At 60.8% G+C, this 56,915-nt stretch carries 53 protein-coding genes and 1 pseudogene (1 of these 54 running past the window's edge); 34 read left to right on the forward strand and 20 right to left on the reverse strand.

Going from position 1 to position 56,915, the window contains the following annotated elements; all coding sequences use genetic code 11:
• The 3 genes and pseudogenes from CMG77_RS10795 to CMG77_RS10805 form a co-directional block, all read right to left on the reverse strand.
• Positions 1 to 1,356: pseudogene (locus tag CMG77_RS10795) on the reverse strand (SpoVR family protein); the annotation flags it as partial.
• A 3-nt stretch (positions 1,357 to 1,359) separates the two neighbouring features.
• On the reverse strand, positions 1,360 to 2,646 hold the full coding sequence (locus tag CMG77_RS10800) for a YeaH/YhbH family protein (RefSeq protein ID WP_286904450.1): 1,287 nt from the start codon (positions 2,644 to 2,646) through the stop codon (positions 1,360 to 1,362).
• A gap of 49 nt (positions 2,647 to 2,695) precedes the next feature.
• Positions 2,696 to 4,618, reverse strand: a complete 1,923-nt coding sequence (locus CMG77_RS10805) for a PrkA family serine protein kinase (protein ID WP_286904452.1) — start codon at positions 4,616 to 4,618, stop codon at positions 2,696 to 2,698.
• Between the two features lie 373 nt (positions 4,619 to 4,991).
• Here CMG77_RS10805 and galE point away from each other — a divergent pair, with 373 nt between their 5' ends.
• Both galE and CMG77_RS10815 read left to right on the forward strand, forming a co-directional pair.
• Positions 4,992 to 6,050, forward strand: a complete 1,059-nt coding sequence (gene galE / locus CMG77_RS10810) for a UDP-glucose 4-epimerase GalE (protein WP_286904454.1) — start codon at positions 4,992 to 4,994, stop codon at positions 6,048 to 6,050.
• Between the two features lie 140 nt (positions 6,051 to 6,190).
• Positions 6,191 to 7,141 carry a calcium/sodium antiporter gene (locus CMG77_RS10815; RefSeq protein WP_286904456.1) on the forward strand — a complete coding sequence of 317 codons (951 nt, stop codon included), beginning with the start codon at positions 6,191 to 6,193 and terminating at the stop codon, positions 7,139 to 7,141.
• Between the two features lie 177 nt (positions 7,142 to 7,318).
• Here CMG77_RS10815 and CMG77_RS10820 read toward each other — a convergent pair whose 3' ends face one another.
• The 4 genes from CMG77_RS10820 to CMG77_RS10835 all read right to left on the reverse strand — a co-directional run bounded on the left by CMG77_RS10820 (position 7,319) and on the right by CMG77_RS10835 (position 10,908).
• On the reverse strand, positions 7,319 to 8,263 hold the full coding sequence (locus CMG77_RS10820) for a DegV family protein (RefSeq protein ID WP_286904458.1): 945 nt from the start codon (positions 8,261 to 8,263) through the stop codon (positions 7,319 to 7,321).
• Between the two features lie 247 nt (positions 8,264 to 8,510).
• Positions 8,511 to 9,704 carry an ATP-binding protein gene (locus CMG77_RS10825; RefSeq protein ID WP_502691865.1) on the reverse strand — a complete coding sequence of 398 codons (1,194 nt, stop codon included), beginning with the start codon at positions 9,702 to 9,704 and terminating at the stop codon, positions 8,511 to 8,513.
• A gap of 173 nt (positions 9,705 to 9,877) precedes the next feature.
• Complete coding sequence (locus CMG77_RS10830) at positions 9,878 to 10,567, reverse strand: response regulator transcription factor (protein WP_286904462.1); 690 nt, start codon at positions 10,565 to 10,567, stop codon at positions 9,878 to 9,880.
• A 23-nt stretch (positions 10,568 to 10,590) separates the two neighbouring features.
• Positions 10,591 to 10,908, reverse strand: a complete 318-nt coding sequence (locus CMG77_RS10835) for a PepSY domain-containing protein (RefSeq protein ID WP_286805545.1) — start codon at positions 10,906 to 10,908, stop codon at positions 10,591 to 10,593.
• Positions 10,909 to 11,086: 178 nt separating this feature from the next.
• On the opposite strand from CMG77_RS10835, the gene CMG77_RS10840 reads away from it, so the two are divergent.
• From CMG77_RS10840 to CMG77_RS10900, 13 genes are all read left to right on the forward strand, one after another.
• Positions 11,087 to 12,352: a glutamate-5-semialdehyde dehydrogenase gene (locus tag CMG77_RS10840; RefSeq protein ID WP_286805543.1), complete on the forward strand. Its 1,266-nt coding sequence runs from the start codon at positions 11,087 to 11,089 to the stop codon at positions 12,350 to 12,352.
• A 3-nt stretch (positions 12,353 to 12,355) separates the two neighbouring features.
• Entirely contained in the window at positions 12,356 to 13,000 is a 645-nt protein-coding gene (gene nadD, locus CMG77_RS10845; protein WP_286805542.1) for a nicotinate-nucleotide adenylyltransferase, read from the forward strand.
• Positions 13,001 to 13,042: 42 nt separating this feature from the next.
• Positions 13,043 to 13,384, forward strand: coding sequence for a ribosome silencing factor (gene rsfS / locus CMG77_RS10850; RefSeq protein ID WP_123638080.1), 342 nt, complete (start codon positions 13,043 to 13,045; stop codon positions 13,382 to 13,384).
• A 3-nt stretch (positions 13,385 to 13,387) separates the two neighbouring features.
• Positions 13,388 to 13,855, forward strand: coding sequence for a 23S rRNA (pseudouridine(1915)-N(3))-methyltransferase RlmH (rlmH, locus tag CMG77_RS10855; RefSeq protein ID WP_123638079.1), 468 nt, complete (start codon positions 13,388 to 13,390; stop codon positions 13,853 to 13,855).
• A gap of 26 nt (positions 13,856 to 13,881) precedes the next feature.
• Positions 13,882 to 15,759, forward strand: coding sequence for a penicillin-binding protein 2 (gene mrdA, locus CMG77_RS10860; RefSeq protein ID WP_286904466.1), 1,878 nt, complete (start codon positions 13,882 to 13,884; stop codon positions 15,757 to 15,759).
• Complete coding sequence (gene rodA, locus CMG77_RS10865; protein ID WP_123638077.1) at positions 15,756 to 16,907, forward strand: rod shape-determining protein RodA; 1,152 nt, start codon at positions 15,756 to 15,758, stop codon at positions 16,905 to 16,907. Before mrdA ends, rodA begins: the two co-directional genes overlap by 4 nt.
• Positions 16,908 to 16,916: 9 nt before the next feature.
• Positions 16,917 to 17,918 (forward strand): lytic murein transglycosylase B, encoded by a 1,002-nt coding sequence (gene mltB, locus CMG77_RS10870; protein WP_286805536.1) that lies wholly within the window; start codon positions 16,917 to 16,919, stop codon positions 17,916 to 17,918.
• Positions 17,915 to 18,727 (forward strand): septal ring lytic transglycosylase RlpA family protein, encoded by an 813-nt coding sequence (locus CMG77_RS10875; protein WP_286876011.1) that lies wholly within the window; start codon positions 17,915 to 17,917, stop codon positions 18,725 to 18,727. The genes mltB and CMG77_RS10875 overlap by 4 nt, the downstream gene beginning before the upstream one ends.
• 70 nt (positions 18,728 to 18,797) lie before the next feature.
• Positions 18,798 to 19,946, forward strand: coding sequence for a D-alanyl-D-alanine carboxypeptidase family protein (locus CMG77_RS10880; protein ID WP_123638895.1), 1,149 nt, complete (start codon positions 18,798 to 18,800; stop codon positions 19,944 to 19,946).
• 109 nt (positions 19,947 to 20,055) lie between these two features.
• Positions 20,056 to 20,334 (forward strand): YbeD family protein, encoded by a 279-nt coding sequence (locus CMG77_RS10885; protein ID WP_024461006.1) that lies wholly within the window; start codon positions 20,056 to 20,058, stop codon positions 20,332 to 20,334.
• A 4-nt stretch (positions 20,335 to 20,338) separates the two neighbouring features.
• Positions 20,339 to 21,004, forward strand: coding sequence for a lipoyl(octanoyl) transferase LipB (gene lipB / locus CMG77_RS10890; protein WP_024461005.1), 666 nt, complete (start codon positions 20,339 to 20,341; stop codon positions 21,002 to 21,004).
• Between the two features lie 92 nt (positions 21,005 to 21,096).
• Positions 21,097 to 22,110 (forward strand): lipoyl synthase, encoded by a 1,014-nt coding sequence (gene lipA / locus CMG77_RS10895; RefSeq protein WP_024461004.1) that lies wholly within the window; start codon positions 21,097 to 21,099, stop codon positions 22,108 to 22,110.
• 8 nt (positions 22,111 to 22,118) lie between these two features.
• Entirely contained in the window at positions 22,119 to 22,658 is a 540-nt protein-coding gene (locus tag CMG77_RS10900) for a GNAT family N-acetyltransferase (RefSeq protein WP_123638074.1), read from the forward strand.
• A 166-nt stretch (positions 22,659 to 22,824) separates the two neighbouring features.
• On the opposite strand, the gene rdgC is transcribed toward CMG77_RS10900, so the two are convergent.
• From rdgC to rpsU, 6 genes are all read right to left on the reverse strand, one after another.
• The gene (gene rdgC / locus CMG77_RS10905; protein ID WP_286804865.1) at positions 22,825 to 23,742 is read right to left on the reverse strand and encodes a recombination-associated protein RdgC; all 918 of its coding nucleotides are present in this window, start codon (positions 23,740 to 23,742) and stop codon (positions 22,825 to 22,827) included.
• 89 nt (positions 23,743 to 23,831) lie between these two features.
• On the reverse strand, positions 23,832 to 24,920 hold the full coding sequence (locus CMG77_RS10910; protein ID WP_286804864.1) for an AI-2E family transporter: 1,089 nt from the start codon (positions 24,918 to 24,920) through the stop codon (positions 23,832 to 23,834).
• A gap of 404 nt (positions 24,921 to 25,324) precedes the next feature.
• Complete coding sequence (rpoD, locus tag CMG77_RS10915) at positions 25,325 to 27,202, reverse strand: RNA polymerase sigma factor RpoD (protein WP_286904470.1); 1,878 nt, start codon at positions 27,200 to 27,202, stop codon at positions 25,325 to 25,327.
• A gap of 96 nt (positions 27,203 to 27,298) precedes the next feature.
• Complete coding sequence (gene dnaG / locus CMG77_RS10920) at positions 27,299 to 29,287, reverse strand: DNA primase (protein ID WP_286804861.1); 1,989 nt, start codon at positions 29,285 to 29,287, stop codon at positions 27,299 to 27,301.
• A 148-nt stretch (positions 29,288 to 29,435) separates the two neighbouring features.
• A complete protein-coding gene (locus CMG77_RS10925) occupies positions 29,436 to 29,888 on the reverse strand; it encodes a GatB/YqeY domain-containing protein (RefSeq protein WP_123638069.1) in 453 nt (150 codons plus the stop codon).
• Positions 29,889 to 29,977: 89 nt separating this feature from the next.
• Positions 29,978 to 30,193: a 30S ribosomal protein S21 gene (rpsU, locus tag CMG77_RS10930; protein ID WP_024460997.1), complete on the reverse strand. Its 216-nt coding sequence runs from the start codon at positions 30,191 to 30,193 to the stop codon at positions 29,978 to 29,980.
• A gap of 191 nt (positions 30,194 to 30,384) precedes the next feature.
• Here rpsU and tsaD point away from each other — a divergent pair, with 191 nt between their 5' ends.
• The 4 genes from tsaD to CMG77_RS10950 all read left to right on the forward strand — a co-directional run bounded on the left by tsaD (position 30,385) and on the right by CMG77_RS10950 (position 33,783).
• Positions 30,385 to 31,419 carry a tRNA (adenosine(37)-N6)-threonylcarbamoyltransferase complex transferase subunit TsaD gene (gene tsaD / locus CMG77_RS10935; protein ID WP_286805306.1) on the forward strand — a complete coding sequence of 345 codons (1,035 nt, stop codon included), beginning with the start codon at positions 30,385 to 30,387 and terminating at the stop codon, positions 31,417 to 31,419.
• A 12-nt stretch (positions 31,420 to 31,431) separates the two neighbouring features.
• A complete protein-coding gene (gene folB / locus CMG77_RS10940) occupies positions 31,432 to 31,791 on the forward strand; it encodes a dihydroneopterin aldolase (protein WP_024460995.1) in 360 nt (119 codons plus the stop codon).
• A complete protein-coding gene (folK, locus tag CMG77_RS10945) occupies positions 31,788 to 32,306 on the forward strand; it encodes a 2-amino-4-hydroxy-6-hydroxymethyldihydropteridine diphosphokinase (protein ID WP_123638067.1) in 519 nt (172 codons plus the stop codon). The genes folB and folK overlap by 4 nt, the downstream gene beginning before the upstream one ends.
• A 67-nt stretch (positions 32,307 to 32,373) precedes the next feature.
• Complete coding sequence (locus CMG77_RS10950; protein WP_286805310.1) at positions 32,374 to 33,783, forward strand: MFS transporter; 1,410 nt, start codon at positions 32,374 to 32,376, stop codon at positions 33,781 to 33,783.
• Between the two features lie 32 nt (positions 33,784 to 33,815).
• On the opposite strand, the gene CMG77_RS10955 is transcribed toward CMG77_RS10950, so the two are convergent.
• Both CMG77_RS10955 and CMG77_RS10960 read right to left on the reverse strand, forming a co-directional pair.
• The gene (locus CMG77_RS10955; RefSeq protein WP_286805312.1) at positions 33,816 to 34,247 is read right to left on the reverse strand and encodes an Hsp20/alpha crystallin family protein; all 432 of its coding nucleotides are present in this window, start codon (positions 34,245 to 34,247) and stop codon (positions 33,816 to 33,818) included.
• A 115-nt stretch (positions 34,248 to 34,362) separates the two neighbouring features.
• Positions 34,363 to 35,106, reverse strand: coding sequence for a pteridine reductase (locus tag CMG77_RS10960; RefSeq protein WP_286805313.1), 744 nt, complete (start codon positions 35,104 to 35,106; stop codon positions 34,363 to 34,365).
• A gap of 97 nt (positions 35,107 to 35,203) precedes the next feature.
• On the opposite strand from CMG77_RS10960, the gene CMG77_RS10965 reads away from it, so the two are divergent.
• Positions 35,204 to 37,765, forward strand: a complete 2,562-nt coding sequence (locus CMG77_RS10965; protein ID WP_286904473.1) for a PQQ-dependent sugar dehydrogenase — start codon at positions 35,204 to 35,206, stop codon at positions 37,763 to 37,765.
• Between the two features lie 111 nt (positions 37,766 to 37,876).
• On the opposite strand, the gene CMG77_RS10970 is transcribed toward CMG77_RS10965, so the two are convergent.
• Entirely contained in the window at positions 37,877 to 39,106 is a 1,230-nt protein-coding gene (locus CMG77_RS10970) for a multifunctional CCA addition/repair protein (protein WP_286805318.1), read from the reverse strand.
• A 371-nt stretch (positions 39,107 to 39,477) separates the two neighbouring features.
• On the opposite strand from CMG77_RS10970, the gene CMG77_RS10975 reads away from it, so the two are divergent.
• From CMG77_RS10975 to CMG77_RS10985, 3 genes are all read left to right on the forward strand, one after another.
• The gene (locus CMG77_RS10975) at positions 39,478 to 40,386 is read left to right on the forward strand and encodes a DMT family transporter (RefSeq protein WP_265365636.1); all 909 of its coding nucleotides are present in this window, start codon (positions 39,478 to 39,480) and stop codon (positions 40,384 to 40,386) included.
• A 233-nt stretch (positions 40,387 to 40,619) separates the two neighbouring features.
• The gene (locus CMG77_RS10980; protein WP_265365635.1) at positions 40,620 to 41,273 is read left to right on the forward strand and encodes a TorF family putative porin; all 654 of its coding nucleotides are present in this window, start codon (positions 40,620 to 40,622) and stop codon (positions 41,271 to 41,273) included.
• 270 nt (positions 41,274 to 41,543) lie between these two features.
• Positions 41,544 to 43,829: a TonB-dependent receptor gene (locus tag CMG77_RS10985; RefSeq protein WP_286805321.1), complete on the forward strand. Its 2,286-nt coding sequence runs from the start codon at positions 41,544 to 41,546 to the stop codon at positions 43,827 to 43,829.
• A 13-nt stretch (positions 43,830 to 43,842) separates the two neighbouring features.
• Here CMG77_RS10985 and CMG77_RS10990 read toward each other — a convergent pair whose 3' ends face one another.
• The 3 genes from CMG77_RS10990 to CMG77_RS11000 are packed head-to-tail and all read right to left on the reverse strand — an operon-like array spanning position 43,843 to position 46,288.
• On the reverse strand, positions 43,843 to 44,532 hold the full coding sequence (locus CMG77_RS10990) for a glycerophosphodiester phosphodiesterase (protein ID WP_286805322.1): 690 nt from the start codon (positions 44,530 to 44,532) through the stop codon (positions 43,843 to 43,845).
• 5 nt (positions 44,533 to 44,537) lie between these two features.
• Positions 44,538 to 45,215 carry an N-acetylmuramate alpha-1-phosphate uridylyltransferase MurU gene (gene murU / locus CMG77_RS10995; protein WP_339619111.1) on the reverse strand — a complete coding sequence of 226 codons (678 nt, stop codon included), beginning with the start codon at positions 45,213 to 45,215 and terminating at the stop codon, positions 44,538 to 44,540.
• Positions 45,216 to 45,220: 5 nt separating this feature from the next.
• Positions 45,221 to 46,288, reverse strand: coding sequence for an aminoglycoside phosphotransferase family protein (locus CMG77_RS11000; protein WP_286805324.1), 1,068 nt, complete (start codon positions 46,286 to 46,288; stop codon positions 45,221 to 45,223).
• Positions 46,289 to 46,779: 491 nt separating this feature from the next.
• On the opposite strand from CMG77_RS11000, the gene CMG77_RS11005 reads away from it, so the two are divergent.
• From CMG77_RS11005 to CMG77_RS11040, 8 genes are all read left to right on the forward strand, one after another.
• Positions 46,780 to 49,128, forward strand: coding sequence for an LPS-assembly protein LptD (locus CMG77_RS11005; RefSeq protein WP_502691866.1), 2,349 nt, complete (start codon positions 46,780 to 46,782; stop codon positions 49,126 to 49,128).
• Between the two features lie 22 nt (positions 49,129 to 49,150).
• Complete coding sequence (locus CMG77_RS11010; protein WP_286904478.1) at positions 49,151 to 50,455, forward strand: peptidylprolyl isomerase; 1,305 nt, start codon at positions 49,151 to 49,153, stop codon at positions 50,453 to 50,455.
• A complete protein-coding gene (gene pdxA / locus CMG77_RS11015; RefSeq protein WP_286904479.1) occupies positions 50,452 to 51,462 on the forward strand; it encodes a 4-hydroxythreonine-4-phosphate dehydrogenase PdxA in 1,011 nt (336 codons plus the stop codon). Before CMG77_RS11010 ends, pdxA begins: the two co-directional genes overlap by 4 nt.
• Positions 51,459 to 52,292: a 16S rRNA (adenine(1518)-N(6)/adenine(1519)-N(6))-dimethyltransferase RsmA gene (gene rsmA, locus CMG77_RS11020; protein ID WP_246004362.1), complete on the forward strand. Its 834-nt coding sequence runs from the start codon at positions 51,459 to 51,461 to the stop codon at positions 52,290 to 52,292. Before pdxA ends, rsmA begins: the two co-directional genes overlap by 4 nt.
• Positions 52,293 to 52,368: 76 nt before the next feature.
• Positions 52,369 to 52,740, forward strand: coding sequence for a Co2+/Mg2+ efflux facilitator ApaG/CorD (gene apaG, locus CMG77_RS11025; protein ID WP_123638053.1), 372 nt, complete (start codon positions 52,369 to 52,371; stop codon positions 52,738 to 52,740).
• An 11-nt stretch (positions 52,741 to 52,751) separates the two neighbouring features.
• Complete coding sequence (locus tag CMG77_RS11030) at positions 52,752 to 53,576, forward strand: symmetrical bis(5'-nucleosyl)-tetraphosphatase (RefSeq protein WP_024460978.1); 825 nt, start codon at positions 52,752 to 52,754, stop codon at positions 53,574 to 53,576.
• 119 nt (positions 53,577 to 53,695) lie between these two features.
• Positions 53,696 to 54,403 (forward strand): putative porin, encoded by a 708-nt coding sequence (locus tag CMG77_RS11035; RefSeq protein WP_286805328.1) that lies wholly within the window; start codon positions 53,696 to 53,698, stop codon positions 54,401 to 54,403.
• Between the two features lie 144 nt (positions 54,404 to 54,547).
• Positions 54,548 to 55,387 carry a LysR family transcriptional regulator gene (locus CMG77_RS11040; RefSeq protein ID WP_286805330.1) on the forward strand — a complete coding sequence of 280 codons (840 nt, stop codon included), beginning with the start codon at positions 54,548 to 54,550 and terminating at the stop codon, positions 55,385 to 55,387.
• Here CMG77_RS11040 and CMG77_RS11045 read toward each other — a convergent pair.
• Complete coding sequence (locus CMG77_RS11045) at positions 55,384 to 55,596, reverse strand: PA3496 family putative envelope integrity protein (RefSeq protein ID WP_238559225.1); 213 nt, start codon at positions 55,594 to 55,596, stop codon at positions 55,384 to 55,386. The genes CMG77_RS11040 and CMG77_RS11045 overlap by 4 nt on opposite strands.
• Here CMG77_RS11045 and CMG77_RS11050 point away from each other — a divergent pair.
• The 3 genes in view from CMG77_RS11050 to rimK are tightly spaced (at most 20 nt apart) and all read left to right on the forward strand, a layout consistent with a single transcriptional unit that may run on beyond the window.
• The gene (locus CMG77_RS11050) at positions 55,595 to 55,762 is read left to right on the forward strand and encodes a hypothetical protein (RefSeq protein WP_170162874.1); all 168 of its coding nucleotides are present in this window, start codon (positions 55,595 to 55,597) and stop codon (positions 55,760 to 55,762) included. The two genes, CMG77_RS11045 and CMG77_RS11050, sit on opposite strands and share 2 nt — an antisense overlap.
• A gap of 3 nt (positions 55,763 to 55,765) precedes the next feature.
• The gene (locus CMG77_RS11055; protein WP_322113804.1) at positions 55,766 to 56,248 is read left to right on the forward strand and encodes an ATP-dependent zinc protease family protein; all 483 of its coding nucleotides are present in this window, start codon (positions 55,766 to 55,768) and stop codon (positions 56,246 to 56,248) included.
• Between the two features lie 20 nt (positions 56,249 to 56,268).
• Positions 56,269 to 56,915: the 5' portion of a 30S ribosomal protein S6--L-glutamate ligase gene (rimK, locus tag CMG77_RS11060; RefSeq protein ID WP_265365623.1), read on the forward strand. It continues 262 nt past the right edge of the window; the window shows 647 of its 909 coding nt (coding positions 1–647); it begins with the start codon at positions 56,269 to 56,271; the stop codon falls past the right edge of the window.

A 56,915-nucleotide genomic window follows, 5' to 3' on the forward strand; every position in this document is an offset into this window, starting at 1 on the left:
AGGGTGATGGAGCGGTCGCCTCGTATGTCGACACTTTGTACCTGGATGTTGGGCTCGCGATTGCCCAGGTTGTACAGGCCCGCCAGGGACTGGCGCACGGCGCGGTAGCCTTCTTCGTCGTGGATGGCGTTGACTTCGATATGGGGTTCGCGGTCGTCGTCTACCACGGTGAAGAGTTTCAGGTCTCGGATGATTTTGGGCGATAGGAACTGCAGGATGAAGCTCTCATCTTTGAAGTTGCGCATGGCGAAGTGCAGGGTTTCATTCCAGTCGCTGCCGGCGATGTCCGGGAACCAGTAGCGGTCTTCCTCGGTGGGGCGCTCGCAGATGCGGCGGATGTCCATCATCATGTTGAACCCCAGGGTGTAGGGGTTGATGCCGCTGTAGTGGGGGCTGTCGTAGGGCGGCTGGTAAATCACGCTGGAGTGGGACTGCAGGAACTCCATCATGAAGGCGTCGGTGACCAGGCCCCGGTCATACATCTCGTTGAGCAGGGTGTAGTGCCAGAAGCAGGCCCAGCCTTCGTTCATCACCTGGGTTTGCCGCTGGGGGTAGAAGTACTGGGCGATTTTGCGCACGATGCGCACCACTTCGCGTTGCCAGGGTTCNAGNAGNGGNGCGTTCTTCTCGATGAAGTACAGCAGGTTNTCCTGNGGNTCGNNNGGGTAGCGNNGCTTNCGTTNGNCNGGGTCNTCNNCCTCCGGGGTCATCCNGGGNATNGTNCGCCACAGGTCGTTCANCNGCCGNTGCNGGTANTCTTCNCGCTCCTTCTGNCGCTCNNGCTTCNTCNNNGGCGGANATNGGGGNNGGGCGNTTGTANCGGTCNACGCCGTAGTTCATCAGGGCGTGGCAGGANTCNAGGNTNTCTTCCACNGCNNNNANGCCNTNGCGNTCNTCNCANTNNGCNANGTANTTNNNGGCNAACACCAGGTANTCGATGATGGNGCTGGCNTCGGTCCAGGTGCGGAACAGGTAGTTGCCTTTGAANAAGGAGTTGTGGCCGTAGCAGGCGTGGGCGATCACCAGCGCCTGCATGGTGATGGTGTTCTCCTCCATCAGGTAGGCGATGCAGGGGTTGGAGTTGATCACNATTTCGTAGGCCAGCCCCATNTGNCCNCGNNNGTAGNCNTTTTCNNNGGNNAGNAANTGTTTGCCGTAGGACCAGTGGTGGTAGCCCAGNGGCATGCCCGCNGCGGAGTAGGCGTCCATCATCTGTTCGGAGCTGATGATCTCGATCTGGTTGGGGTAGGTGTCNAGCCCGAACTCTTTGGCAATNCCGGCGATGGCCCGGTCGTATTCCTCGACCAGCTCGAANGTCCAGTCGGCGCCGGTGGATATGGGTTTGCGCTCACTCATGACTTAACCCGCCTGCCGGTGCGTGTCTTTATGNAACAGCTCGCGAAACACCGGGTAGATGTCGCGCACGTCGGTGATCTGTTCCATGGCGAAGATGTGCGGGAAGCGCTCCTGCACTTCNTCGTACTCGTGCCAGAGCGCCTGATGCTCCCGCTGGGTGATTTCGATGTAGGAGAAGTACTGCACGTGGGGCAGTATGTCNTCACACAGNACCTGTTGGCACACGCTGGAGTCTTCGTTCCAGTTATCCCCGTCCGANGCCTGGGCGCCGTAGATGTTCCACTCGCTGGTGGGGTAGCGCGCTTCCATGATGCTGTGCATCAGCTTCAGGGCGCTGGAGACGATGGTGCCGCCGGTNTCCCGGGAGTAGAAAAACTCTTCCTCGTCNACTTCCTTGGCGCTGGTGTGGTGGCGGATGAACACCACTTCGGTGTGTTCGTAGTTGCGCTGCAGAAACAGGTACAGNAGGATGAAAAAGCGCTTGGCCATGTCCTTGGTGGACTGGGTCATGGAGCCGGACACGTCCATCAGGCAGAACATCACCGCTTTGCTGCGCGGTATGGGGTGTTTNACGTGCAGGTTGTATTTCAGGTCGAAGGTGTCCAGCCAGGGNATGCGCTTGATCTTCGCCTCCAGCTCGACGATNTCCTCTTCNAGGCTTTTGACCTTGCGCGCGTCGTACAGGATGTCCTGCTTGGCCTGCTCCTCTTCNAGCTGGGCNTTNAGNTCCTTGAGGCGGCGGCGCTTTTTGGCGGTCAGGGCAATGCGCCGGGCGTGGGCGGAGCGCATGGAGCGNACCACGTTCAGTTGCCCGGGGTTGCCCTCGTTNCTGATGCCGGCCCGGTGGCGCTGNAANTCGGTGTCGCCGATCAACTGGCGTTTGACCAGGTTGGGTAGCGCCAGGTCGTCNAACATGAANTCCAGAAANTCGCTCTGGGATATCTGAAAAACAAATTCGTCTTCGCCCTCGCCGGANTCNCTGGCNCCNGAGCCGCTGCCGCCNCCGCCGCCGCTGGGCGGGCGNGCAATGCGATCNCCCCGGGTGAATTCCTTGTTGCCNGGCANCACGTTTTCCCGGTGGCCGCCCTGGCCGTGGTGGAATACNGGNTCGTGAATGTCCCGGGTNGGNATGCTGATTTTCTCGCCCTGNTCNATGTCGGTAATGGAGCGACGGCTGACCGCACCGGACACGGCTTTTTTGATGTGCTCTTTATAGCGACGCAGNAAGCGCTGCCGGTTGACGGCACTTTTGTTTTTGGCGTTCAGGCGACGGTCGACAATATGACTCATACGCTAACCTCGAAAAACCACCCTCGGNACCCCGGGTGGGGTGCNGGCTTTACTGGGACTTGCGGACCCGCAGATACCACTCCGACAGCAGCCGGACCTGCTTCTCCGTATAACCGCGCTCGATCATGCGCGCCACAAAGTCCTGGTGTTTTTTCTGGTCCGCGGCGGAGGCCTTGGCATTGAAGGAAATGACGGGCANCAGGTCCTCGGTGTTGGAGAACATTTTCTGCTCGATCACCGAGCGCAACTTCTCGTAGCTGTTCCAGGCNGGGTTGCGGCCNTTGTTGTTGGCCCGGGCGCGCAGCACGAAGTTGACGATCTCGTTGCGGAAGTCCTTCGGGTTGCTGATGCCNGCNGGCTTCTCGATTTTTTCCAGTTCCTGGTTGAGGGCGCCCCGGTCGAGGATTTCCCCGGTGTCCGGGTCCCGNTATTCCTGNTCCTGAATCCAGAAGTCGGCAAAGGTGACGTAGCGGTCGAAAATGTTCTGCCCGTACTCNGTGTAGGATTCCAGATANGCGGTCTGGATTTCCTTGCCGATAAAGTCCACATAGCGCGGNGCCAGGTACTCNTTGATAAAGCCCAGGTAGCGCTCGCGGGTTTCCGCNGGGAACTGTTCGCGNTCGATCTGNTGCTCCAGCACNTANAGCAGGTGCACCGGGTTGGCNGCCACTTCGGTGGGGTCGAAATTGAACACCTTGGACAGGATCTTGAACGCAAAGCGGGTGGANAGCCCGGTCATGCCCTCNTCCACGCCGGCGGCGTCNCGGTATTCCTGGATGGACTTGGCTTTCGGGTCGGTGTCTTTCAGGCTCTCGCCGTCGTAGATGCGCATCTTCGAATAGATGTTGGAGTTTTCCGGCTCCTTCAGGCGCGAGANCACCACNAACTTGGCCAGCATNCGNANNGTGTCCGGGGCGCAGTGNGCGTTGTTCAGGGAGCTGTTTTCCAGCAGCTTCTCGTAAATTTTCACCTCTTCGGACACGCGCAGGCAGTAGGGCACCTTGACGATGTACACCCGGTCCAGAAAGGCCTCGTTGTTCTTGTTGTTNTTGAACGCCTGCCACTCGGATTCGTTGGAGTGGGCGAGNATGATGCCCTCNAAGGGAATGGCGCTCAAACCCTCGGTGCTGTTGTAGTTGCCCTCCTGGGTGGCGGTCAGCAGCGGGTGCAGCACCTTGATCGGCGCCTTGAACATTTCCACAAANTCCATCAGNCCCTGGTTGGCCCGGCACAGGCCGCCGGAGAAGCTGTAGGCGTCCGGGTCGTTCTGGGGGTAGTCCTCCAGCTTGCGGATATCCACCTTGCCCACCAGGGAGGAAATGTCCTGGTTGTTCTCATCGCCGGGNTCGGTTTTGGANACGGCAATCTGGTCGAGAATCGACGGGAAGACTTTCACCACCTTGAACTGGCTGATGTCGCCCTCGTACTCGTGCAGGCGCTTGACCGCCCAGGGGGACATGATGGTTTTCAGGTAGCGCTGGGGAATGCCGTAGTCTTCTTCCAGAATCTGGCCGTCTTCGTCGGGGTTAAATAACCCCAGCGGCGATTCGAACACCGGGGAGCCTTTGAGGCAGTAGATGGGCATCTGTTGCATCAGGGCTTTGAGNTTTTCGGCCAGGGAGGANTTGCCGCCCCCGACCGGGCCGAGCAGGTACAGAATCTGTTTNTTNTCTTCCAGNCCCTGGGCGGCGTGCTTGAAGAAGGAGACGATCTGCTCGATGCACTCTTCCATGCCGTAGAACTCATGGAAGGCTTCGTAGCGCTTGATGACTTTGTTGGAAAAAATGCGGCTCAGCCGTGGGTCCAGGGAGGTGTCCACCAGCTCGGGTTCGCCAATGGCNATNAGCATCCGTTCGGCGGCGGTGGCGTAAACGCTGCGGTCCTGTTTACACAGGTCCAGGTACTCCTGAATGCTCAACTCTTCCTGTTGGGTTGAAATGTAACGTTCGCGGTAATGGTTGAAAATCGTCATCGATCCACCCCTGCGTTAAATGCATTACAGTCTTTAGCAGCCAGCTAACCACTGTCATTGATAAGCATAGTCCCAAAACCGTCATTCAGGCAGCGTCTTTACANGGAAATTTTTTGACGCATTCGGCCTTTTCCATGAAAAACCATGGAAAAACAGTGCCAAGCCTGCCGGTATGAATCTGTTGCATGTTGATGTCAGGAAAAGGTCGTTTTTCTGGCTCTGCTTTGACTCGGACAAACCGCGNCAGGTTCCGGTATATACGTGTTGAAAGCGCCTTTGGAACACCGGAATGTGCCATAATGCAGCCAGCTTTCCGGGGTGTGACGCCGCGCTCCCGGCCCCTTGAAAATGACNGAANAAGAAGGACTTAAGTATGCACTCACCCTCANCAGACCGCAGCGCCCGCCCGGACATTCTGGTGACCGGCGGGGCGGGGTACATCGGCAGCCANGTGTGNGTGGANTTGGTNAANGCCGGNTACCGCCCNGTGGTNGTGGACAACCTGAGCAACAGCAAGCGCGAAGTGATCGACCGGGTGGCGAGCATCTGCGGCGAGGCGCCGGTATTTTACGAGCTGGACCTGAACGATCGGCCNGCCCTGGAGGCGGTGTTCGAGAAGCACGCTTTTGGTGCGGTGATGCACTTTGCCGGGNTCAAGGCGGTGGGCGAGTCCAGCCAGATTCCCCTGACCTATTACCGCGANAACGTCGGTGGCACCCTGACCCTGTGNGAGGTGATGGAAGCCTNCGGTCAGGGCAACCTGATTTTCAGCTCCTCCGCCACGGTNTACGGCGACCCGGTGTCGGTGCCCATTGACGAGAGCTTCGCCACCAGCGCCACCAACCCCTACGGGCGCAGCAAGCTGATCATNGAGGAAATCCTGCGNGATGTGGCNGCGGCGCCGGAGGANCACCGCAAGGCGCCCTGGAATATCACCCTGTTGCGCTATTTTAACCCCGTAGGCGCCCACGAAAGCGGCCAGATCGGCGAAGATCCCGCCGGAATCCCCAATAACCTGCTGCCNTATGTGGCCCAGGTGGCCATNGGCAAGCTCAAGGANNTGAGTGTGTTTGGCGATGATTACGACACCGTGGATGGCACCGGGGTNCGNGATTATATCCATGTGGTGGACCTGGCCAAGGGNCATGTGGCGGCGNTGGANGCNCTGNANAAAACCGGCCCCGGCTGCCGGGCCTATAACCTGGGCACNGGGGTGGGCTATTCGGTATTGCAGATGGTCGAGGCGTTTGAGAANGCCAGCGGCCGGAAGGTGCCGTACCGCATCGCGCCNCGNCGGCCCGGGGATATCGCCAGTTGTTACGCCAATGCGGATTTGGCCAAGCGNGAGTTGGGTTGGCAGGCNGAGTTCGGGTTGGAGCGGATGATGGTGGATGCGTGGCGGTGGCAGTCGCAGAATCCNNANGGGTATTGAGGTTTTGGGNNGNTGCGTCGGGGGTTGGGTTACGGCGGATGCGCGCTGCNCGCTTATCCGCCCTACGCGGACTCCGTGCTATCCGTATCCAATCGTTGCCGCATCCACCATAACGAATCGTTAAAACAACGGGGGTGTTAATGGATTTCGTCTGGNTANTGTTGGGNTTGGCCCTNCTNACCGGCGGTGGCGACACNCTNGTNCGCGGCGCCGTGGCNCTGGCGACCCGCTGGGGCGTNTCACCNCTNCTGGCNGGGTTGGTGATTGTCGGCTTCGGCACCTCCTCNCCGGANCTGGTGGTATCCCTGCAGGCNGCNNTGGAAAACACCCCGGATATNGCNCTGGGCAACGTGATCGGCAGCAATATCGCCAATATCCTGCTGATTCTGGGCCTNTGNGGNNTGGTACTGCCCCTGACNGTGCACACCAATGCCCTCAAACGGGACGGNCTGGCGATGGTGGCGGCGNCGGTGTTCGCGNTGCTGATCATGCGCGACGGCGCTCTGGGATTTACCGATGGGGTGATGTTTCTGGTGGCGTTGGCCGTGTACCTTATCTGGTCTTATCGCACCGAGCGGGTNGACCCCCTTGGGCCTGAAGCGGAGCTGCACAAAGCCGAGGCCGCCTCAGTCACCCATCGCCCCCANGCGCTCTGGTTGTCCGTCGCCATGACTCTGGGTGGCCTGGTGCTGCTGATTGTCGGCGCCCGNCTGTTTCTGCGCGGTGCNGTGGGTATCGGTGAGTGGCTGGGTATCCCGGANGCGCTGATCGGCCTGACGTTAGTGGCGGTGGGTACGTCCCTGCCCGANCTGGCGGTGTCCCTGATCGCGGTATTGCGCCGCCAGGCGGATGTGGCGGTGGGGAATATTCTGGGCAGTAATATCTTCAACCTGCTGGGGATTCTCGGGGTGTCGGCCGTCATCCAGCCATTGCCTCTGGCGGGGCGGTTGTTGGCGATCGACCAGTGGGTGATGTTGGCGGCAGNTTTGGCGTTGATGGCGTTTTTGTTGACCGGTAAACGGTTGAATCGCGTTGAGGCCGGGGTGTTGTTGGCCGGTTACGTCGTGTACGTTGGGTTTATGGCCGTGTGATTTGCCCGTAGGTCGGATTAGCGCGCAGCGCGTAATCCGACGTTTGGGGGATTCGGCATCCAGTGTCGAATTTGGGTAACGGCGAATGCCGCAACGTGTGGTTACGGCGGATGCGCGCTTCGCGCTTATCCGCCCTACGCATATCTCGGTACCCGCTGTATCGAACCTAACCCAACCTCAAACCAACNCNTTATCCGTCGCAAACGCCAACGCAAAGGCCCCGGGNCCGACGTTGACGGTGCCGGTCATGCTCATCATCGAGAGCAGGGTTTTCACCCCCGCTTTCTGACAATCCTTCCGGAACTGCACCAGGGTCGGATGNTCCTTGATNTCATCCAGGCAGCCACCGTAACTCATGGTAATGGCATCACAGGTCAACCCCTGCTCCATCTGCTTGCGCACATGGTCGAACAANACCTCCAGGCTGCCCCAGAAGCCCTTGCCGGTGGTCATTTTGGCGGTNTCGNCTTTGTGGATCTGAATGATCGGCCGCCGGTTCAGNANGCTGGCCAATTTGAAGTTCACCCAGGAAATTTTGTGATCGGACTTGCGCATGTGCCGGCGCTCGCGCATGTAGGCCAGGTCATTGGGAATGATGTAACCGTAGACCTCCTCGCGCATATGGTCGATGGCCCGGATGGAGCGGTTGATCGGGGTTTTCTNCTCCTTCAGGCGCTTGACCAGTTCATACACCAANANTCCATGNCCGGTAAACATGGTCATGCTGTCGTACAGGCGAATGCGNAAGGGNGGCCGGTTGGGGCGCTCCATGGCCCGGAACTTGGGCTCGTTGACCATGGCCGCCTCGGACACCCGCTTGAACACCTCGCTCTTNTTGCTGTTGGTGGTGATTACCTGAACCAGGTCGTAGTTGGGCAGNAGNTTGCGTTGCAGGAGCTGGGTCATGTCNTCCACNGAGAGGGGCTCGGACTGGGCCAGGCCGTATTTCTCCCGGGTGTGGGACTGATAGAACCGCAGGGTGTTGGCCGGGTTGCGGTAGTCCAGTTGCCGACCGCCNGCGTGGTNGATNTAGATCGGCAGTACTTCAATGTTGTTGTCCCGAATAAANTGGGCGGGCAGGTCGCAGGTGGAGTCCACTGCGATACAGGTACGCGCGTTCATGGTTATCCCTCCGGGGTTTATTTGAACACGGCCAGTGTGCGNGNTTTCACGTTCCGGGGGGATAGGGGATTACCCATGGAGNTTGTGCGGCGATAGCAGCACGTTTTGTGCGATTTGGCGCACAGGGTTGCGGATTTTGGTGGGGGCGAGCGAAGGGGGTGACGCGAATTGTGGTTACGGCGGAATGCGTGGGGTTGGGTTACGGCGGATGCGGCCTCCGGCCTCCGNAGCGTCGGACCGATCCGCCCTACGCGTGGTTTGGAAACTGGATTTTTATTATCGCTCCGCCCATCTCGGACTTACNAATNNTCAACCGCCCCCCATAACTCCCCACAATATCCGCCGCCACGGCCAGGCCGATCCCTTGCCCGGCCTGCAGGGTATCCAACCGCTGGCCGCGCCGGATNACCTGNTCGCGCTGGTCCTCGGGAATACCGGGGCCATTGTCNTCCACGGTCAGATGTAAATGCTCACTATCGCCGTGGGCNCTGACGCGTATGCGCCCCCGCCCATACTTGCAGGCGTTGTCCAGCAGGTTGCCGAGCAGCTCCAGCAGGTCCTGCTCATCGCCGGGGAANGCCAGCCCGTCCGGAATGGCCAGNTCAAACTGCGGTGCCTGCTCCCGGTAGACTTTTTCCAGGGTGTTCACCATGCGCCGAGCGGCGGGCTGAATGGGGGTCTGCCGGTGGCTGCCCTGTTGCTGCTCCGACACCGCCCGGCGCAACTGGTAACTCACCACCTGATCCATNCGGGCCACCTGNTCGGCGATCACNCTNCGGGCNTCNTTATCCGGTGCGCTATCGCTGGCCTGGTTGCGCAGCACGGTCAGGGGCGTTTTCAGGCTGTGGGCCAGGTTGCTCAGGCTGTCCCGGTAGCGNTTGCGCAGGGANTGCTCCCGGTCCAGCACCTGGTTGAGGTTGTCCACTACCGGTTGCAGCTCCGCCGGGTGGCGACCTTCCAGGTGNGGGCGGGAGCCNTCGCGCATGGCATCCAGCGCNCGGGCGAGTCGGCCCAGCGGGCGCAGCCCCCAGCGCAGGCTCGCGCTNTGGGCNATCACCAGAAGCAGGGCGGCGGCGCCCAGCCAGCGCCAGAGCTGGCGCCGGAAGCTGGCCAGCTCGGCCCGGTAGGGCGTNTGATCGCGCAACAAGGTCACCANATAGTCGTGATCCTGNCCGGCNTCATCCTCCCAGATCACCGCGTAACGGGCGCGCCAGTGGGGTTGNCCATCCAGCTCGATCTGGTCGAGCAGCAAGTCGCCCGGCTGTGGAAACTCCCCGGTGGCGGGCAGCTCCGGGCGCAGTTGTGCCGAGTTGGAATGCCAGACGGTGCGTCCTGCCCGGGTTGAAAGGTAGCCATAGAGCCCGGAGTTCAGNCGCTCGAAGTTGGGTTCCAGCAGNGCCGGNGGCATTTCCAGTTGGGCCTGCTCNCCGGTGCCCTGCATTTCCGCCACGCTGAACAGCAGGTAGATCTGGCCCTGCAACTGNTCCCGGGCGGCGGTGGTCAGGCTGCGGTCAAAGGCCCGCTCCAGANCCAGNCCGGTCAGCCCCAGAAACAGGGGCAGCACCAGCAGTGAGGCCAGNAATAANCGNGCATTCAGNGACAGTGGGCGCTGACTCACGAATCGGCCGACCCCTGGGGCAGGTTCAGGCAATAGCCCAGNCCNCGCTGGGTNGTGATCAGCTTGAGCGAGCCGTCCGGGTCCAGTTTGCGNCGCAGGCGACCGATAAACACCTCGATCACGTTGCTGTCCCGGTCGAAGTCCTGATCGTACAGATGNTCGGTCAGCTCGGTTTTGGACACCACTTTNCCGTTGTTCAGCGCCATATAGGCCAANGCCTGGTATTCGTAGCCGGTCAGGGTGACCGGTTCGCCATTCAGGGTCACCCGGCGGGCNATGGTATCNATGGCAATGGGGCCGCCCTCGATCACGCTGGAGGCCAGACCGCTGGCCCGGCGCAGCAGGGCNTTGAGNCGGGCGCGCAGCTCTTCNGGNTGNAAGGGNTTGGTGAGGTAGTCGTCGGCGCCGGCTTCCAGGCCTTCCACCTTGTCCTGCCAGGCGCTGCGNGCGGTCAGAATCAGGATGGGGTAGCTGTGGCCTTCGGCGCGCAGGGTNCGGATCAGGCTGACGCCGTCCAGGTCCGGCAGGCCCAGGTCGATNATGGCCAGGTCGTAGGGGTGCTCCTGCCCCAGAAACAGGCCTTCGCGGCCGTCCGGGGCCAGGTCGATGGCAAAGCCCTCGGCGTGCAGTTGCTGCTGAATCTGGGTGCGCAGGGCGGGGTCATCTTCTACCACTAACAGACGCATGGCGGGTCTCCTGTCACCTGTTTTTAGCGCTTGAGAATCTGTCCGGACTGGCCGTCGACCATGACGGTGCTGATGCGGCCGTTGTCCTGCAGGATTTTGATCCGGTGTACCACGCGGCCGCCGCGATTCTGGGTATCGACTTTCAACACCTTGCCGCCGTAGCGTTTCTGCACGATGGCGGCGGCACGGGAGGCACTGACCCGGCTTTCCGCCTGGGCAATCGGCAGGATCTGGACGGACTGAGGCGCGGCGCTGGCGGTCTGCGACAGCGGTGCGCCAGCGAGCATCAGCAGTGCGATCAGCAGGCCTCGGCCCATCAGTGTTCCCCGGTGTTGTGTCATATTCAGGAGCCCCATACAGTGACCCACGTAGCTTACCTTGTCCCAAGCGTAAGAGAAACTGGCTGAACGGGAGCTGAAAGCCCCAAAAAGCGCCGCCAAACAGGGTATAATCGCGGCCATTGTGTTGAGAAAGTGTTCTGAAACCGCAACTTTGAGGATGTGAGAGCCTCCCGACCCTATGAGTGATTCGAGCAACGTCATCGAGTATATGGCCGATCTGGGCCGCAATGCCCGTCGTGCCGCCCGTGTGGTGGCTGCTGCCAGTGCCGGCACCAAAAACCGGGCCCTGCTGGCCATGGCCGAAGCCCTGGAAGCGGCGCGCCCGACCCTGGCCGAGGAAAACCGCAAGGACCTGGAAGCCGGCGAGGCCAACGGCCTCGACGCGGCCATGCTGGACCGCCTGGCGCTCAAGCCGGCGACCATCGACGGCATGATTGAAGGGCTGCGCCAGGTCGCGGCACTGCCGGATCCCTGCGGCGCGATCACCGATATGAACTTCCGGCCCAGCGGTATTCAGGTGGGCAAGATGCGTGTGCCTCTGGGCGTAGTGGGGATCATCTATGAATCCCGCCCCAATGTGACCATCGATGCCGCCAGCCTGTGTCTGAAGTCCGGCAATGCCGCGATTCTGCGCGGCGGCAGCGAGGCGATTCATTCCAACCGCGCCATTGCCGCCTGCCTGAAAAAAGGTCTGGCCGAGGCCGGATTGCCGGAAACCGCCGTGCAGGTGGTGGAAACCACCGATCGGGCCGCCGTGGGCGAGCTGATCGCCATGCCCGAGTACGTGGACGTGATCGTGCCCCGGGGCGGCAAAGGCCTGATCGAGCGGATCAGTCGCGATGCGCGGGTGCCGGTGATCAAGCACCTGGACGGCATCTGCCATGTGTTCATTGATGCCAAAGCGGATCTGGATAAAGCTTTCAATATTGCCCTGAACGCCAAGACCCATCGCTACGGTGTGTGCAACGCCATGGAGACCCTGCTGGTGGATCAGACCGTGGCCGCCGAAATTCTGCCCCGCCTGGCGGATGCCTATGCCGAGAAGGGCGTGGAGCTGCGCGGTTGTGAGCGCACTCGGGCGCTGATTGAGGCGCAGGCTGCCACCGAGGAAGATTGGGCCACCGAATACCTGGCCCCGGTGTTGGCGATCCGCGTTGTGGACGGGCTGGATGAGGCCATGGACCACATTGCCCAATACAGCTCCCAGCACACCGAGGCGATCGTGACCGAGGATTACACCCGGGCGCGCCGCTTCCTGCACGAGGTGGATTCCAGCTCGGTGATGGTCAATGCCTCCACCCGTTTTGCCGATGGGTTCGAATACGGCCTGGGGGCGGAGATCGGTATTTCCACCGACAAGATTCACGCCCGGGGCCCGGTGGGCCTGGAAGGGCTGACGTCCCAGAAATGGATTGTGCTGGGCGACGGACACATCCGTAACTGATTTATGACTCAGGCGATCGGGCTGCTGGGCGGCACCTTTGACCCCATTCATCTCGGGCACTTGCGCATGGCACTGGAAGCCGGGGAAACCCTGGCGCTGGATGAGGTACGGCTGCTGCCGTGCCACCAGCCGCAGCATCGGGCGACGCCGGATGTGAGCAGCGTCGAGCGCACCGAGATGTTGCGCCTGGCCTTGGCCGATTGTCCGAGCCTGGTTCTGGACGATCGCGAGCTGCACCGCGATGGCCCCTCCTACACCCTGGATACCCTGAAAAGCCTCCGCGCGGAGCTGGGGCCGGCGGTGCCGTTGATCTGGATTCTGGGTTGCGATGCCTTTCTCGGGCTGGAGCAGTGGCACGGCTGGCGGGAGCTGCTCGACTGGGGGCATCTGCTGGTGATCGCCCGACCCGGCTGGGAGCTGCCCTCCCGGGGGCCGCTGGCCGAGTGGCTGAGCGAGCATCAGGTGGCCCCCGAAGCGCTGACCGCGTCTCCGGCGGGCGCCATTGGCGTGCAGGCCCTGCGTCTGCTGCCGATCTCGGCCACGGAAATCCGGTCCCTGATCCAGGCCGGGCACTCTCCGCAATTTTTACTGCCCGACGCGGTCTGGCAGTATATTCGGGACAACAACCTTTATCGGGCCCGTGCTTGAGCGGGCCTTACTCTTTTTATACATGACTGAAACAGGTGGCGAATGTCCGCAGCGTTAAATGAGCTTATTGTCGAATCCCTGGAAGACCTGAAGGGGAAAAATATCGTGCAACTGGATGTCCGGGAGTTGAGTGATGTGATGGATACCCTGATCATCGCCAGCGGCACCTCCAGTCGCCACGTGAAGTCCCTGGCCAACAACGTGGTAGAGGATGCCAAGCACGCCGGCCATCAGCCGCTGGGTGTCGAGGGTGTGGATTCCGGTGATTGGGTACTGGTGGACTTCGGCGATATCGTGGTGCATGTGATGCAGGAGGAAACCCGGGGCTTCTACGACCTGGAAAAACTCTGGTCCATGGAACCGGGTAATCGTACGGAGCACTAACCCATGCGCATTCGCCTGATTGCGGTGGGCACCAAAATGCCCGACTGGGTGGAGCAGGGCTACGGCGAATACGCCAAACGCCTGCCCCGGGACTGCACCGTGGAACTGGTGGAACTGCCGCTGGGCCCGCGGGGTAAAAGCAGCTCCACCGCCGTGGCCATGGAGCGCGAAGGCCAGTCCATGATGGCCGCCATCGGCAAAGGGGACCGGGTCATCGCCCTGGATGTGAAAGGCAAGGCCTGGAGCACCGAGCAACTGGCCCGGAACCTGGATGAGTGGCGCATGAGCGGGGCCAATTACAGTTTACTGATTGGCGGGCCGGACGGACTGGCCCCGGAATGTCTCGCTCTGGCTGAAGCCAAGTGGTCGCTCTCGGCCCTGACCCTGCCGCACCCGCTGGTGCGGATTCTGGTCATTGAACAGCTGTACCGGGCTTACTCGATACTGCACAATCACCCATACCATAAGTAAAGGTCGCGACGGGTTACCGTTCATTCATGTCTGAAGCCCAGCGTTTTAAAGATCACCACCGGGAAGCCCGCGTTTTTCTCAGCCGGGTGATCACCACCTCTGTGATCATGGCCGCTCTGGTTGCCGTGCTGGTGGCGCGGTACTACAGCCTGCAGGTCACCCATCACCAGGACTATGCCACCCGCTCGGACCGCAACCGGGTGCACGTGCAGCCGGTGCCTCCGACCCGTGGGCTGATCTACGACCGCAATGGCGAACTGCTCGCCGATAACCGACCCAGCTATACCCTGTCGGTCATTCGCGAGCGGGTGAGCGACATGACCGCCACGGTCGAGCTGCTGCGGGAACTGGTGGATATTCCCCAGAGCGACCTGGAAAAGTTCTACGACCAACTGCAACAGTGGCGCCGTCCCTTTGAAGCCATTCCCCTGCGCTATCGCCTGACCGAGGAGGAAATCGCCCGCCTGGCGGTCAACGAGTATCGCCTGGAAGGGGTTGAGGTGAACGCCCAGTTGGTGCGCCACTACCCCAAGAGTGACCTGTTTGCCCACGTGCTGGGCTACGTGGGCCGGATCAGCCAGGCGGATCTGGCCCGGTTTGATGAGGACCAGTACCAGCGCTACAGCGGCACCCACTCGATTGGTAAGACCGGCCTGGAAAGTGAGTATGAAGCCCAACTGCTGGGCGAAGTGGGCAGTCAGAACGTGGAAACCAACGCCCGGGGCCGGGTATTGCGCGTGCTGGATCGCACCGACCCCAAACCGGGCGAAGATCTGCAGCTGCACCTCGATTCCCGCCTGCAGGCGACCGCGGTCAGCGCCCTGGATGACTACCGTGGGGCGGTCGTTGCTCTGGATGTCAAAACCGGAGGCGTGCTGGCGGCGGTGTCCATGCCCAGTTTTGACCCCAACCTGTTCGTCACCGGGATCAGTTTCCGCGACTATCGCAGCCTGAACCAATCTCTGGATCTGCCGCTGTTCAACCGGTTTTTGCAGGGGCAGTATCCACCGGGCTCCACCACCAAACCGGTGGTCGGGTTGGCCGGCCTGCACTATGACGTGGTGGATGCCGAGCACACCGTGCGCGATCCGGGCTGGTATCGGCTGCCGGGCGATGATCGCCTGTATCGGGACTGGAAACGGACCGGGCACGGTTTGAAGGTGGATCTCGAACAGGCGGTGGTCGAGTCCTGTGATGTTTACTATTACGACCTGGGTCATCGAATGGGGGTCGATTCCATTCATGAGTTTGGTGTGCAGTTTGGCTTGGGGTCGCGGACGGAGGTGGATATTCCCTCGGAGCGCAGCGGTATCTGGCCGTCCCGGGAGTGGAAGCGCAATCAACGCGGTCTGCCCTGGTTCCCGGGGGACAACCTTAACCTTGCCATCGGTCAGGGCTATGCCCTGGCTACGCCCATGCAACTGGCCCAGATGACCGCCACCATGGCCAGCCGCGGACGTCGTTTGCGCCCCCAGATGGTGGCCAAAGTGGGGGACCAAGAGCGGCCGGTCATTGAAGAGGCGCAGATGGAGGTGGCCGAGGAGGATTGGGATTACATCATCAATGCGATGGTGGGGGTGATGCACGGCGAGCGCGGAACCGCCCGCCGTGCGGCCTATGGGGCGGACTACCAGATTGCCGGTAAAACCGGTACCGCTCAGGTGGTCGCCATTCCCCAGGGGGAGGAGTACGACTCGGAGGCGCTGGAAGAGCGTCAACGCGACCATGCGCTATTTGTTGGTTTTGCCCCGGCGGATGACCCGCAAATTGCCGTGGCGGTGATTGTTGAGAACGGCGAATCGGGTTCCGGGGTGGCCGCGCCGGTGGCGCGTAAAGTGTTTGATGCCTATCTGCGGGGTATTTACCCTCTGGCGGATCCTGTGCTGGGGGCGCGCACACCATGAGTCATCAGGATTTTCTACGCCGCCTGCCCGAGGCGGGCCAGGGGTTGCGCCGCCGGGATCGGCTGCAGCAGCGACTGCACCTGGACTTTACGCTCTTATTGCTGCTGTTGGCCGTAGCGGCCTACGGTCTGGTGGTACTTTACAGCGCCAACGGCCAGTCAATGTCTGGCATTCAGCGCCAGGGTGCCTATTTTCTGGTGGCCTTCGTCGCCATGTTCGTTACCGCTCAGGTGCCCCCCCATCTGTTGCGTCGCCTGGCGCCCTGGATGTACGGCGGCGGTGTTTTGTTGCTGGTACTGGTGTTGGTGCTGGGCATCGGCGCCATGGGGGCACAGCGCTGGCTCGGCATTGGCGGATTCCGCTTTCAGCCCTCGGAGGTCATGAAACTGGCGACCCCCATCATGGTGTCGGCCTACCTGGGGCAGCGGCTGCTGCCGCCGCGGTTGAAGCATGTTCTGCTGACCCTGATTCTGGTGGCAGTGCCGGCTTTGCTGATTGTTCAGCAGCCGGATCTGGGGACGTCACTGTTGGTAGCCTCTTCGGGGCTGGTGGTGCTGTTTTTCGCGGGGCTGTCCTGGCGCTATATCGTCACCGCCTTTGTCGCGGTGCTCGCGAGTATCTGGCCGCTGTGGAAGTTCGGTATGCACGAGTATCAGCGCCAGCGCGTGCTGACGCTGTTCAACCCGGAGCAGGACAGCCTGGGGGCCGGGTGGAACATTATCCAGTCCAAAACCGCCATCGGCTCGGGCGGCTACTCCGGCAAAGGGTGGCTTCAGGGTACCCAGTCCCAGCTCGACTTTCTGCCCGAAGGGCATACCGATTTCATTATCGCCGTGCTGGGGGAGGAATTTGGGTTGATGGGGGTGCTGTTGCTGCTCGGGCTGTATGTGCTGATTATTGCCCGGGGCCTGCTGATCGCCCTGCGCGCCCAGGACAGCTTCAGCCGGCTGCTGGCGGCGAGTATCACTTTTACCTTTTTTGTGTATATGTTCGTGAACGTGGGCATGGTGTCCGGCCTCTTGCCCGTGGTCGGCGTCCCCTTGCCCCTGGTCAGCCAAGGGGGGACGGCCATTGTCACCCTGATGGCCGGCTTCGGCATTCTCATGTCGATTGCCACCGAGCGTCGACGTGTTACCCGTCAGGAGTAAACAGCAACCGTGATCAGTCAGTGGCGACAGTGGGGGATAGCGTTGGTCGGGGTATTGGCCAGCGCCGGTGGTAGCGCCGATTATCGAGCGCATCCAGAGGCGCAGGCTTTTGTGAGTGAGCTGGTCGAAGAGCACGGCTTTCAGGCGTCCCGACTCGAGGGTTGGCTGGGCGAGGCAAAGCGGCAGGATGGCATTCTTGAGGCCATCGCGCGGCCTGCGGAGCGCACCCGCACCTGGGCCGAGTACCGCCCCATCTTCCTTCAACCGCTGCGCGTGACCCGGGGCATCGCCTTCTGGCGGGAGCACCGCGAAGCATTGGCGCGAGCCGAGCGGGAACTGGGGGTACCGCCGGAAATCGTACTGGCGATTATCGGGGTGGAGACCAATTACGGTCGGACCACCGGCTCGCACCGGGTGATCGACGCCCTCAGTACTCTGGCCTTTGACTACCCGCCGCGCGCGCCTTTCTTTCGCAAGGAGCTGGCGCAGTATTTTATTCTGATGCGTGAACACGAACAGAACCCTTTGGCTTTTAAGGGGTCCTATGCCGGAGCCATGGGTTACGGCCAGTTCATGCCCTCGAGCTACCGGCACTACGCGATCGACTTCGACGGGGACGGCTTTGCCGATATCTGGAATAACCCCACCGATGCCATTGGCAGTGTGGCCAACTATTTTGCCGAGCACGGCTGGCAGCGCGGAGCGCCGGTAGCGCTGCGGGCCCGGGCCTCGGACGATCTGGCGCGGGGCGACGCCTCGGACTGGAACCGCATTCACCCGCCGGAGCTGACCGTGGCGGACTGGGCCGAGCGCGGCCTGACACCGATTTTTCCGCTGCCGGCCGAGCTGCCCGCCAATGCGCTGGCGCTGGCAGGCGATTTTGGCGAGGAGTTCTGGCTGGCGTTTCACAATTTTTATGTGATCACCCGCTACAACCGCAGCCATCTATACGCCCTGGCAGTAGAACAACTGAGTAAAGAGATAAAAACCGCGATGGAGACCGAACAATGACACTGGTTCGCGCCGCCCTGGTACTGGGGCCTCTGGCCCTCATGGTTGCCTGTGCTCCCCTGGGGCCCGTTGAAGAGCAGGATCGCGGGCCGGACAAGCCGGTAGATCTCTCCCATGTGCCGGATGCCACGCCGAGGGCGGAGGTGCGCACCCTGGCGGGCAACAAGAATCCCTACACGGTGCTGGGCAAAACCTATTACCTGATGGACGATGAGACCGGCTACAAGGAGCAGGGCATCGCCTCCTGGTACGGCCAGAAATTTCACGGACGCAAAACCTCCAACGGCGAAACCTACGATATGTACGGCATGACCGCCGCGCACAAGACGCTGCCGATCCCGAGTTATGTGCGGGTCACCAACCTGGCCAACAATCGTCAGGTGGTGGTGCGGGTCAATGATCGCGGTCCCTTTCACGGCAACCGCATCATCGATCTGAGCTACGCCGCCGCTCAACGACTGGGGTTTGCCGGCCAGGGAACCGCGCAGGTGGAAGTGGAAATCATCGTACCCGGTAATCAGCCTCCCGCGCCTCTGCGGGCCGAAGCGGACACGTCTTCCGAGCACGATACCTCGGACCAAAAAACGTTCTTACAGGTGGGCGCTTTTGGCTCACTGGATGCGGCCAAATCCCAGCAGACGCGGGTCAGTGCCCTGACGGACTTCCCGGTCGAGGTGCACAGTGCCGATGAACAACCGGTGTTGCACCGGGTACGAATCGGGCCTCTGAGCAGTAACGAAGAAGTTGTGCAGGTGCGTGAGCAGCTGCGCAGAAATGCGATTGAGCAAACCCATATCGTGCGGGAATAGTGCTAGAATTCCAGCGCAAAGTGAGTCTGTGCGATAAGGATCTTTTCTTTTTAAAAAACGGTTTTACATGATGATGCGAAAACTTTTCTCCGCCACCGTCTTGATGTTGTTGACTCTGGCCGTGCAGGCACAGCAGGTCATTATTCCCGCTCCCCCGAGCCTCGCGGCCAGCGCCTATCTGCTGATGGATGCCGATACCGGTACGATCCTGGTGGAGCACGAGGCGGATATGGTGCTGCCGCCGGCGAGCCTGACCAAGATGATGACCAGCTACATCGTCTCGGAGGAGATCGAGCAGGGTCGTATCAGTGAAGACGATATGGTCAACATCAGCGTCAAGGCCTGGCGCAAAGGCGGCTCGAAAATGTTTGTTCGCGAGGGTACCCAGGTGCGCCTGGAGGACCTCAAGCGCGGCGTCATCATCCAGTCCGGTAACGACGCCAGCATTGCTCTGGCGGAGCATGTGGCAGGCAGCGAAGAAGGGTTTGTGGACATCATGAACCAGACCGCCGCCAAACTGGGCATGACCAACACCCATTTCGAAAACTCCACCGGCTGGCCCGCCGAGGGGCACCTGACCACCGCCCGTGATATGGCCATTCTGGCCCGGGCGGTGATCAAGGATCACCCCGATCACTACGCCATGTACAGCGAGAAGTACTTTTCCTACAACGGCATCAATCAGGCCAACCGCAACCGCCTGCTGTTCCGAGATGAGACGGTAGACGGCCTGAAAACCGGCCACACCGAAGAGGCGGGCTACTGCCTGGTGGCCTCGGCGGTGCGGCGGGATATGCGCCTGATTTCCGTGGTGATGGGCACTCGCAGTGAAGATGCCCGGGCCGCTGAAACCGAAAAGCTCCTGGCCTATGGCTTCCGCTACTATCAGACCCAGTCTATCTACGATGCGGGCGATGAACTGCAGCGTAACCGCGTCTGGTACGGTAAGCAGGAGGAAGTGGTGCTGGGCGTGGCCGAGGACATCCGCCTGACCATCCCCCGCGGTGCAGAGGATGCCCTGGAAGCCCAGATGCATATCGATGAAACCATCAAGGCCCCCATTGCCGCAGGCGACGAGCTGGGTAATCTGACCATTGATCTCAACGGTGAGCGCCTGGTGGATGTGCCCCTGGTGGCGCTGGAGCCGGTGGAGGAAGCGGGCTTCTTCCAGCGCCTGATCGACGCAATCAAGCTGTTTTTCCTCAAAATCTTCGGGTAATACCCCGCCTTGTCCGGGCCCTGCCTCCTTTGGGGGAGGCCCGGACATAGCCCCCTCACTCCTGTTATAATGCCGGCGTTTTAAGCTATTCGAGAGGCACGCTGGCCCCATGTCCGCTTCCAACCCTGACGCCCCCAAAATCGAGTTCCCCTGCGAGGATTACCCCATCAAGGTACTCGGTGATGCGGGTAGCGAGCTGCACGAACTGGTCATTGAGGTGATGGAGCGCCACGCCCCGGGTTTTGACCAGACGCGCATCAAGATCAAGGACAGCCGCAATGGTACCTACCAGTCTCTGACGGTCTGGATTACCGCCACCGGTGAACAGCAGTTGAAGACCATTCACCAGGAGCTGGTGGCCAGCTCCGTGACCAAAATGGTGCTTTGAGCCGGTGAAGCCCGCTGTCGCGCCGCATTCCCTGACGCTGCAGGTCAGCGACCTCGGTCGTCGGCCCTACGACGCCGTCTGGCAGGCCATGCGCGCTTTCACCGACGAGCGCGATGCGGAAACCCAGGATCAGCTCTGGCTGGTGGAACACCCCCCGGTATTCACCCAGGGACAGGCGGGCAAGCCCGAGCACCTGCTGCTGCCGGGGGATATTCCCGTGGTACAGACCGACCGGGGCGGGCAGGTGACCTACCACGGCCCCGGCCAGCTGGTGGCCTACCCGCTGCTGGACTTGCGCCGCCTGGGCATGGGGGTGCGGGACCTGGTCACCGCGCTGGAAGAGACCCTGGTGGGCCTGCTGGCCAGTTACGGCGTTGAAGCCTACCCCCGGCCGGATGCGCCGGGGGTGTATATCGCCGGTGACAAAGTCGCGTCTCTGGGGTTGCGGGTGCGCCGGGGCTGCAGTTTTCACGGTCTGGCCCTGAACGTGGCCATGGACCTGGAGCCGTTTCGACGTATCAATCCCTGCGGCTATCAGGGGCTGCAGATGACCCAATTGGCGGATCAATTGACCACGGCGCCGGATATGGCGGAGGTCAAGGATCGCCTGGTCGGGCACTTTGTACAGAAAATAGGCTATTCGTGTACAATGCCCGGCCCACCGCGCTGATCGCGGAGGCCCACAAGGCCGTACGTACAGCATTCAGGCACTAGCCGCTCGGCTCTACCCGGAGCCGAGAGATAGAGAGACGAGAGAGTTTCATGACCGATACCCCCGAAATACAGCCCGTCAAACGCACCCGTCGCCTGCGTCAGGGTGAAAAGCTGCGCGATGCGGACAAGGTCGAGCGCATTCCGGTGAAAGTGATTGCCTCCGATGAGGTGCAGCGCAAGCCGGACTGGATTCGGGTGCGGGTACCCGCCTCGCCGGAAGTGGATCGGATCAAGCAGATCCTGCGCAAGAACAACCTCTCCTCGGTGTGTGAAGAGGCCAACTGCCCCAACTTGGGCGAGTGTTTCAGTGGCGGCACCGCCACTTTCATGATCATGGGCGAGATCTGCACCCGCCGCTGCCCCTTCTGCGATGTGGGCCACGGCAAGCCCAACCCGCTGGATGAAGAGGAGCCCGCGCACCTGGCCAAGGCCATTGCCGAGATGCGCCTGAAGTACGTGGTGATCACCTCGGTGGACCGGGACGATCTGCGCGATGGCGGTGCCCAGCATTTTGCTGACTGCATCCGCGAGTCCCGCGTGCACAGCCCGAATCTGCAGGTGGAAATTCTCACCCCGGATTTCCGGGGCCGGATGGACATTGCCCTGGATATTCTCGAACAGGAAGCGCCGGATGTGTTCAACCACAACCTGGAAACCGTGCCCCGTCTGTATCGTCAGGCGCGCCCCGGCGCCAATTACAAGTGGTCCCTGAAGCTGCTCAAAGAGTACAAGAAGCGCCGTCCGGACGTGCTCACCAAGTCCGGCCTGATGGTCGGCCTGGGGGAGACCAAAGAAGAGATCATCGAGGTACTCAAGGATATGCGTGAGCACGATATCGATATGCTCACCATCGGCCAGTATCTGCAGCCGTCCCGGGACCATCTGCCGGTGGATCGGTTTGTCCACCCGGATGAGTTTGCCGAGTACACCCGCATCGCCCACGAGCTGGGCTTCAAGCACGCGGCCTGCGGCCCGCTGGTGCGCTCCAGCTACCACGCCGACAAACAGGCCCACGGGGAAGCCGTGGGTGTGGTTGACGAGCTGCTGGCGTCAGGACAATAAGCGCCGAGATGGCCGAAACGGCCAGCCCCCAACCGACCGCTTTCCCGCCACAGGCCACTGTGGCGGCAGGCACCTCTCTGGTGATTGAACCGCTGATGCCCTCCACAGCGGGGCTCAGCGGTTTTATCGACACCATCGCCCACTGGCACCACGAACATTGTCTGGCTCGCGGCCTGAAATCATCGCTGGATCGCCGCGCGGAGCAGTTGCACCGCCACCTCACCCGCGAGGCCATCCCGGTGACGCTGATTGCCCGTAAAGGAGCGGAAGTTCTGGGCAGTGTCAGTCTGGTCCGCTATCAGGCGAGTGCGGGCGGGGCGCAGCGGTTATGGCTCAGTAATCTGTATGTGCCGGAGGCGCTCAGAGGGCAAGGGTTGGGCAGTGTGTTGGTGGATAAAGCCTGCCGCTACGCCCATGAGCAGGGCGAAACGGAGCTGTGGCTGTTTACCGACAACCAGCAGGGCTTTTACCAGAAACGCGGCTGGCAGCCAGGCGGAGAGGCCAGAGTCAGCCAGTCCGACGTGGATATTTTCGTAAGACGGTTGTAGCGGGCATTAAGTATTGGATTTGTGGTCACGTCCGGTAACGGCGGATGCGGCCTTTGGCCTTATCCGCCCTACGCATACCACCGCAGTTCGCGTAGGGCGGATAAGCGAAGCGCATCCGCCATAACCTAACCCCGAAGCGCGCATCCGCCGTAACCCAACCCCAAACTTACACCACCGACTCCGGCTCCACCGCCCCACCAAACGCCTCAACCAACGCCTTAACCAAGGCGGTCAATTCAATACTCATCACCGCAAAATCCGCATCAAACGCTTCCGCAGCGGTTTCCGGGTTGCGGTCGCTGGCCTGCTCGAGCAGCTTATCCTCAAACTTCAACCGCTTGACCGCGAACTGGTCGTCCAACACAAAATGGATTGCCTCTTTCCAGGTCAGCGCCAACTTGCTGGCGAACATCCCGGCCTCCAGATGGCTGGCCACCTCCGGCGCGCTCAGGTCCACGTTCTTGCAACGCACCACCCGGCTGTCTTTGCCCGCCTGGAATTCGCACTCTTCACCCAACACAAAGTCGGCGGGCAGGTCTTCGCCACGCAGCCAGTGGGTCATCAACTGGGCTGGTGCCTGCTGCGGGGTCAGGGGAATGGCTTTGAGGCTACCCAGGGCTTCACGCAACTGGCTGAGCAGCTCTTCGGCGCGGTTGCTGGAGGAGCAGTTGACCAGGATCAGACGCTCCTGGGGGGCGATGAAGGCGTAGTCCCGGGCGGACTTGCTGAACGCCTTGGGGAGCAGGTCGAAGATGATTTCGTCTTTCAGGGTCTGGCGCTCTTTGCGGCCCACCGGGCGGCCTTCCTCGGCGCGGATGTCCGCAAGCTTTTCTTCCAGATGCTCGTTGATCACCGCTGCAGGCAGGATTTTTTCCTGCCGCTTCAGGCATACCATCAGGTAGCCGTTGCTGGCGTGCACGTAGTCCTGGGCGTCTGGGCCGGCGGGCGGTACCCAGCCGAAACGGCTCATATCCTGGCTTCCGCAAGGCTTGAAAGGCGCTTGGCTGAGCTTGTCCGAGAGCGCTTCGGCGCTGTCATTCAGGGGTTCGGTCAGTTGAAACTGGCGTAGATTTTTAAACCACATAATCGATCCGGTCTGGCAGGCGTGAAGGGCGCACCTTTCGAGGCGTGCGCCCGGTCAGAAAGCGGGGGAGTGTACCACAGCGAGTCGGCTTAGCTCTGGTGCTCGAGCGAGTCCCGGTCGGCGCCGGTCAGGGTGTTCTCGGAGTTGAATTCGCGCACGAAAATACCCCAGAAGGCCACAAACAGGGCCGCTACCAGGGGCCCCATGACGAAACCGTTGATCCCGAACAGGGCGATACCCCCGAGGGTGGAGAGCAGCACGACGTAGTCGGGCAGCTTGGTGTCCCGGCCAACCAGAATGGGGCGCAGAATATTGTCCACCAGGCCGATCACCCCCGCACCGAAGGCCACCAGGATAATGCCCTGGGTGTAGTCGCCGGTGGCGAGCAGGTAGATGGCGACCGGCGCCCAGATGATGGCGGCACCGACGGCGGGAATCAGGGAGGCAAAGGCCATGACCACGCCCCAGAGCATGGGGGCGGGAATGTCCAACAGCCAGAAGATGATGCCCCCGAGGCCCCCCTGAACCGCTGCCACCACGATATTGCCTTTCACCGTGGCCCGGGTCACTTCCGCGAACTTGCGAAACAGCAGCCGTTCGCGTTCATCGCCAATCGGCAGCGCCTTGATCAGCAGCTCGAGCAGCCGCGAGCCGTCGCGCAGCATGAAGAAGGTGAGATACACCATCAGGCAGATATTGAGCACGAAGCGGAAGGCATTCTGTCCGATATCGAGGGTGTGTTGCGCGAGGAACTTGCCCGTGGCCATGGCCGCGTCGGTCGCGTGGCTCTGCAGTTCATCAATACTGATGTTGAAGCGGTCGAGCACGGACTGGATGACCGGGAAGCTTTCCTGGACCCGGTCGATGTATTGTTCGAGATCGATGTCACCTTTATCCAGCTTCTGGTAGATGCCGACGCCCTCGGCGACCACGGAGGTGATGATGAAGATCACCGGCAGGATGACGATGACCAGGCAGAGCAGCAGGGTGGTGAGGGCGGCGATGTTTTCGCGTTGGTTGAATTTGTTCAGCAGCCGCTGTTGTACGGGATAGAAGATGATGGCGACGGCACAGGCCCAGAAGATGGGGCCAAAGAAGGGCTTGAGCACCCACAGAAAACCCACCGAGACCAGCAGCAATAGCCAGATAAACGCTCGTGTTTCCATTTTGCTGTTCATTTGTCCATTCCTTCCAATCAGTTTTTTCGCTGCATGACGTCCGGGCCGCTTCGGGGTGTACTGTTTCCAGACACGCCGTGAACCCATCCCTGGGGGCTCGCATCGCGGGTCCCCCGCTCCACGGTCTGGAAACAGTACACCCCAAATCGGCCCTCAGAGGCTCTTCTCGCGCCCGGGTGGAATGATACATCACGAAATGGTTTTTTGCTGAGAGGTGGTCGGTGAAGTACGGAAGTAGGAGGATGGCACGGAGCCCGAGGGGTGGGTGTCTTATTCCGAAACCCTCTCTTCATGGAGGAAGCGGTCCGGCGTTCCGGGAGGGAGCTACAGGGATGTATTCATCGCGTTTTCGGAATAAGACACCCACTCCTTGGGCGGTCTTTCCAAGTAATCACAAACCAAATTTATTCGTCCAGGAAACTGCGCAGGTGGTCCGAGCGGGACGGGTGGCGGAGCTTGCGCAGGGCCTTGGCTTCGATCTGACGGATCCGCTCGCGGGTCACGTCAAACTGCTTGCCTACCTCTTCCAGCGTATGGTCGGTGTTCATATCGATACCGAAACGCATCCGCAACACCTTCGCTTCCCGGGCGGTCAGACCGGCCAACACCTCGCGGGTCGCCTCGGTCAGGCCTTCCGTGGTGGCGGAATCCACCGGCGAGACAATGGTGTTGTCCTCGATAAAGTCACCCAGGTGCGAGTCTTCATCATCACCGATGGGCGTCTCCATGGAGATCGGCTCCTTGGCGATCTTGAGCACCTTGCGGACCTTGTCTTCCGGCATCTCCATGCGCTCACCCAGCTCTTCCGGGGTGGGTTCGCGGCCCATTTCCTGCAGCATCTGGCGGGACACACGGTTGAGCTTGTTGATGGTCTCAATCATGTGCACCGGAATACGGATGGTGCGCGCCTGGTCGGCGATGGAGCGGGTGATGGCCTGCCGGATCCACCAGGTGGCGTAGGTGGAGAACTTGTAACCGCGGCGGTACTCGAACTTGTCCACGGCTTTCATCAGGCCGATGTTGCCCTCCTGGATCAGGTCCAGGAACTGCAGGCCGCGGTTGGTGTACTTCTTGGCAATGGAGATCACCAGGCGCAGGTTGGCCTCGACCATTTCCTTCTTGGCACGGCGGGCGCGGGCCTCACCGATGGACATACGCCGGTTGATCTCCTTGATCTGGGCCAGGGTCAGGCCCGCTTCTTCTTCCAGTTGCGCCAGCTTGCGCTGGGCGCGGGCGATGTCGCCTTCCACGGACTTGAGCGCGTCGGAGTAGTCACGCTTTTTCTTGATGATGCCCGGGATCCAGTCTTCATTGGTCTCGTTGCCCGGGAATTCCTTCATGAAGGTTTTCCGGGGCATGCGGGACTGGCGGACGCACATTCTCATGATGGCGCGCTCTTCGCGGCGAACGCGATCCAGTACGGTGCGGGCTTCGCTGTAAATCGGGTCGAACTGGCGCGGCGGCAGCTTGAAGAACTTGAACAGCTCGCCCAGCTCGGCCAATTCTTTCTGGGCCTGCTTGCTGTCGCGGCCGTGCTTGCTGACGGTCTTCTCGGCCTTGGTCAGTTGCTTGGCCAGGGCGTCGAAGCGCTGACGGGCTTCTTCGGGATCGACGCCGGAGGTGGTTTCTTCCTCGTCGTTCTGATCGTTGTTGTCGTCATCGTCATCATCGTTCTTGTCCTTGGCCTTCTCCTTTTTTTCAGCGGCAGCGGCGGCGGCCTGCTGACTGGAGGTGGCGGTGACGGACGGGATATCGTCGGACGGGTCCAGCCAGCCGATGATGACATCCGGCAGGCGACGCTCTTCCGCTTCAACCAGTTTGAATTCGTCGAGAACGCGCTGTGCCGCGCCGGGCCAGTAGGCCAGGGAGTACATCAGCTCGCGCACCCCCTCTTCGATGCGCTTGGCGATGGCAATCTCACCTTCGCGGGTGAGCAGCTCCACGGTACCCATTTCGCGCATGTACATGCGCACCGGGTCGGTGGTGCGGCCAGCTTCGGTTTCCACTGCGGCGAGTGCGGCGGCGGCTTCAGCGGCGGCAATTTCGTCCGCCGAGGCATCGCCGTCGGTCATCAACAGGGTGTCGGCATCCGGTGCGATCTCGTAGACACGGATGCCCATGTCGTTGATCATCTGGATGATGTCTTCCACCTGATCCGGATCGGAAATATCCTCCGGAAGATGGTCGTTCACCTCGGCATAGGTGAGATAGCCCTGCTCTTTGCCGCGGGCGATCAGCTCTTTGATGCGAGATTGTTGCTGCTGTTGAGCGGTGTCTGCCATTCGGAACCCTGTCGAACCTGAGGTGTGGAAGAAAAGCGCGGGATTATATCGCATATGTTGGGCTTGATTCCATAAAATCAACGCCCGCGCCCGGTTTTAGTGTGGAGTTTTGTGCGCCAGAGCCGCTTTTACCAGCGCTTCGCGCTCTTCGCGGCTTAATCCAGCAAAATCGCTGCTTTTTTGGCGCAGTTGGCTGAGTGCTTCGGTTTTTTGCCGTTCCGCCAATTGGCGCTGAATACCCTTCAGGCAATCGCAGAACGCCACCCGGGTGTCGTAGTCGGCCCGGGAGGGCTTGATGGCCCGATTGGCGCCGTGGGCGCCGGCGGCCACCAGCAGATCCTGACCGGCAATGGCCGCCAGTTGTTCCGCTTCCTTCGCGCCGTACACGCCGCGCCAGTGGCCGATAATGTGAGGTAGCTGATAATGCGGCCGCTCGCGTAATAACTTTAGCAGTTGGCCCAGGGACCGCAACTCCGGTTCGCTGTGTTCGAGCCAGAATTCCGGGGGTTCTTCGGCGGCCAGGGCCGGGTTGGCCAGCAGCAGACCAATGGCCTTGCGCGCCGGCGGCATCAGGTAGCGCTTGCCGGACAGGCTCGGCGGCGCCGGTGGGGCGGCCGCCGGCTCCGGCGCTGCATTGTCGAAGTACTCCTCCCCTGTGGGGCCCGGCTCCTGAGCGTAGGCCGGGGGCTCCTCGTAATCCGGGGGTGGCGGCCGGTCGTCCGCCGGCGCTATATCGACGGGCGCGGCCGGGGCGCGGGTTGGCTCGGCCTCGATCACCACCGGCTCGTGCACCAGCTCCATCAGGGTGTCCCGGTTCAGGCCGGTCCGCTGCGCGAGGCGGTCGAACATCAGTTCCCGGAAGACGCCCCGGGGCAGTTGGTGGAGCAGGGGAGCGGCGCGCTTGCTGAGCAGCGCCCGGCCCTCAAGGCTGCGCGGATTAAGGTCGGCGCTGAGCGCATCGAACAGGTAATCTTCCAGCGGGACCGCCATGTCCACCATGTTGCTGAATTTTTCAGCGCCGATCTGGCGCACCAGGGTGTCCGGGTCCTCGCCTTCGGGCAGGAACAGGAATTTCACCTGTCGGCCGTCTTCCATCACCGGCAGGGCGGCGGCCAGGGCGCGCTCGGCGGCGCTGCGCCCGGCCTTGTCGCCGTCAAAGCAGAACACCACTTCCCGGGTGTGTTTGAATGCCAGTGCCAGGTGGTCCTCGCCGCAGGCGGTACCCAGGGTGGCGACACCGTAGCGGATGCCGAACTGGGCCAGGGCCACCACGTCCATATAGCCTTCCACCACCAACAGACGGGGCAGCTCGCGGTAGGCCTGGCGGGCCTCGTACAGGCCATACAGCTCCCGTCCCTTGTGGAACACCGGGGTTTCCGGGGAGTTCAGGTACTTGGGTTTGTCATCGCCCAGCACCCGGCCGCCAAAGCCGATCACCCGCCCGCGCAGGTCCCGGATGGGAAACATGATGCGGTGGCGGAAGCGGTCGTAGCGTTTGTTCTGGTCCGGCTGGTGGATCAGCATGCCGCCCTCGGTCAGCAGGTGGCGTTCCTGTTCGCCGATGCCGAGGGTTTTCAGCAGGTTGTCCCAGCCCGGTGGGGCGTAACCAATACCGTAGTCCCGGGCAATATGCCCGTCCAGGCCCCGGCGCTTGAGGTAGTCCACCGCTTCCATCCGCTTGGGGTGCTGGCGCAGCTGCAGCCGGTAGTAGCGGTCGGCCTGCTCCAGCAGGCTGTAGATGCTCTTGCGCTCCTGGGCCCTCTCTTTCTGGGCCGGGCTCTGCTCCTCGCGGGGCACTTCCAGGCCGCAGTGATGGGCGAGCTGCTCGACGGCTTCGGGAAAGCCGAGCCGCTCGTAGTCCATGAGAAATCCCACGGCGTTGCCGCTGGCGCCGCAGCCGAAGCAGTAGTAGAACTGCTTGTCCTGGCTGACCGTGAACGAGGGGGTTTTTTCGTCGTGGAAGGGGCAGCAGGCGCTGAAGTTCTTGCCGGTTTTCTTGAGTTTGACGCGATGGTCCACGATCTCCACCAGGTCAACCCGGTCGAGGAGCTCGTCAATAAAGCTTTGTGGAATCAGTCCGGCCATAGCGCCTTATTGTAGCGGGGAATTGAGGTGGGGGAGCGGGATTTTGGGTTGGGTGACGGGGGGTGCGCTTGGTAACGGCGGATGCGCGCTTTGCGCTTATCCGCCCTACGCGACCTACTGTGCCATCCGTTGTGACAAAACGTGACGCTTAACCCAACCGCGCCTTCAACCGCTTACTCACATCCGCCATATCGGCCCGCCCCTGCACCTGGGGCTTGAGGATGCCCATGACCTTGCCCATATCCTTCATGCCCTCGGCGCCGGACTGGGCGATGGCGTCGGCCACCAGCTGATCCAGCTCGGCATCGGACAGAGGCTGGGGCAGAAACTCCTGAATCACATCAATTTCCAGGCGCTCCTGATCGGCCAGTTCGGCGCGACCGGCATCCCGGTATTGCTGTTCGGAGTCCCGGCGCTGCTTGACCATCTTGTCCAGAATGGCCAGCACACGGGCGTCGTCGAGTTCGATGCGCTCATCGACCTCGATGCGTTTGAATTCCGCGGTCACCAGACGCAAAACCGCCACGCGGGCCTTTTCTCTGGCCCGCATGGCGGTTTTCAGGGCGTCGTTGATGCGCGTTTGCAATTCTGAACGGGGCATCAGCGTATTCCTGTTTGTCTTGTCTTCAGCGCTTGGCTTGTGCCATTCAGCGCGGGCCCGGCGCGAAGCGCCCAGGCCGGGTTCCGGCCTTAGTACAGGCGCTGGAACTTGCGGTTTTCGCGCTGAACTTTTTTGGCGTGACGCTTAACAGCGGCAGCGGCCTTGCGCTTACGGACAGCTGTGGGCTTCTCGTAGGCTTCGCGGCTGCGAACTTCGGCCAGAATGCCGGCCTTTTCACAGGAGCGCTTGAAGCGACGCAGTGCAACGTCAAACGGCTCGTTGTCTTTGATCTTTACTGAAGGCATGCTGTTACCTTTACTCAATTAATTCACCCCGAAAGCGATCAAAAAGTGGCTTCGGGATCCGAGGGGCGTGGATTCTAACCAGTTATGGACAGCACTGCAACTGGTTCTTACCGCTTCAGGTCTATATGATACGCGCTCGTTTTTCCCGTTGGTCCTCGATTGGCCCCACTGTACGAGTTAGAAGGCTCTCTATGCGCGTTTTGGGTATTGAAACCTCCTGTGACGAAACCGGCCTGGCGCTGTATGACAGCGAGCGGGGCCTGCTCAGCCACGCCCTGTTCAGTCAGATTGCGGTGCACGCGGAATACGGTGGCGTGGTGCCCGAGCTGGCCTCCCGGGATCATGTGCGCAAACTGCTGCCGCTGGTGCGGCAGGTGATGGCCGAAGCCGACACCTCGCCCGAGCAGATCGATGCGGTGGCCTATACCGCGGGCCCGGGGCTGATTGGCGCGCTGATGGTGGGCGCCTCGGTGGGGCGTTCGCTGGCCTATGGGTGGGGGATTCCCGCACTGGGTATTCATCATATGGAGGGCCACCTGTTGGCCCCGATGCTGGAAGATAACCCGCCCGAGTTTCCTTTTATCGCCCTGCTGGTGTCCGGAGGGCACACTCAGCTCGTACAAGTCCGTGGCATTGGCGAATACCGCCTGCTGGGGGAGTCGCTCGACGACGCCGCCGGGGAGGCATTCGACAAGGCCGCCAAAATGCTGGATCTGGACTACCCGGGTGGGCCCCATATCGCCAAACTGGCCGAGCGGGGCCGGGCAGGGCGGTTTACCTTTCCCCGGCCCATGGTCGACAGACCGGGCCTGGACTTCAGTTTCAGTGGACTGAAAACCTATACGCTCAACACGGTGGCGGAGCATGCCCAGGCCGACGGGTTGCCGGACGAGAAGACCTGTGCCGATATTGCTCATGCCTTTCAGGAGGCGGTGGTCGGTACCCTGGTGATCAAGTGTCGGCGCGCTCTGGAGCAGACCGGCCAGAAAACGCTGGTGATCGCCGGTGGGGTCTCGGCCAACACGCGTCTGCGCGAGGAGCTCGAGGCCGCGCTGGCGAAGATCGGCGCCCGGGTGTTCTATGCCCGCAACGAGTTCTGCACCGACAACGGGGCCATGATTGCCTACGCCGGCTGCCAGCGCCTGCTGGCCGGGCAGACCGAGCCGCTGGCGGTGAACGTGCGCGCCCGCTGGCCACTGGACAGCCTGCCGCCGCTGAGCGCTTAACGAGGAAGTGGAATGGACATTGTTTACATCAGAGATCTGCAGGTGGATACCATCATCGGTATCTATGATTGGGAGCGTCAGGTGCGCCAGACCATCAGTCTGGACCTGGAAATGGCGGCGGACATCCGCCGGGCGGCGCAAACCGACGACATCCAGTATGCTCTGAATTACAAGGCGGTTTCCAAGCGCCTGATCGCCCACCTGGAAAACCGGGATGCACAGCTGGTCGAGGCGCTGGCCGAAGAGGTGGCCACCATTGTGCGGGAAGAGTTCAACGTGCCCTGGGTCCGCCTGCGACTCAGCAAACCCGGCGCCCTGCGCGGTGCCCGGGATGTGGGCCTGATTATCGAGCGAGGGGAAAAACCGGCATGACCGAGGTGTACCTCAGTCTGGGCAGTAATATTGATCGCTATCGACACATCTCCGCCGCGCTGGATGCGCTGGCGGAGTGTTTCGGCGAATTGACCATTTCGTCCGTATTCGAAAGCGAAGCGGTGGGCTTTGATGGCAGTAACTTCCTCAATCTGGTGGTTGGGGTGGGAACCGATCAGCCCATCGCCGAGCTGTCCGATCGGCTGAAAAAGATCGAAGACGACAACGGTCGCTGTCGTTCCGGCCCCAAATTCAGTTCCCGAACGCTGGATATCGACATTCTCACCTACGGTGACTTCGTGGGGGAGGAGGCCGGGGTTCAATTGCCCCGGGACGAGCTGACCAAGAATGCCTTTGTGCTCTGGCCCATGGCGGAAATCGCCCCGAACCATCTACACCCGAGCAAGGGGGAGACCTACGCCCGGCTGTGGGCCGATTACGATAAGCAGCGCCAGAACCTCTGGCCGGTGGATTTCACCTGGCAGGGGCGGACGGTATCGCGCGCTGCGTCCTGACCTGATTTTGATCCCTGCCCGCCCCCTGTGACACGGGGCAGGGCGTGCCCTCTATGTGGAGTTGCCTGTGAACGAGCCGCAACGCGCCGCGCCAGTGTCGCCCTGGTGGGTGTTAATCGCTGTGTGCCTGGGGGCCTTTGTCGCGCCTCTGGGAATGGCTTCGGTGAATGTCGCCCTGCCCACTATGGCCAGGGAGTTGAACGCCAGTGCGGTGCTGGTCAGTTGGGTGCCCACCATTGTCCTGATCGCCAACATCATCTTCATGCTTCCGGCGGGCAAGCTGGCCGACCAGGTGGGCCGCAAACGGGTCTTTCTCTGGGGCATTGCGCTCAACAGTAGCGCCAGTGCTCTGGCATTCTTCGTCAACTCCATTGAAATGGTACTGGTGCTGCGCTTCTTTCAGGGGATGGGGGCGGCGATGATGTTCGCCACCAGCATGGCCCTGCTGATTTCGGTCTTTCCGCCGGAAAAGCGCGGGTTACCCCTGGGGCTCAATGCCGCCTGTGTGTACTTCGGCCTGACCCTGGCGCCGGCCTTGGGCGGTTGGGTGACCGATGCCTTCGGCTGGCGGTTTGTCTTCCTGCTGCCCTTGCCGATTGTGGTGTTGGTGGTGTCACTGATTGCCTGGCGGGTGTCCGGAGACTGGTTCGGCGAGCGCGAAAACCGGTTTGATTGGGGCGGGGCCCTGACTTTTGCGCTCTGGGCCATTGCCCTGGTGATCGGCCTGACCGGGCTGCCCGGGTTGTGGCAGAGCGCGGTACTGGCCTTTTCTTTCGTTTTACTGGTGGTGTTCATTCGCCGCCAGGCTCGCCGGGAGCAGCCGCTGATTCGCGTACAGATGTTCCGCGAGTCCCGCTTGTTCTCCTTCTCCCTGATGACGGCGCTGTTCATGTACGCCAGCAGTTATCCGCTCGGGTTTCTGCTCAGCCTGTACCTGCAATATGTGCGGGGTTACAGCGCGGCGGATGCCGGTCATGTCCTGCTGGTGCAGGCGCTCACCATGGCCTGTGTGGCGCCGTTGGCGGGGCGCCTGTCGGACTATCTGCCGGCCCGCTGGCTGGCCAGTGCGGGCTGTTTCTGTACCCTCTGTGGTTACGGGTTGCTGAGTACGCTGGGCGTCGCCACGGCACCGGGCTTTATTGTCCTGGCGCTGTTTCTGGTGGGGCTGGGCTTCGGCTGTTTCTCCAGTCCGAATAACCATGTGGTGATGCAGTCGGCGCATTCCAGTGAAGTGGGCGTCGCGGCGGCAACGCTCAATCTCGCCCGTGTGGTGGGTAACCTGGTGGGTATGAGTCTGGTGAATCTGTTCGTTTACTGGAACCTGGGTAACCAGCCGCTGAACGAAACCCTGTCCGAGCCGCTGCTGCGCACCTTCAGTCAGGCGATGCTGTTGGCTCTGGCGTTTCTCACCTGTGCGACACTCATTTCGCTGTTGCGCGGGGCGTCCGGGGCAGAACAGAAAAAGCCGGACGATTAGGCCCGGCTTTCAAGTGGGTCAGCATTCGGTCATCAGTGAATTTCAATGCGATGACTGACCGGCGTCTTCTGCTCCACTTTGGGCACGTTCAATTTCAACACTCCGTTGTTGAACTCCGCCTTGATATCCTTTTCCTTGACGTCCGTTCCCAGGTTGAAGCTTCGAGTGTACTTGCCATAGCGTCTCTCCTGACGAATGACGCGTCCATCCTTTTCTTCCTTGTTTTCAAACCGGGACTCGGCGCTGATGGTCAGCATGCCGTTGTCCAGGGTCACGTCAATATCTTTCTTGTCCACGCCGGGTAACTCGGCGGTCAATTCGTAATGATCCTTTTTCTCGGTGATATCCACTCTGGGCGAAAACGCATCCGCGTTCATCGAAGCAGAGCTTCTTGATAGCGGTGCCCAGAAATTGTCGAACAGGCTGTCAATATCAAATACTGAACTACGTGGTATCAGGTTCATAAGAACACCTCCTTTGAACATCCAGAGCTTGTCTCTGTTTGCGTTACTTATATTGGTCCTTTTTTGTCGATTTTCAATTGATCCAGCGCAACAAAAGTGAGTTAAACCGCTTGTTTTAACTCACCGAACGACCACCGTCCACGGCGATAATCTGTCCGGTTATATAGGGCGCTTTGGTTAAAAGAAAAAGAATGGTGTCAGCAATATCCTGAGGGTCTCCGGGTCGGTTCAACGGGACCCGATCGAGGATGGTCGCTTTGCCGTCATCGTCCAGCTCCGCCTCCTGTTCCGGCCATAAAATGGCGCCGGGGGCGATGCCGTTGACGCGCACCTTGGGCGCCAATTCCCGCGCCAGCGATTTGGTCAGCATGACGTTGCCCGCTTTAGCGGCACAATAAATGGGGTGGTTTTTCAGTGGGCGCTCGGCATGGATGTCGGCCATGGTGATAATGGCACCCTCTGTTTCTTTCAGCGCGTCCGCCAAAGCCTGGGCAAGAAAGAAGGGGGCTTTAAGGTTGCTGCTCATCAGGTCGTTCCACTGTTCTTCACTCGCCTCTTCCACCGGAGTCGGGTAAAAGCTGGACGCGTTATTGATCAGTGCGTCCATGCGGCCCCACTGTTTCAAGGCGTTCTCGGCCAGTTGTTGAACGTCTTTCAGTTGACTCAAATCCGCTTGCAGCGCCACGGCGCTGTCGGGACGAAGCGCGTTGAGCTCATGGCTGAGTGCCTCGGCGTCCTGCTGCGAGCCGCGGTAGTGGATGACGACCCGGTAGCCGGAGGCGTGCAGGGTTTTTGCGGTGACCGCGCCGATGCGACGGGCCGCGCCGGTCAGTAGGGCAACGGGAGCGTCAGTAGTCATAAAATCCTCTTGAATCTGTGAATAAACTGTCCGACGTAGTACGCTGGTGGTCTATTAAACGATGAATAAGCCAATAATAACCGTCCGGAGTGCATTCATGGTACCGCTTCACCGTCGCCTTCACACTGGGGTGAGTGTCGCGCTGGCACTGCTGCTGGCCGCCTGTGGTGGCGGACAGAGCGATGACGACGCCCGAGCGCCCTCGGGACCGCCTGGCCTGAGCGAGCGGCCGGAGAATCAGACCTGTCTGGCTACCCGTTTCACTCAGGATTCGACGGTGGCGCTCAAGCCGCTGGTGCCTGAAGGTACCTTCACCGCGCCGGTCGGGGCGGTCAGCCACCCGAGTCTTGAGCAGGTACTTTATGTACTGGAGCAGCGGGGTACCATCTGGCGCCTGGACCTGTCCGAGGCAAACCCCACGCCGGCGCTGTTTGTGGACCTGAGGGACTACACCGATGTGCAGTTTGAGCCCACTCACTGTTTTGAGTGCGGTCTGTTCAGTATGGCGTTCCACCCGGATTTCGAGCAGAACGGCTTTGTCTATGTGTCTTTGACCGAGGGTGGAGAGGCATTCGAAGTTGCGCCCGAATCCTATGTCGCCCGGTTTCGCTCTGACGATGAAGGGATGAGTCTGGTGCAATCCGGGCCTGGCGAGTTGGAGCGTACCGATATTTACCATGTCCAGCAGACCACCGAAATTCATAACAACGGTCGTCTGGCGTTTGGCCCGGACAACTATCTTTACGTCAGCTTTGGTGACGGTGGGCCGGGTGGCGATCCCAACCGCAATGCCCAGGATCCCACCAACCCCTTTGGTACTCTGTTGCGGCTCACCGACGAGGGGGCACCGGCACCGGGCAATCAGGTAGAGGGCGGTCTGCCCGAAGTGTTTGCCTATGGCCTGCGCAACCCCTGGCAGTGGAGTTTTGACCGGGAGACCGGCGAACTCTGGGCCGGTGATGTCGGCCAGGGCCGGACCGAAGAGATCAACCGGATTGTCAACGGGGCCAATTATGGTTGGCCCTGCCTGGAAGGCGCCGACGTCATGCAGTCCTGTTCCGATACCAGTGGCTTTGAGGCGCCGGTGTTTTCCTACCAGCGGGGGGATGGCCGGTCGGTAACCGGAGGTTATGTCTATCGCGGTGAGCAGCTCGACAACTTATACGGGGTCTATCTGTTCAGCGATTTTGCCTCGGGTCTGCTCTGGGGCCTGTTCACTACCCCCGAGGGGGATCTTGAACGCCGCCAACTGCTCGATACCGGCGGCTCGGTGGTGTCCTTTGGGGAGGAACTCGATGGCGAGTTGCTACTGGTGGACTACGAGGGCGGCCAGGTGTCCCGGTTGGTGGCCGAGGCGCAGGACTCCCGGCAGGAGCCGATTCCCGAGTGGCTGTCGGAAACCGGCTGTATGAATCCCGATAACCCGGCTGAGCCGGGCGACGGGCTGATCCCTTATGACGTCCGCGAGCCCTTCTGGTCCGATGGGGCGGATAAAGCCCGCTATCTCGCGCTGCCTGACGATGCCACCATCGACGTGGATGAGACGGGTGATTTTGATCTGCCGGTGGGGTCGGTATTGGTCAAGCAGTTCTATCGGCACGACGAGCTGATCGAAACGAGGCTGATGCTCAACCAGCCCGCGACCGGGTGGGTCGGGCACAGTTACCGCTGGACCAGCACGGGCACCGATGCGCGCCGGGTAATCGAGGCGGAGGACGTCGAGATCCAGGACCAGTTATGGCACTACCCGAGCAGCGCCGAGTGTTCCCAGTGTCACACCAGCGCGGCGGGAGACAGTCTCGGGCTGGAAGTTCGTCAGCTCAATACCGACTTCGACTACGCCGGCACCACGGCCAATCAACTGGATACCCTGGCGGCCATCGGGGTGTTGACCGAGCCGTTGACTCGACAGCAGAGGGCAAACCCCCTGGTGAACAGCCGGGATGAGTCGCACCCACTCGATTTGCGCGTCCGCGCCTACTTGCACAGCAACTGCGCCAACTGCCACCGCCCCGGGGGGACCAGTCAGGCCAGTATGGATCTGCGCTTCGATACGCTGCCCGAGGCCATGAACCTGTGTAATGTGGGGCCAATGCAGAGCGATCTGGGCATTGAGGACGCCCGCCTGCTGGCGCCGGGCGAGCCGGAGCGCTCGCTATTGTGGCGGCGCATGGCGTCCAATGATGGCAACCGTATGCCGCCTCTGGGCAGTCATGTGCTGGATGACCATGGGATCGGGTTGATTGAAGACTGGATCGCGCAGATGGACGAGTGCACGGGCTTTTTCGCACCCGTGGGTGAAGCGTTGATTCTGCGCAATGTCGGCATTGATCAACCCTTGGGCGAGGACGGTACGCAAGATCCTTTGGCCGCGTCCTGGCAATTGGAGCCCGAGGGCCCGAGCTACTACCGGATTCGCTTGGCGGGGACGGATCAATACCTCCACGCCGAACAGGTACAGCCGATGGTCGGGACCATTGAACCGGGTTGGCTGAGCGCCCAGTGGTTTCCCGAGCGCGAGGGCGACTCAGTTCGCTGGCGCAACCGCTGGCGCGATGATCAGTACCTGGCCGTGGACCCGCAGACTGGCGAGCTGCAATTGAGAGATGCCGCCAACCTGGATGACAACACTCTATGGCAAGTCCGACAGCACCCGTAGGGTGGATCGGTCCGACGCCTCGGAGGCCGCAGCCGCGTAGGTCAGATTAGCGGCGTAGGTCGGATTAGCGCAACGCGCGTAATCCGACAACACCATCCGACACCCCCCCAGTCAGGACGCGCGGCTCGCCTTGAACTCCGAAAGCCGCGCCAACCGCTCCCGATCCAGCGCCTCACCAAAGGCTTTCCCGGTGTGGCCCTGGGCCGCAATCTCACGGTTGTCGATCGCCTGGCAGGCTTTCAGGGCACCGCGCAGATAATCGGCCTGGGCGTAATCCCGATCTTCAAAACCGGTACGCCCCCGGGCGTCGGCCTCACAGCAGAGCAGGAATTGCTCGAACTGTTCCGGTTTACGAAAGGCATCCGCCGCCCTGAGCAGCTTCAGTATCGTGGCCGGTTTCAATTCCAGCGCCCGATGACCGTGGGTGTGATACTCCGCCGCCAATCGGGCCAGGCGGCGGTAATCCTTGGGTGCGGTGATACGTTCGCACAGGGCATCCACAAGAGGCAGGCTGCGTTGCTCGTGACCGATGTGTCGGGGCCACTCTTCCTTCGGCGTCACGCCCTTGCCGAGATCGTGAATCAGAGCGGCAAAACGGACCCGTGTGTCTCCGGTCAGTTTTGCCGCCTGCTCCAGCACCATCAGGCAGTGCACGCCGGTATCCACCTCCGGATGATGCTCCGGACGCTGGGGGACACCGAACAGGGCATCCACTTCCGGCAGTACCCGGGCGAGCGCGCCGCAGTCGCGCAGGCACTGAATAAAGACCTGCGGGTCCCGCTCCCCCAGAGCCCGTTCCATTTCTTTCCAGACCCGCTCGGGCACCAGGTGATCCACCTCGCCACTGGCGACCATGTCGCGCATCAGCGCCAGGGTGTCCTCCGCAACGGTAAAACCCAGATGGTGATAGCGCGCCGCAAATCGGGCAACGCGTAAAATGCGGACCGGATCTTCGCTGAACGCCGGAGAGACATGCCGGAGCAGACGTGCCTCCAGATCCCGGGCGCCGCCGTAGGGGTCCACCAATTCGCCGCGCTCGTTCTCCGCCATGGCATTGATGGTCAGGTCCCGCCGGGCCAGGTCCTGCTCCAGAGTGACATCGGGGGCGGTGTGAAACTGAAAACCGGTATAGCCGGGTGCGGTTTTTCGCTCGGTGCGCGCCAGGGCGTACTCCTCTCCCGTCTGCGGATGGAGAAACACCGGGAAATCCTTGCCCACGGGCGTAAAGCCCTGAGCCTGCAGGTCCTCCGGGCGCGCGCCCACCACGACCCAGTCTTTTTCCGAGTAGGGGTAACCGAGCCGCTTGTCGCGCACTGCGCCGCCCACCAGATAAATATCCATAGAGATTTCACTGCAAAAAGGAGATAAACGACAAAATAATACGGTGCATCATGTTCTCACAAAAAAATCGGCTTTGCTCGTTGTGCTTTGCGTGAGCATCGCTTAATGTATCGGTTCGTTATGTGTTTCCCGCAGGTTTGCCTGTTTTATCCGAGGTCTGTGATTCAATGAACGTTTTCCGTATGCCGGTGGTGATTCTGGTGGCGCGCGCCCTGCGTTGGGCGGTGCGTATGCACCCTATGGCGCGGTGGAAAACGAGGCAACCCTGACAAGACAGCCTGTTCCGTTTTCAAAAAGCCGCAGCAACCACTGCGGCTTTTTTTGTTTTGGGGCCGCATGGAATTGCTGCCTCAACAAAAGGAGTGTGACTCGTGCAGGTGTATCTGGCCTATGGCCTGGTGGTATTGATTTGGTCGACCACGCCGCTGGCGATCCAGTGGAGCAATGACAGCGTGTCGTTTCTTGCCGCGGTGCTGATGCGAATGGGGCTGGCCGCTGCGCTGGCGGTGGTGTTGTTGGCGTTGCTGCGTCGTCGGTTGTTTGCCCAGCCTGGGGTGTGGAAGGCCTACCTGGCCGCGTCATTTGGCATATTTCCCAATATGCTGGTGATCTACTGGTCGGCGCAGTTTATTCCCTCGGGGCTGATCGCCGTGATTTTTGCGCTCTCCCCTTTTGTGACCGGCGCGTTGAGCTGCGTCATCTTGCGCGAAAATCCGTTTAACCGCCGCCGAGTGATCGCCCTGCTGGTGGCCGTAGCAGGCTTGTGCATTATTTTCTGGGATCAGCTTCAGATTGATGCCCGTTCGGCGTTCGGCATCGGCGGGATTTTACTCTCTTGCGGGTTGTTCAGTCTGAGCAGTGTCAGCCTCAAGCGCCTGGATCAGGGAGCGGGTCCCCTCGAGCAGACCGCCGGGGCCTTGATATTTGCGGTGCCGGGGCTCTTTCTCTGCTGGTGGTTGTTCGACGGACAATGGTCGGTGACGTTATCGGAGCGAAGCCTGATTGGGCTGCTTTACCTCTCGACGCTGGGCTCACTTCTGGGGTTTACCTTGTTTTATTTCGTTTTGCAGCGAATGACGCCCAGCGCGGTTTCGTTGATTACACTGATGACACCTGTGTTGGCCCTGTTGCTGGGCACTTTGTTTGCCGGCGAGCGGATATCCGTTTCACTGGTGGCCGGGGCCGCGCTGGTGTTGGTGGCACTGCTGGGTTATCTGGACCTGGGGATCGAGCGATTGTGGGGCAATCGGCGCCAAAGCTCATCGGCAGGGCGTCTGTAACTTCATGGTGCGCCATAGGGCGACAGGCTGCGCCAAAATGGTGCGCATAAAAAGTAATAACGCTCGGCGCTGGCTGGCTTATTTTTGTAACGTATTGATATAAAAAGGAAATTTAAAGTTGGCTCGGTCTTCGCTAAAGCACCGGTACCTGTACAACAATCGGGTAAGCCCCTCGGTTCGCCGAGAGCCTGGGGCACAAAACTCGAAGATCGCCAACGTTAGAGGAAGAACTCATGAACATGAAGCAAAAAATCCTGGCTGGTGCCGTCGCCGCGTCTGCAATAGCTTCTGCCGCTCTGGCTCCTGTGGCTCACGCCGAAGTGTCCGCCTCGGTGGGTGCTGCCAACATGTACTACTGGCGTGGTTATGATCTGGGCAACGGTGATCCGGCGGTCTGGGGCGATATCAACGTAAGCAGCAACGGTTTCTATGCCGGTATGTGGGCTTCCTCTGGTGACGCCGCCAACGGTACCGAATACGATCTGTACGCAGGTTACGGTTCTGAGGTCGGTGGGTTCACTTATGACATCAGTCTGTGGAGTTACTCTTACCCATCAGAGCCGGTAGCCAGTCCGACAGGACCTGGAGATCTGGTTGAAGCCGTTATCGGCTTGGGCTACGGAGCATTCTCACTGACCTATTACGATAACATTGAAAACAGCGCCAATCCTGATGGTGAAGACTACTGGTACACTACAGTGGGTGCTGCAGTTGGTGATTTCTCGTTCACTTACGGTGTGCACGAGTATGACTATGCCCACTTCGATATTGGTTACGCTTACAACGAAAACCTGAGCTTCACGCTTGGTCTGGTAGCTGACGATGTGGATGGAACCGAGAACGACGAAGCCAAATTCGTAGTCGGCTTCAGCATTCCGATCGAATAAGCTCACGTTTCCGGCCTGAAACCTGAGAAAAGGGTGCCTCATTGAGGCGCCCTTTTTTTGTATTGGCGGCACCTGATTCCCTCTCAATGCGCCCATATGTGCCAACCCGACGCGCTGCGTGGAACCCGGGCAGTGCGGATGCTAAGGTTAGGTCAGCCGTGGCCTTCGGTCGGCGACGGCATTTGGGGCAAGTTCGAGGTACGCCATCGATGTGAAGTGCTCGGCGAGGAGTTTGCCGGTTTGTGCTGCAAGGATAAAAGGAGAACGCGCATGCAGCGAACGTTACCCACCCAATTCATTACCTCCAGTCTCACCCACGGCGCTTCGCCGTTTCGCGCTCGCCGCTTCGCTTTGGCGCTGACGGCCGGGCTGTTGACTTGTGCCGGTTCATCAGTCTCTGCCGCCACCTCTCAGTCGGTGATTGAAGAGGTGCTGGTGACCGCCCAGAAACGCGAGCAGTCGATGCAGGATGTCTCCGTCGCCGTCACCGCTTTTTCCGGGGCGGCCATCGAAAAGATGGGCTTTGAAGAAGGCCTGGATATCACCCAGCAAGTACCCAATATGAATTTCTTCGCCATCTTTGGCGAAGCGTCCAGCCCGTCGATCAGTCTGCGCGGTATCAGTCTGGTGAATTTTTCCGATTCCTGGGAGTCGCCGGTCGCACTCTATGTGGATGACGTCTATCGGGGCAATCCCGCCGGTTCGGCGATTCAGCTGTTTGATCTTGAACGGGTGGAGGTCTTGCGTGGCCCCCAGGGCACCCTTTACGGGCGCAATACCACCGGTGGCCTGGTTCACTACGTGTCCAAACGGCCCACGGAAACCTTTGAGTCCTCGGCCAGCGTCAGTTACGGACGCTACGCTGAAGTGATTGCCGAAGGCATGATGTCGGGACAGCTGGCGGATGGTTTGATGGGACGTGCCGCCATCAAACGCACTCACAATGACGGCTGGCAGGTCAACGCGGTGGATGGTCAGAAGCTGAACGACACCAACAGTTTCGGTTACCGCCTGCAATTGCTGCGCGACTACGATGACGATGGTCAGTGGTTGCTGAACGTTCATGGCAGTCAGGCCGACCAGCAATCCGTGGGCTTTGCCCACATGGGCTATCTGGAATCGGCGGATGAGTCGGCGGCGACCTGTAGCATCGCTCGGATTCAGTCGGGGCTGTGCACCAGCGCCACTTTTGACATGACCGGGCGCGAAGCGGCCGGCGGCATTTTCGATCCCGGCCAGGTGGCTTCGAGTTCGCCGGGTGGCCTGACCACGGACATCAAAACCTTTGGCTCATCATTGACCGTGGAGTTGCCGGTCACCGAGGGTGTGACTTTCACTTCGGTCAGTGCACTGGAAGCCCTGGACAAGTTCATGCAGGACGACGGCGATGGCACGCCGGTGGTGTTTTTTGATGAGCAGTACTCGGTGGACGCCGAGCAGCTTACTCAGGAGTTCCGTGTGAATGGCCGAAGCGCCCGGTCCAAATGGGTGACCGGGCTGTATTACTACGATGATCACCGCGATCTGCTGACCGAGGCGCCCACCACCGAAAGCGCCCGAACGGATGACTGGTATGAATTTTTTCATCGCGAGGATGTGTCGCTCGACAGCCAGTCCTGGGCGATATTCGGTCAGTATGAATACGACTTTACCTCCCAGCTCACCGGTATCGCCGGGGTGCGCTATACCGAAGAAAAGCGTCAGTTCCGTCAGGATGCGGGCCCGAGTTTCTATGAGGAGATCGATGTTCGGGACAGCCTGGAAGAGGACTCGGTAACCGGCAAGCTGGGTCTGGATTGGCGCCCCAACCCGGATACCCTGATTTACGGCAGCGTGTCCACCGGCTTCAAGAGCGGCGGCTTTTCCGGCAGCTACAACGCCTCCCTGGAAGCGACCCGGCCGGTGGAAGCGGAAGATATCACCAATCTGGAACTGGGTTATAAAAACACCATGGCCGGTGGCCGCGTGCGGCTCAATGCCTCAGTGTTTACCTATGAGGTGGAAGGCTATCAGGCGCAGGTGTTCTTGACGGTGGCCGATGGCAGTGTGATCACCAATGCGGGCGATGTGACCGGCACCGGTGCCGAGGTCGAGGTGAATGCGCAGGTTACCGACAACTTCGAAGTGATTGCCGGGCTGGGTTGGCTCGATACCGAATTTGATTCCGATCAGATCTTCATCGTGGCCGGGGATGAGTACACCTTCGATGGCAACGAACTCCCCTCGGCCCCCAATCTGACCTATAACCTGGTGGCCCGTTACTACCAGGGTCTGGGAGATCGCGGGGAGCTGACTTATCAGGTGGATTACAGTTGGCAGGACGATCATTTCCTGCAGATTGAAAATGATCCCTACTCGAAACAGTCGGCCTACGGACTGGTCAACGCCAAGCTGAGCTGGATGTCCCCCGAGGGCACCTGGACGTTGGCGGCTTTTGTGACCAACCTGACCGATGAAGAGTACTTCACCTATCAGAACACTCTGGGTTCCGATTGGGGTTACGGTGTCTGGGGTAAGCCGCGTATGGGCGGCGTGCGTGTGGGGTGGAAGTTCTGAACGCGCCGGCCGGTCAATTCTCGGCCAGATAACGCATCAGTCCATCGGGGTGGTCGGTAAAGATGCCGTCCACCCCAGCTTCCATCAGGCGGCGCCAGTCTTTGGGGTGATTGGCGGTGTAGATCCACACTTTCCTGCCGCGCTGTCGAATATCCTCAATCAGCGCTTCGGGCATGAAGTCCTGACTGAGGTGCACGCTGTACGCATCGATCCGATCCGCGCTCTGCGCAAGATCCAGCGGTACGCCGTAGAGTAGCAGCCCGCGCCGGACCTCGGGCAGGCGTTGCTGTAACTGAGCCAACTGGCAGTGATCGAAGCTCGAGACGATCCAGGAATCGTGGCTCTGACCGGTATTCTGGCGGTGGGCAGTGAGAATGCGCACCAGGGCGTCCACGCAGTCCGGGCCTTTCAGTTCGATATTTAGCAGGGCGCGCTCACCAACCAACTCCAGTACCTGGCTGAGCCGGGGCAGGTGCTCACCATTGCTCAGGCGCAGGGCTTCGAGGTGATCCCGCGACAGATCGGACAGGACCTCATAGCCGGCAATCTCACGCCCCAGACGGCGGTCGTGGGTCACCCACAGCTCGTCGTGTAACTGCCACACATCAATTTCAATCGCCGGTGCGCCCATGGCCAGGCTGCGACGGATGGCCTCCAGGCTGTTTTCCGGCCCGGGCCCACCCCGGTGTGCGATACATAGCATAGTGATTACCCCGTGGTGGATTGCAGCTGTTGCTCCAATTGGGAGAGGCGCTCGGGCGTACCCACATCACTCCATTGGCCGTGGTGCACCCGACCTTCCAGTTGTCCGGCCTCGATGGCGGGGCGCAGGGCTTCCAATAGCGGAAACACCGACCGGCGCTCGGGGTAGCGGGCCACCAGCGCCGGGCGCAGAAGGCTGACCCCGGCAAAGGTATAGCGCTCGGCGTCTGTCGCCAGGCCAACCCGCGAGGCGGACAGGCTGAAGTCGCCTCGGGGGTGAAATGTCGGGTTTGGGACCAGCAGCAGCCGGCCCAGAGCGGAGTCGGGCAGGATGGGCTCGGTCAGTGTCGGTAGCGGAAAGTCGGTCCAGACATCGCCATTGATCAGCAGGAAGGGCGCCTCGCCCAGCAGAGGCAGGGCCCGGTAGATGGCGCCGCCGGTTTCCAGGGGCTCGGGTTCGCGAGAATAGTGTATCGCCAGGCCAAAACGGTTGCCGTCTCCGGCAAACTGCTCGATTTTTTCGGCCAGGTAGGCTGTGTTGATGATGACCTCGCGTACGCCGGCTTGTGCCAGTGCCTCCAGGTGGTACTGCAGCAGTGGCTTGCCGCCCACCGCCAGCAGGGGCTTGGGGGTGTGGTCGGTGAGCGGGCGCATGCGCTTGCCCAGCCCGGCAGCGAGGATCATGGCTTTCACGGGGTGGTCTCGCCCGCCAGCCGATAGTCCTCGTACCACGACTGGCTCTGGGCCTTGGGCAGCACCTTGTGTTCAAACCAATAGCGAAAATCGGCCAGCTCGGGGTAGTGGCTGGCCACTTCGAGCACATAGCGAATGACCAGGGGCAGGTGTTTCAGATACTGGGGCTTGTCGTCGCGCAGGGCGAGGCGGGAGAAAATGCCCAGCACTTTCAGGTGTCGCTGCAGCCCCATCCAGTCGAACCACTGCAGGAACTGGCTCTCGGTGACGTCCTCCAGCAACCCGATGCCGCAGGCCATATTGCCGTAGCCCAGGGCCCACTGGCGGATCTGGTCGGCGGGCCAGCGGATGTAACAGTCGCGCAGCAGGGACACCAGGTCATAGGTGATCGGGCCCCAGACCGCATCCTGAAAGTCCACGATGCTCATACAGCCGTCGGGCCGGATCAGCAGATTTCGGGAGTGGTAGTCCCGGTGCACGGCCACCTGGGGTTGCTCCAGGGCGCTCTGTTCCAGGCGGTCAAAAACCTCTTCCAGCAGTGAACGCTCTTCGGAGGAAAGATCCAGCCCCAGCATGCCCTCGAGGAACCACTCGATAAACAGGTTGAGCTCCCGGCGCAGGAAGGCCTGGTCGTAGGGCGGGAAATGTTCACTGCCGGGAGTCTGCTGCAACGCGAGCAGTTGCATCAGCGCCTCGCCGTACAGGGCGGTGGCGGACTCTGGCTGCTGGCGCAGTGCGCGGTGCAGCAACCGGTCGCCAAAATCTTCCAGCAACAAAAAGCCGTTTTCGGGGTCTACCGAGGCGACCTTGGGAACCGCGATGTGGTGGTTGAGCAAGTGCTGGGACAGCTCGGCAAAGCGGCCAGCGTTCTCCTGCGGAGGCGGGGCGTCGACGGCCAGCAGCGAGGGCTCGGTGTTCAGGCGGTAGTAGCGGCGAAAGCCCGCATCACCGTTCAGGGGCGTGAACTGCAGCAACTCCGGTGAGCTGTGGGCGTGCAGCTCGGCCAATTGGGCTCTGGCCCAGTGTTCCAGTTGGTCCTGTCGAGCCGCGAGCGGGTCGGTCATGGGGCGTCCTCGTTATTGTGGATACTGCGTACTGGAATTCTAACCCGGTTTGACCGCAAGAAGTCAAAGCCGGTAGCCGGAAAAAGGGTTGAATCCCGGGCTTTCATTCCATGACCGGGCTTATTCAAGTAGAATTCCCGGCGTTTCGCACGGTTCCTGTCACTGGCCCACATCAGCCTGAGGTACCCAGGCAACGAGCCAGGTCGATATCAAGGCCAGGTCAATATCCAGATAGTCCCAACACCGAGATCGTTAGCTACATGGATTCAGTCTATTCGCTTTTTCGCTCAGCAGGGTCCGAGGTGGGCCGTCGCTGGCTTTGCTGTCTGGTGCTGGCGGCCAGTCCTCAGGTGCTTGCCCAGGCGGGTGCTGACGGAGCCCGGGAGACCGAAGAGCGTGACGCAGAGGCCAGCGATCTTGACTGGGTGCCCGCCGAGGCGTTGACCGAGGCCCAGAAAGCGACCCTGCCCACCGGCTGCTGTGGGGCCTATATGGCGCCTGCGCGCGACGATGCGGACGCCCAGGTGCCGCCGGATGAGGCGGCCACCCGACTGAGCGCGGATCGCTCCGAATCCCGCGGGCAGACCCACCACACCCTGGAGGGTGATGTCAGGGTAAGCCAGGGAACCCGCAGCCTGCGGGCGGATCGGGCGGAAGTGGACCAGACCACCCGCGATGCCCAGGTGTCCGGGGATATCCAGATCCGGGAGCCGGGTGTTCTGCTGCGTAGCGAGTCGGCCCAGATGAACCTCGACAGCGGTGATGCCGAGCTCGACGACGCCCGCTTTGTGCTCTACGAAAGTCGGGTGCGGGGGAAAGCCGATCGGCTGACCAAACTGGGCGATCATTTTATCGGTCTGGAAGACAGCGCCCTGACCACCTGTGAGCCGGGCAGCGATGCCTGGAGCCTGAAAGGGCAGGCGATCAACATTTATCCCGAACGCCACTATGGCACGGCCAAGCACGCCCGCATGGAAGTGTTCAATGTGCCGGTATTCTACGCCCCCTACCTGCGCTTTCCGATCGACGATCACCGTCAGACCGGGTTTCTGTTCCCTTCACTGGGGGAGAGCCGACGCAACGGGTTCGAGGCCTCGATTCCGTTTTACTGGAATATTGCCCCGAACCTGGATGCGACCATTACGCCGGAGTACATGTCCAAGCGCGGAACGCTCTGGGGGCTGGAAACCCGACATCTGTCCCGGCACTTTGAAACCCGGGTGAGCGGCGGTTTTCTGGACGAAGACGAGAACCCCTACAGCGGGGCGCAGCGGGATGTGAGCGATGAAGAGGGCGATGACCTCAACCCCTACTTCGGCGAGTCGCGCTGGCAGTATCAGATACTGCAGCAGGGCGGTGCGGGGCAGCGCTGGAGTACGGAAATCGACTACACCGCAATCAGCGACAACGATTACCTGCGCGACCTGAACAGCAGCGGTCTGGATGTAAACCGGACCGCCCAGGTGGCCAAGCGGGCCCGGGCCGCCTACCAGGGGGATCACTGGTTGCTGGGCATCAAGGGCGAGGAGCTGCGCGCGCTGAGCACCGCCAAATGGCCGCACCGGGAACTGCCCCGGATCAATGCCGACGGTCGCTACCAGTGGGGCAACTGGGTTCTGGGGCTGGACAATGAGTACACCTACTTTGACGTGAACAGCACCTTCGAGAATGATAACCCGGAGTTCATCGATAACCTGCTGGTGGGTGAGCGGTTCCGCACCGATTACAGTTTGACCTGGGACAAGGACTGGGTGTGGGGCTTTTTCAAGCCGAGCGCGATTGTCAAAAGTCTGAGCTATCAACTGGACGAAGATCGATTGGCGGAAGGGGCTGAGCCCGACCCCAGTCTGGTGGTACCCCAGGGCACACTCGATATGGGGCTGTACTTCGAGCGGGATGGCCAGCTGTTCGGCAAGGGGTTCCTGCAGACGCTCGAGCCCCGGCTGTTCTATTTTTACAGTGACTTTGAAGATCACAGCGACCTGTTCGGCGTGAGCCGGAACAATCGTCCGGTGCTGTTTGATGCCAAGCCGCTGACTTTCCAGTACAACCAGCTGTATCGCACCTCCCGTTTTGCCGGCGGGGACCGGATCGAAGACGCCAATCAGCTTTCCGTGGGGCTGACCAGCCGGTTTATCGACCCCCTGACCGGGGTGGAGCAGATGAGCCTCAGCGTGGGGCAGATTTTCTATTTCTCCGATCGCCGGGTCGGTCTGAACACCCCAGACCTTGAGTATGACCCCGAGGAGAATCCGGACGCGGAGCGCCCCGAGGAGACCTACGAGCGTTCCGAGCTGGCCGGTCAGTTCACCGCCCGGGTGGGCGATCGGCTCAACATCAACGCCAATGTGGCCTACAACGAGTTTGAAAGCCAACTGGGCAGCGCCAATGCCAGTATCCGCTATATGGACCAGGCCGACCGGATCATGCACCTGGGCTACCGCTACACTCACCGGCCGCCCTCTCCGGGCCTGGAAGACCCGACCGCGGTGCAGGAGCGGGCCCTGGATCAGGTGGATTTTGCCTTCCACCTGCCTGTGGCGGCGCAGTGGAGCCTGGTCGGGCGCGCCAATTATGACTTTACCTATGAAAAGGAACTCGATACCTTCGTCGGACTCGAATACAACGACTGCTGTTACCGGGTCCGGCTGCTGGCCNGGCGCTGGCTGGACTTCGACNACACGCCGAACTTTCTGGAGCGGGTAGACGCTGACGATTACGANCAGAGCATCATTTTTGATTTTCAATTCAAGGGTCTGGGCAGCATCAACCGCAAGGTCAATGATCTGCTNGAGAAAGCCATTCCGGGCTACGGCGTCCNGGACGGTTCGATCCGCTAACCATTAGAGATAACTGACTGTTATGCAAGCAAACCGGATTACCCAACGTCTGATTCCCGCTGTTCTGGCGTTGTTGCTGGCCAGCCCNCTGGCGCTGGCAGAAACCGAAATGCTCGACCGCGTAGTGGCCATCGTCGGAGAAGACGTGGTGCTCGAAAGCGAGCTGGAAGAGCGGCTGGCGTCCATCAAGGCGCGTATTCAGCAATCGGACAGCAATCAGAATCTGCCCCCGGACAGCGTATTGCGGGACCAGATTCTGGACCAGTTGATTCTCGANCGTCTGCAGATGGAAATGGGGCGCCGGTTCGGCATTGAAGTGTCCGATCAGCAACTGGATCAGACCATCGCGCGCATCATGCAGACCAACAACCTGACCGAAGCNCAGCTGCGCGCCGACCTGGAAAGCCAGGGGCAGACGCTGGAGGGCTTCCGGGACCAGATTCGCCGGGANATGTGGGTCAACCAGATCCAGCAGGCGGTGGTGAACAGTCGGATCGACGTCAACCAGCAGGATATTGAAAGCTTCCTGGCCTCCACCGATGGCAAGTTTGCCACCTCCCCGAATTACCGCCTGGGNCATATNNTGCTCTCGGTGCCCAGCAGNGCCAGTGACGAAGAGGNCTCTGAGGTGCAGGAAGAGGCGGAGCGCATCCGTCAGGANCTGGTGGACGGNGCCGACTTTGANCAGATGGCCATCACCCACTCCAACGANGCCAACGCCCTGCAGGGCGGTGAAATTGGCTGGCGCAANCTGGAGCAACTNCCGGAGCTGTTTGCCGATGTGGTCGCGGGACTGGAAGAGGGNGATGTGTCCGAGCCGGTGCGCAGTGGTGCNGGCTTCCATATTCTGAAAGTNCATGAGACCCGCAGCAACACCGGCAACAGCATGGTGGANCAGACCAAGGCCCGACACATTCTGATCAANACCTCGGAAATNGTCGACGATGCCGCTGCCGAGCAGAANCTCACCGAGTTGCGCGAGCGGGTGCTCAACGGTGAGAGCTTTGCCGANCTGGCCCGGGAGCACTCCGAGGATATCGGCTCCATGCTCCAGGGCGGCGATCTGGGCTGGACCATGCCCGGNCAGATGGTTCCCGCCTTTGATCAGACCATGAACGAGACCGANGTNGGTGAGGTCAGNGAACCTTTCAAGAGCCAGTTTGGCTGGCACATCCTGANGGTCGANGATCGCCGCGAGCAGGACATGAGTGAACAGATGATCCGCAATCAGGCCGCAAACATGCTGCGCGAGCGTCGCTTCGACGAAGAGCTGCAGACCTGGCTGGCGGAAATNCGGGAAGAGATTTACGTGGAAGAGAAGTTGTGACCGAGGCTCGTAACCCTTTACGCCTGGCGCTGACGCCGGGCGAACCGGCCGGGATCGGGCCGGATCTGGCGGTCCAGTTGGCCCAGACCGAACGCGCCGATGAAATTGTGGTGATCGCGGACCCGGCACTGTTGCAGGACCGGGCCCGGCAACTGGGACTGCCTCTGACTGTCCGTGAATTNAATCCCGCCGATGTGGCGCAACCCCAGAGACCAGGGGAGCTGACCGTCGCTCCNGTGCCCCTGCGCGCGCCTTGTGAGCCNGGCGTACTGAACCCGGCCAACAGCGCCTATGTGTTGCAGACCCTGGACTTTGCCATCGCCGGCTGTCAGGCGGAGACGTTTCAGGGACTGATTACCGGCCCGGTGCACAAAGGGGTGATCAATGAAGCGGGTATTCCGTTCAGNGGTCACACCGAATACCTGGCGGACAAAACCGGTACTCCCCGGGTGGTGATGATGCTNGCCACCGAAGGGCTGCGAGTGGCGCTGGCGACCACACACCTGCCCCTGCGCGATGTTGCCGATGCCCTGAACGAAACGCTGCTTACGGAAGTGCTGGATATCCTGCATGGCGATCTGCAGCGGGATTTCGGTATCGCCGAGCCGCGCATTCTGGTGTGTGGCCTGAATCCCCATGCCGGCGAGGGCGGACACCTCGGGCGGGAAGAAATCGATCTGATCGAACCCGTACTGGAGAAGCAGCGGGCCAAAGGTCAGACACTGATCGGCCCGCTACCCGCCGATACCCTGTTTACGCCCAAGCACCTGGAGCAGGCCGATGCGGTAATGGCCATGTATCACGATCAGGGGCTGCCGGTATTGAAGTACAAAGGCTTTGGTCAGGCGGTGAACGTCACTCTGGGGCTGCCCATCATTCGTACCTCCGTGGACCACGGCACGGCGCTTGATCTCGCGGGCACGGGCCGAATCGATTCCGGGAGTCTGCAGACCGCGCTGGATTACGCGCGCACCATGGCGGCGGCCCGCTTCGGAGGTCGCTCATGAGTCGGCCGGGCAAGCAACGCATGGGCAACGGCGAGGCCCCCCACCGCGCCCGCAAACGGTTCGGTCAGAATTTTCTGGTGGATGGCAACGTCATCGATCGCATCGTTGGGGCCATCAACCCTCAACCCGGCGAGCTGCTGGTGGAAATTGGCCCCGGTAAAGGCGCGCTGACCGCGCGCCTGGCGGACAAGGCCGAACATTTACGGGTCATTGAGTTGGACCGGGACCTGGTGCCCTGGCTGAAAGTACAGTTTGAAAAGCACCCGGATTTTGAGCTGTTCCAGGCCGACGCGCTGAAGTTTGATTTCACTACCTTGATGAATGACGAGCAGTCGCTGAGAATTGTCGGCAATCTGCCGTACAATATTTCCACGCCGTTGATTTTCCATCTGCTCAGCTACGCTGGGCAAGTGAAAGACATGCACTTCATGTTGCAGAAAGAGGTGGTCAAGCGAATGGCTGCCGGCCCGGGTGAAAAAGCCTATGGCCGACTGGGCATCATGGTGCAGTACGACTGCCAGGTCGAACCGTTGTTTGAAGTACCGCCCGGTGCTTTCGACCCGGCGCCGAAAGTGGACTCCGCCGTCGTTCGGCTGACTCCCCACGCCCGGCGCCCGTTTACCGCCACCAACCGGAAGACCCTCTCCCAACTGGTCAATGTCGCCTTTCAGCAGCGGCGCAAAACCCTGCGTAACGCGCTGAAGAATCTGGTGGAGCCTGAGCAGTTGGACCAGCTGCCGGTGGATGCCAGTTTGCGTCCGGAAGCCCTGTCACTGGAAGACTACGTTCGCCTGGCCAACGCCATCGACACCTTGAATTCGGCGTCTTAGCCCCCACAGTAAGACGCAGTTTCCGCCTTCAAGGGCGTCGCCCTGGCGAGCCCGCACTCTGGAGTGGCCTGGTCCTATGACGCACAACATTCGGGTATCCGTAAAACCCGCCTACATTGAACAGCAGTCCCAACCCGCTGAACACCGCTTCGTGTACGCCTATACCATCACCATCGACAATCAGGGTGATGTGCCTGCGCAACTGATCGGTCGGCACTGGGTCATACGCGATGCCGACGAAAAGAAACAGGAAGTGCGTGGCATCGGGGTGGTCGGTGAACAGCCACACCTGCCGCCCGGCAAACGCTTTACTTACACCAGCGGTGTGATTCTGGATACCGAGACCGGTATCATGGAGGGCAGCTACCAGATGAAGACCGAGGATGGCCAACTGTTTGATGTGCCCATCCCTGCCTTCGCACTGGTACCGCCCCACGCGATTCACTGACCGGAGCGTTCATGAGTACCTATGCCATCGGGGACATTCAGGGCTGTCTGGGTCCGTTGAGACAGTTGTTGGATCAGGTCAACTTCGATCCCGCCGAAGACCGGTTGTGGATTGCCGGCGATCTGATCAACCGCGGTCCGAGCTCGCAGGAAACCCTGCGCTTTCTGTACCAGATGCGCGACCGCCTGACGGTGGTGCTGGGCAATCACGATCTGCACCTGATTGCGGTGGCGCGAGGACATCGCGCCCCGAACAATAAAGATACCCTCGAAGATATTCTCGGCCACGACGAGCATCCGGAATGGATCGAGTGGCTGCGTCAGATGCCGTTGCTGCATCACGATCCGACATTGAATTTCGTTATGACTCATGCCGGCATTCCTCCACAGTGGCATCTTGAGCGGGCCAAGGCCCACGCGCGTGAAGTTGAAGCGGTTCTGCAGAGTAGTCAGTTGGATGACTTTCTGGCCCATATGTACGGCAACGAACCGAGTCAATGGAAGCATAAGCTGTATGGTATGGATCGGCTGCGGATGATCACCAACTATTTCACCCGCATGCGTTTTTGCACGGCCGACGGTGATCTGGACTTGAATAACAAGGGGGAGGCGGGTTCTCATCCGCCCGGATTCGCTCCCTGGTTTGCACACCCGAAACACAAGTGTCGCAACGAACGGATTCTGTTCGGTCACTGGGCAGCCCTGGAAGGCAAGGCCGACGCACCCAATGTGTTCGCACTGGATACCGGTTGTGTCTGGGGCGGTTCGCTGACCGCGATTCGTTTGGAAGATCAGAAAACTTTTCGTTGTGATTGCTCGCTGTTAAAGAATTTGTGAACTGTGCACCAAAATTGCACAGGGAGTGTGACAAACTGAGCGCCGCCAATTAGAATGCGTCCCGCGCATCACCCGATGCGTTTCTGATTGGACAATTGATGTACACAAAAGGAGCACTCATGAAAATCAAATCTCTGGCACTGGCAACCGCTTTTTCCCTGACGTCCGGCTTGGCGATGGCAAACAGCTATCAGGCCGAAGTCGGCGCTAATTACACTGATGTCGAGAACGGCGACGGCGTTTTTGGCATGTATGGCGAGTTCCATTTCTCTCCGGTACAGACTCGCAATCACCCGCTGGCGGAAGCCGCTTTCCTTGAGCGCTCTTCCAATGTGTATGCTGCGGCAGACGACGACTTTGATGTGCTAACCATCGGTGGTGAGCTTTACGTTCCCGACACTATGTTTTACGTGGGTGGTCGTGTGACCCGCGTAGATAATGCGGCCGGTGATGAAACCACCGCTTATGCCACTCTGGGCCTGACACCGGTCGACGGTCTGTTGGTTACTACAGAGTTCTCTGAAGATGGCTACGATGCCAACATCAGTGCCAAGTACGTGACCAGCCTGGGTGGCGGTAACTTCGTCAACCTGGAAGGGACCTATCAGGATACTGATTTCGATGATGATATCCTGTCTCTGGGTGCCGATTTCTATTTCGATCGCACCTTCAGTGTCGGTGCTGGTTATACGGACTTTTTGGGTGATGATCAGTTTACCCTGCGTACTGAAAAGTTCTTCACCAACGAAATCAGCGGTCGCCTGTCGTTCACCGACTCCGACGCGGCTGGCAATGTCTTCACCATCGGCGGTGCCGTTCGTTTTTAAAAAAACAGAAACGATGGTGATGTCAAAAAAACCCGGCCTGGCCGGGTTTTTTTGTGTCTGAAGGTCGGGTTTCCCTTGCACTTGTGAGAACGCCCCGATAGATTTCCCCTACACCACTGACTTGGGGCGACCGTGGATATTGAATTGCTCAGAACCTTTCTGGAAGTGACCCAGACCCGACACTTCGGGCGTGCTGCGGATAAACTGTTTATTACGCCCGCGGCGGTCAGTGCCCGTATTCGTCAGCTGGAGCAGACCCTGGGGGTCACGCTGTTTTTCCGTACCCGGGGCAATATCCAGATGACCGCCGAAGGGGAGCGGCTGCTGCCGCACGCCCATCACCTGCTGGAGGCCTGGGCGGACACTCGACGCGAGCTGGCCCGGGAGGCCGAACCCGACCGCCACCTTCGCCTCGGTGCCACGCCGGGGCTCTGGCAGTTCCTGCTCGCGGGCCTGCCCGCCTGCCTGCAGCGGGAACTGCCCGATATGACCTTGCGCGCCGAAGCCTGGTCGCCCGACGAGCTGCTCGACCGGTTGTCGGCCGAGCAGTTGGATCTTGCATTGTTGTACGACCTACCGGGAGATGGCGCCCTGAAGTCCCGCCGTATTGGTCAGGTGCGCCTGGCTCTGTTCAGCAGTCAGCCGGATCTGGATGTGAAGGCTGCACTGGCCGACGGGTATGTTTCGGTGGACTGGGGCGCGGCCTTTGCCCTGTTTCAGGCCAAGCGCTTTGGCGAGGTGACGGCGAGCCTGCATACCAACCAGGCCAGTGTGGCGCTGGCGACTTTTCGCGAGCGAAGGGCAAGCGCTTACTTACCGGAAGAGTTGGCAGGCGAGGGGGTGTATCCGGTAAGGGGGGCGCCCGAGTTTACCCGGCCCCTGTATGCGGCGTTTCGACCGGAGCAGGAGTTCAGCCCCAGTGTGCAGCGAGTGCTGGATGTGTTGGTCGAGGGCGATGCACTATCGCCCTCTCAATCCTCTTAGAAATCGAGTTCCCAGAGATCGTCACAGCCGAGCTCTTCCTTCAGCCGACGCCGTTCCAACCGGTCTTCGATCTTCCGGCGCATATCCAGAATATGTTGGTTGGCCTCGCGGCCTGTCAGCTTCACCGGCTCCTCGTCGTTCTCGGCCTCGGTGGGCATATCGTTGATGTAGTCGGTATCGTCATCGGAATGATCAATGTTCACAGCCATGGACATCTCCAGCGTAAGAAATGACAATGCACAAGCGGGTTGTGTCATGAGCCAGTTGGTTCATGCCGCTAACCACCAGGCCATGTGGCGCTATTTACCACGGGGAGTGCCGATGGCAAAGCAAAAAAAATTTGCCGTCATCCCTAATTTTTCTGATCCTGAGTGAGCAGTGAGGAAATCAGTGGATATCCAGGACAAGACCGTGATCGGCTGGCGCGAATGGGTGCGGATGCCCGCCCTGGGCCAGGCCGAAATCAAGGCAAAAATCGACACCGGAGCGCGCACCAGTGCGCTGCACGCTTACTTTGTGGAGCCCTTTGAGCTGGATGGTCGCCCCTGGGTGCGTTTCGGGCTGCACCCCCGTCAGAAGGATACCGAGGTGCAGATCGAGTGCGAGGCACCGGTGATTGACCAGCGCCGGGTCACGGACTCCGGCGGTCACGCCGAAATGCGCTACGTCATCGCCACCACCATGGTGCTGGGGGATCAGGCGTTTGAGGCCGAGGTGACCCTGACCGACCGGGAGAATATGCTGTTTCGAATGCTGCTCGGGCGCGGCGCGCTAAAGCCGCGCTTTCTGGTCGATAGCGACCAATCCTTTCTGCTGGGGGGCTCGAAGTTCCAGCCCCCCGGTGAACTGAACCTTTCCTGATTTGAGCCATTGGACCATCTATGAAAATTGCCATTCTGTCGCGCAACCGTCGACTGTACTCCACCCGACGTCTGATTGAAGCCGCCGAGGAACGCGGCCACGAGGTGCGGGTACTGGATATCCTCAAGTGTTACATGGATATCACTCCGTCCAACCCGAGTATCTGGTATATGGGCGAGAAGCTCGACGGGTTCGACGCGGTCATCCCCCGTATTGGCGCTTCGGTGACCCACTACGGCCTGGCGGTGATCCGTCAGTTTGAAATGATGGGCGTCTACTGCCTGACCGAGTCGGTCGCGCTGGGGCGCTCCCGGGACAAGCTGCGGGCCATGCAGCTGTTTTCCCGCAAAGGGCTGGGCATGCCGCGCACCAGCTTCGCCTACCACGTGCACAACACCAAAGACCTGATCAAGCTGGTGGGCGGCGCGCCGCTGGTGGTCAAGCTGTGTGAAGGCACCCAGGGGCGCGGCGTGGTGCTGGCGGAAACCGCCAAGGCGGCGGAGAGTGTGATTGAGGCCTTCCGCGAACTGCGCGCCGAGTTTCTGGTGCAGGAGTTCATCAAGGAAGCCGGGGGCAGCGATATCCGCGCCCTGGTGATCGGCACCAAGGTGGTGGCGGCCATGCAGCGCACCGCCATGGAAGGGGAGTTCCGCTCCAACCTGCACCG

It is taken from the genome of Marinimicrobium sp. (assembly GCF_002695945.1).
Taxonomy (GTDB): domain Bacteria; phylum Pseudomonadota; class Gammaproteobacteria; order Pseudomonadales; family Cellvibrionaceae; genus Marinimicrobium; species Marinimicrobium koreense.

Coding starts and splice junctions, on each gene's coding strand:
- folK (WP_123638067.1), top strand. CDS start 31,788: ATGACCGAGGTGTACCTCAGTCTGGGCAGTAATATTGATCGCTATCGA.
- rpsU (WP_024460997.1), bottom strand. CDS start 30,193: ATGCCTTCAGTAAAGATCAAAGACAACGAGCCGTTTGACGTTGCACTG.
- apaG (WP_123638053.1), top strand. CDS start 52,369: ATGACGCACAACATTCGGGTATCCGTAAAACCCGCCTACATTGAACAG.
- rpoD (WP_286904470.1), bottom strand. CDS start 27,202: ATGGCAGACACCGCTCAACAGCAGCAACAATCTCGCATCAAAGAGCTG.
- CMG77_RS11000 (WP_286805324.1), bottom strand. CDS start 46,288: ATGACCGACCCGCTCGCGGCTCGACAGGACCAACTGGAACACTGGGCC.
- CMG77_RS10955 (WP_286805312.1), bottom strand. CDS start 34,247: ATGAACCTGATACCACGTAGTTCAGTATTTGATATTGACAGCCTGTTC.
- CMG77_RS10925 (WP_123638069.1), bottom strand. CDS start 29,888: ATGCCCCGTTCAGAATTGCAAACGCGCATCAACGACGCCCTGAAAACC.
- rsfS (WP_123638080.1), top strand. CDS start 13,043: ATGTCCGCAGCGTTAAATGAGCTTATTGTCGAATCCCTGGAAGACCTG.
- dnaG (WP_286804861.1), bottom strand. CDS start 29,287: ATGGCCGGACTGATTCCACAAAGCTTTATTGACGAGCTCCTCGACCGG.
- CMG77_RS10990 (WP_286805322.1), bottom strand. CDS start 44,532: ATGCTATGTATCGCACACCGGGGTGGGCCCGGGCCGGAAAACAGCCTG.
- nadD (WP_286805542.1), top strand. CDS start 12,356: ATGACTCAGGCGATCGGGCTGCTGGGCGGCACCTTTGACCCCATTCAT.
- CMG77_RS11030 (WP_024460978.1), top strand. CDS start 52,752: ATGAGTACCTATGCCATCGGGGACATTCAGGGCTGTCTGGGTCCGTTG.
- CMG77_RS10840 (WP_286805543.1), top strand. CDS start 11,087: ATGAGTGATTCGAGCAACGTCATCGAGTATATGGCCGATCTGGGCCGC.
- CMG77_RS10960 (WP_286805313.1), bottom strand. CDS start 35,106: ATGACTACTGACGCTCCCGTTGCCCTACTGACCGGCGCGGCCCGTCGC.
- CMG77_RS11035 (WP_286805328.1), top strand. CDS start 53,696: ATGAAAATCAAATCTCTGGCACTGGCAACCGCTTTTTCCCTGACGTCC.
- tsaD (WP_286805306.1), top strand. CDS start 30,385: ATGCGCGTTTTGGGTATTGAAACCTCCTGTGACGAAACCGGCCTGGCG.
- CMG77_RS10885 (WP_024461006.1), top strand. CDS start 20,056: ATGTCCGCTTCCAACCCTGACGCCCCCAAAATCGAGTTCCCCTGCGAG.
- mrdA (WP_286904466.1), top strand. CDS start 13,882: ATGTCTGAAGCCCAGCGTTTTAAAGATCACCACCGGGAAGCCCGCGTT.
- CMG77_RS10910 (WP_286804864.1), bottom strand. CDS start 24,920: ATGAACAGCAAAATGGAAACACGAGCGTTTATCTGGCTATTGCTGCTG.
- rsmA (WP_246004362.1), top strand. CDS start 51,459: ATGAGTCGGCCGGGCAAGCAACGCATGGGCAACGGCGAGGCCCCCCAC.
- rlmH (WP_123638079.1), top strand. CDS start 13,388: ATGCGCATTCGCCTGATTGCGGTGGGCACCAAAATGCCCGACTGGGTG.
- CMG77_RS10835 (WP_286805545.1), bottom strand. CDS start 10,908: ATGACACAACACCGGGGAACACTGATGGGCCGAGGCCTGCTGATCGCA.
- CMG77_RS10980 (WP_265365635.1), top strand. CDS start 40,620: ATGAACATGAAGCAAAAAATCCTGGCTGGTGCCGTCGCCGCGTCTGCA.
- rdgC (WP_286804865.1), bottom strand. CDS start 23,742: ATGTGGTTTAAAAATCTACGCCAGTTTCAACTGACCGAACCCCTGAAT.
- murU (WP_339619111.1), bottom strand. CDS start 45,215: ATGATCCTCGCTGCCGGGCTGGGCAAGCGCATGCGCCCGCTCACCGAC.
- lipA (WP_024461004.1), top strand. CDS start 21,097: ATGACCGATACCCCCGAAATACAGCCCGTCAAACGCACCCGTCGCCTG.
- CMG77_RS11045 (WP_238559225.1), bottom strand. CDS start 55,596: ATGGCTGTGAACATTGATCATTCCGATGACGATACCGACTACATCAAC.
- CMG77_RS10875 (WP_286876011.1), top strand. CDS start 17,915: ATGACACTGGTTCGCGCCGCCCTGGTACTGGGGCCTCTGGCCCTCATG.
- CMG77_RS10965 (WP_286904473.1), top strand. CDS start 35,204: ATGGTACCGCTTCACCGTCGCCTTCACACTGGGGTGAGTGTCGCGCTG.
- CMG77_RS11050 (WP_170162874.1), top strand. CDS start 55,595: ATGGACATCTCCAGCGTAAGAAATGACAATGCACAAGCGGGTTGTGTC.
- CMG77_RS10900 (WP_123638074.1), top strand. CDS start 22,119: ATGGCCGAAACGGCCAGCCCCCAACCGACCGCTTTCCCGCCACAGGCC.
- folB (WP_024460995.1), top strand. CDS start 31,432: ATGGACATTGTTTACATCAGAGATCTGCAGGTGGATACCATCATCGGT.
- CMG77_RS10970 (WP_286805318.1), bottom strand. CDS start 39,106: ATGGATATTTATCTGGTGGGCGGCGCAGTGCGCGACAAGCGGCTCGGT.
- CMG77_RS10985 (WP_286805321.1), top strand. CDS start 41,544: ATGCAGCGAACGTTACCCACCCAATTCATTACCTCCAGTCTCACCCAC.
- CMG77_RS10880 (WP_123638895.1), top strand. CDS start 18,798: ATGATGCGAAAACTTTTCTCCGCCACCGTCTTGATGTTGTTGACTCTG.
- rodA (WP_123638077.1), top strand. CDS start 15,756: ATGAGTCATCAGGATTTTCTACGCCGCCTGCCCGAGGCGGGCCAGGGG.